39 protein-coding genes and 1 pseudogene are annotated in these 45848 nt (G+C 68.8%); 35 read left to right on the top strand and 5 right to left on the bottom strand.

Annotated features, from left to right (window positions below; all coding sequences use genetic code 11):
- Positions 1-323 precede the first annotated feature (323 nt).
- The 10 genes from ABH935_RS47930 (at position 324) to ABH935_RS47975 (ending at position 11825) form a co-directional block, all read left to right on the top strand.
- Positions 324-695 (top strand): ArsR/SmtB family transcription factor, encoded by a 372-nt coding sequence (locus ABH935_RS47930; protein ID WP_370384694.1) that lies wholly within the window; start codon positions 324-326, stop codon positions 693-695.
- Positions 692-1198 carry an SRPBCC domain-containing protein gene (locus ABH935_RS47935; protein WP_370384695.1) on the top strand — a complete coding sequence of 169 codons (507 nt, stop codon included), beginning with the start codon at positions 692-694 and terminating at the stop codon, positions 1196-1198. The genes ABH935_RS47930 and ABH935_RS47935 overlap by 4 nt, the downstream gene beginning before the upstream one ends.
- Positions 1186-1746 carry a dihydrofolate reductase family protein gene (locus ABH935_RS47940; protein WP_370384696.1) on the top strand — a complete coding sequence of 187 codons (561 nt, stop codon included), beginning with the start codon at positions 1186-1188 and terminating at the stop codon, positions 1744-1746. Before ABH935_RS47935 ends, ABH935_RS47940 begins: the two co-directional genes overlap by 13 nt.
- Before the next feature lie 203 nt (positions 1747-1949).
- Positions 1950-3593, top strand: a complete 1644-nt coding sequence (locus ABH935_RS47945) for a PHB depolymerase family esterase (RefSeq protein WP_370384697.1) — start codon at positions 1950-1952, stop codon at positions 3591-3593.
- Between the two features lie 37 nt (positions 3594-3630).
- Positions 3631-5700 carry a cellulose binding domain-containing protein gene (locus ABH935_RS47950; protein ID WP_370384698.1) on the top strand — a complete coding sequence of 690 codons (2070 nt, stop codon included), beginning with the start codon at positions 3631-3633 and terminating at the stop codon, positions 5698-5700.
- Positions 5701-5976: 276 nt separating this feature from the next.
- The gene (locus ABH935_RS47955; protein ID WP_370384699.1) at positions 5977-8610 is read left to right on the top strand and encodes a glycoside hydrolase family 48 protein; all 2634 of its coding nucleotides are present in this window, start codon (positions 5977-5979) and stop codon (positions 8608-8610) included.
- 99 nt (positions 8611-8709) lie between these two features.
- Positions 8710-9171, top strand: coding sequence for a winged helix-turn-helix transcriptional regulator (locus tag ABH935_RS47960; RefSeq protein WP_370384700.1), 462 nt, complete (start codon positions 8710-8712; stop codon positions 9169-9171).
- 60 nt (positions 9172-9231) lie between these two features.
- The gene (locus ABH935_RS47965; protein ID WP_370384701.1) at positions 9232-10086 is read left to right on the top strand and encodes an alpha/beta fold hydrolase; all 855 of its coding nucleotides are present in this window, start codon (positions 9232-9234) and stop codon (positions 10084-10086) included.
- Positions 10087-10091: 5 nt separating this feature from the next.
- On the top strand, positions 10092-10538 hold the full coding sequence (locus ABH935_RS47970; RefSeq protein ID WP_370384702.1) for a nuclear transport factor 2 family protein: 447 nt from the start codon (positions 10092-10094) through the stop codon (positions 10536-10538).
- Between the two features lie 258 nt (positions 10539-10796).
- A complete protein-coding gene (locus ABH935_RS47975; protein ID WP_370384703.1) occupies positions 10797-11825 on the top strand; it encodes a methyltransferase in 1029 nt (342 codons plus the stop codon).
- 49 nt (positions 11826-11874) lie between these two features.
- Here the strand turns inward: ABH935_RS47975 and ABH935_RS47980 are convergent, their stop codons facing one another.
- Positions 11875-12558, bottom strand: coding sequence for a FadR/GntR family transcriptional regulator (locus tag ABH935_RS47980; RefSeq protein WP_370384731.1), 684 nt, complete (start codon positions 12556-12558; stop codon positions 11875-11877).
- Positions 12559-13030: 472 nt separating this feature from the next.
- On the opposite strand from ABH935_RS47980, the gene ABH935_RS47985 reads away from it, so the two are divergent.
- The 8 genes from ABH935_RS47985 to ABH935_RS48020 are packed head-to-tail and all read left to right on the top strand — an operon-like array spanning position 13031 to position 22889.
- Positions 13031-14371, top strand: a complete 1341-nt coding sequence (locus tag ABH935_RS47985; protein WP_370384704.1) for an ABC transporter substrate-binding protein — start codon at positions 13031-13033, stop codon at positions 14369-14371.
- Positions 14368-15285, top strand: coding sequence for a carbohydrate ABC transporter permease (locus ABH935_RS47990; RefSeq protein WP_370384705.1), 918 nt, complete (start codon positions 14368-14370; stop codon positions 15283-15285). The genes ABH935_RS47985 and ABH935_RS47990 overlap by 4 nt, the downstream gene beginning before the upstream one ends.
- Positions 15275-16237, top strand: a complete 963-nt coding sequence (locus ABH935_RS47995; RefSeq protein WP_370384706.1) for a carbohydrate ABC transporter permease — start codon at positions 15275-15277, stop codon at positions 16235-16237. The genes ABH935_RS47990 and ABH935_RS47995 overlap by 11 nt, the downstream gene beginning before the upstream one ends.
- A 32-nt stretch (positions 16238-16269) precedes the next feature.
- Positions 16270-18207, top strand: coding sequence for a hypothetical protein (locus ABH935_RS48000; protein ID WP_370384707.1), 1938 nt, complete (start codon positions 16270-16272; stop codon positions 18205-18207).
- Positions 18208-18250: 43 nt separating this feature from the next.
- The gene (locus ABH935_RS48005) at positions 18251-18601 is read left to right on the top strand and encodes an L-rhamnose mutarotase (RefSeq protein ID WP_370384708.1); all 351 of its coding nucleotides are present in this window, start codon (positions 18251-18253) and stop codon (positions 18599-18601) included.
- Positions 18594-21008: a ricin-type beta-trefoil lectin domain protein gene (locus ABH935_RS48010; protein ID WP_370384709.1), complete on the top strand. Its 2415-nt coding sequence runs from the start codon at positions 18594-18596 to the stop codon at positions 21006-21008. Before ABH935_RS48005 ends, ABH935_RS48010 begins: the two co-directional genes overlap by 8 nt.
- 49 nt (positions 21009-21057) lie before the next feature.
- On the top strand, positions 21058-22125 hold the full coding sequence (locus tag ABH935_RS48015) for a zinc-binding dehydrogenase (RefSeq protein ID WP_370384710.1): 1068 nt from the start codon (positions 21058-21060) through the stop codon (positions 22123-22125).
- On the top strand, positions 22122-22889 hold the full coding sequence (locus ABH935_RS48020) for an SDR family oxidoreductase (RefSeq protein ID WP_370384711.1): 768 nt from the start codon (positions 22122-22124) through the stop codon (positions 22887-22889). Before ABH935_RS48015 ends, ABH935_RS48020 begins: the two co-directional genes overlap by 4 nt.
- A gap of 25 nt (positions 22890-22914) precedes the next feature.
- Here ABH935_RS48020 and ABH935_RS48025 read toward each other — a convergent pair whose 3' ends face one another.
- Positions 22915-23157 (bottom strand): hypothetical protein, encoded by a 243-nt coding sequence (locus ABH935_RS48025; protein ID WP_370384732.1) that lies wholly within the window; start codon positions 23155-23157, stop codon positions 22915-22917.
- A 32-nt stretch (positions 23158-23189) separates the two neighbouring features.
- Between ABH935_RS48025 and ABH935_RS48030 the strand changes: the two genes are divergently transcribed.
- Positions 23190-23387, top strand: a complete 198-nt coding sequence (locus tag ABH935_RS48030; protein ID WP_370384712.1) for a hypothetical protein — start codon at positions 23190-23192, stop codon at positions 23385-23387.
- Between the two features lie 128 nt (positions 23388-23515).
- The gene (locus tag ABH935_RS48035; RefSeq protein WP_370384713.1) at positions 23516-24115 is read left to right on the top strand and encodes a X2-like carbohydrate binding domain-containing protein; all 600 of its coding nucleotides are present in this window, start codon (positions 23516-23518) and stop codon (positions 24113-24115) included.
- 100 nt (positions 24116-24215) lie between these two features.
- Here ABH935_RS48035 and ABH935_RS48040 read toward each other — a convergent pair whose 3' ends face one another.
- Positions 24216-25499: an MFS transporter gene (locus ABH935_RS48040; protein ID WP_370384714.1), complete on the bottom strand. Its 1284-nt coding sequence runs from the start codon at positions 25497-25499 to the stop codon at positions 24216-24218.
- 84 nt (positions 25500-25583) lie between these two features.
- Between ABH935_RS48040 and ABH935_RS48045 the strand changes: the two genes are divergently transcribed.
- A complete protein-coding gene (locus tag ABH935_RS48045) occupies positions 25584-25994 on the top strand; it encodes an ArsR/SmtB family transcription factor (protein WP_370384715.1) in 411 nt (136 codons plus the stop codon).
- Positions 25995-26007: 13 nt separating this feature from the next.
- Here ABH935_RS48045 and ABH935_RS48050 read toward each other — a convergent pair whose 3' ends face one another.
- Both ABH935_RS48050 and ABH935_RS48055 read right to left on the bottom strand, forming a co-directional pair.
- Complete coding sequence (locus ABH935_RS48050) at positions 26008-26547, bottom strand: hypothetical protein (RefSeq protein WP_370384716.1); 540 nt, start codon at positions 26545-26547, stop codon at positions 26008-26010.
- Positions 26548-26587: 40 nt separating this feature from the next.
- On the bottom strand, positions 26588-27058 hold the full coding sequence (locus tag ABH935_RS48055) for a DoxX family protein (RefSeq protein ID WP_370384717.1): 471 nt from the start codon (positions 27056-27058) through the stop codon (positions 26588-26590).
- A 348-nt stretch (positions 27059-27406) separates the two neighbouring features.
- On the opposite strand from ABH935_RS48055, the gene htpG reads away from it, so the two are divergent.
- The 14 genes and pseudogenes from htpG to ABH935_RS48125 all read left to right on the top strand — a co-directional run bounded on the left by htpG (position 27407) and on the right by ABH935_RS48125 (position 45689).
- Entirely contained in the window at positions 27407-29317 is a 1911-nt protein-coding gene (htpG, locus tag ABH935_RS48060) for a molecular chaperone HtpG (RefSeq protein ID WP_370384718.1), read from the top strand.
- A 1082-nt stretch (positions 29318-30399) separates the two neighbouring features.
- Entirely contained in the window at positions 30400-31419 is a 1020-nt protein-coding gene (locus tag ABH935_RS48065; protein ID WP_370384719.1) for a LacI family DNA-binding transcriptional regulator, read from the top strand.
- A 161-nt stretch (positions 31420-31580) separates the two neighbouring features.
- On the top strand, positions 31581-32861 hold the full coding sequence (locus ABH935_RS48070) for an extracellular solute-binding protein (protein WP_370384720.1): 1281 nt from the start codon (positions 31581-31583) through the stop codon (positions 32859-32861).
- Between the two features lie 25 nt (positions 32862-32886).
- On the top strand, positions 32887-33900 hold the full coding sequence (locus ABH935_RS48075) for a carbohydrate ABC transporter permease (RefSeq protein ID WP_370384721.1): 1014 nt from the start codon (positions 32887-32889) through the stop codon (positions 33898-33900).
- Entirely contained in the window at positions 33900-34739 is an 840-nt protein-coding gene (locus tag ABH935_RS48080; RefSeq protein ID WP_370384722.1) for a carbohydrate ABC transporter permease, read from the top strand. Before ABH935_RS48075 ends, ABH935_RS48080 begins: the two co-directional genes overlap by 1 nt.
- Before the next feature lie 60 nt (positions 34740-34799).
- Positions 34800-36533, top strand: a complete 1734-nt coding sequence (locus ABH935_RS48085) for an amylo-alpha-1,6-glucosidase (RefSeq protein ID WP_370384723.1) — start codon at positions 34800-34802, stop codon at positions 36531-36533.
- Between the two features lie 26 nt (positions 36534-36559).
- Positions 36560-37100 (top strand): annotated as a pseudogene (locus ABH935_RS48090) (poly(3-hydroxybutyrate) depolymerase); the annotation flags it as partial.
- 225 nt (positions 37101-37325) lie between these two features.
- On the top strand, positions 37326-37886 hold the full coding sequence (locus tag ABH935_RS48095) for a SigE family RNA polymerase sigma factor (RefSeq protein ID WP_370384724.1): 561 nt from the start codon (positions 37326-37328) through the stop codon (positions 37884-37886).
- The gene (locus tag ABH935_RS48100) at positions 37849-38619 is read left to right on the top strand and encodes a hypothetical protein (RefSeq protein ID WP_370384725.1); all 771 of its coding nucleotides are present in this window, start codon (positions 37849-37851) and stop codon (positions 38617-38619) included. The genes ABH935_RS48095 and ABH935_RS48100 overlap by 38 nt, the downstream gene beginning before the upstream one ends.
- A 304-nt stretch (positions 38620-38923) precedes the next feature.
- On the top strand, positions 38924-40408 hold the full coding sequence (locus tag ABH935_RS48105) for a non-reducing end alpha-L-arabinofuranosidase family hydrolase (protein WP_370384726.1): 1485 nt from the start codon (positions 38924-38926) through the stop codon (positions 40406-40408).
- 39 nt (positions 40409-40447) lie between these two features.
- Positions 40448-41548: a glycoside hydrolase family 11 protein gene (locus tag ABH935_RS48110; protein WP_370384727.1), complete on the top strand. Its 1101-nt coding sequence runs from the start codon at positions 40448-40450 to the stop codon at positions 41546-41548.
- A 122-nt stretch (positions 41549-41670) separates the two neighbouring features.
- A complete protein-coding gene (locus tag ABH935_RS48115) occupies positions 41671-42591 on the top strand; it encodes an NADP-dependent oxidoreductase (RefSeq protein ID WP_370384728.1) in 921 nt (306 codons plus the stop codon).
- 201 nt (positions 42592-42792) lie between these two features.
- On the top strand, positions 42793-44952 hold the full coding sequence (locus ABH935_RS48120; RefSeq protein WP_370384729.1) for a cellulose binding domain-containing protein: 2160 nt from the start codon (positions 42793-42795) through the stop codon (positions 44950-44952).
- A 170-nt stretch (positions 44953-45122) separates the two neighbouring features.
- Positions 45123-45689, top strand: a complete 567-nt coding sequence (locus ABH935_RS48125) for a hypothetical protein (protein ID WP_370384730.1) — start codon at positions 45123-45125, stop codon at positions 45687-45689.
- Positions 45690-45848 lie beyond the last annotated feature (159 nt).

Consider the following 45848-nt stretch of genomic DNA (forward strand, 5'->3'; position numbering starts at 1 on the left):
TCGTCCGGCTGGACACCACCGGCCCGGGCAGGTTGGCTTCGCCCGCCGACGCGGCGAGGGACCCAGAACCAACACCCCGCATGGTCCGGTCGGACCCACTCACGACATGGCCGGTCACGCTGGCCCGTCACCATCCGCAGCTGCCAAGGCGCTGGTTCTCGCCGTGGTCAGGGGTATGGCCGCCGCCGGTTCGCTGATGCCAATCGGCTGCCGTTGGTGCATCTGTGCTGGTGGCGGGGTCGGCCGTCCGGCGGCTCGTCCGTTGACAACGTCGCTCGCGGGTCCATACGCTTAACGTGTTGGTTAAGTGAAGGGATTCTTCGATGGCTGGGACCGATCAGCTCAGCGTGGTGTTCTCGGCGTTGGCCGATCCGACTCGGCGGGCGATCATTGCTGAGTTGGCTGTGCGGGATGCCACGGTTACTGAGCTCACCGCTCCTTTGGCGATCTCGATGCCGGCGGTGTCGCGGCATCTGAAGGTGCTTGAGCGGGCTGCGCTTATTTCGCGGTCGCGGGCGGGGAAGTGGCGGGCGAGTCGGTTGGAGGCTGCGCCGTTGCGGGAGGCGGCTGACTGGATTGAGCGCTATCGGCGGTTCTGGGATGAGTCGCTTGGCCGGCTCGATGCGCATCTTGCTGCTGTGCAGGCTGCTGAGGCGGGGGATCGGGTGGTCGCGGACTCTGGGGAGCTCGCGTGAATGCCGGGACTGCGCAGGTTGTCATCTCGCGGGTGTTCGATGCGCCGCGGTGGCTGGTCTACCGGGCCTTTACCGAGCCCGAGCATCTGGCGGCGTGGTGGGGGCCGGTCGGGAATTCGTTGCCGCGTGATGAGATCGAGTTCGATGTGCGGCCTGGTGGCTTTCTGCGGTGGACGGAGGTCAACGCGGCTGAGCCTGGGCTTCGCGTGCTCATTCGCGTCGACCTTGCTGAGGTCGTCGATGGTGAACTTCTTGACGGGGTCATGCACGTCGGGGGCCGGCTGCCGGAGGGTATCGAGCCGTTCGAGACCAGGTTGCGGGTCGAGTTCTACGACGAGGCCGGTGGGGGGACGCGGCTGGAGATCCGGCAGTGGCTTCCCGAACATCTGGCGCCCCACAGCGAGGAGGGCTGGCGCCAGGCGTTCACCAAGCTGGACGCCGCGCTGGCGAGTGCCCAGGCTTCGGCGGCTGATCATCGAGAGGCAGAGTCATGGCAAAGCTGATTTACGCGACGAACATGTCCCTTGACGGCTACATCGAGGACGAACGCGGCGCGTTCGACTGGTTCCCCGTCGATGAGGAGGTCTTCGCGGTCCACACCGAGCTCCTGCGGTCTGCGGGCACGTTCCTCTACGGGCGGCGACTGTACGAGACGATGTCTGTGTGGGAGACCGACGCTGCTTTGGCCGCGCAGTCCGACCTCATGGCCGACTTCGCGAGTGCTTGGCAGGCGGCGAGCAAAGTTGTGTACTCCACGACCCTCGACAAGGTGTCGACTGCCGATACCCGGCTGGAGCGCAGTTTCGATCCTGCTGCGGTACGTGAACTGAAGGCGACGGTAGGGAGGGATCTGGTGGTGGGGGGCGCGAATCTCGCCGCGCAGGCTTTCCAGGCCGGGCTGGTTGACGAGTGCCACCTGTTCGTTGTGCCTGTCGTCGTTGGCGGGGGCAAGCCGGGGTTGCCGACCGGCATGCGCGTCGATCTTGAGCTCCTGGACGAGCGCCGGTTCCGGAACGGCGTCGTGCGGCTCCGCTACCGCACGGTCGGGTAGTGAACGACGGCGGGTGAAAGTTTCCGCCGTGTGTCGTCGCGCCCGCATCGCCGCCGCGCGGTGAACCGGCAGGTCGCTCCACATCTCCGAATCGGTTCGACGCAGGTCCCGCACCTGCGCGCCGGGGCCGTCGTTGACGGCCCGTCCGGGGCCGGGCTAACTCCCTGTTAGCGCTAACATCCGCCCCCGGACTAAGAGGTCCCATGCTGCGATCCCGCTCCCTGAAGTCCCGCCTGCTCGGCCTGCTCGTGGCGGTCGCGGCCGCGGTCGGTGTGAGCCTCCCCGCCGCGCCCCAGGCCGCCGCCGCTTCATTGACCCCCGCTGCCTCATTGGTACAGATCACGAACTTCGGCACCAATCCCAGCAACCTGGCGATGTACCTCTACGTGCCGAACAACGTCAAGCCGAATCCGCCGGTCCTGCTGGCGCTGCACGGGTGTCAGGGCTCTGGCCCGTACCTGTACTCCAGCACTGACTTCGGCTCGCTGGCCGACCAGTACGGCTTCGTCGTCATCTACCCTTCGACCAACCCCGGCGGCAGTTGCTGGGACGTTTCCTCCGACCAGGCCCTGACGCGCAACGGTGGCAGCGACCCGGTCGGGCTGATGTCCATGATCACGTACACCGAGCAGCACTACGGCGGGAACCCCAACGCCGTCTACGTCACCGGCGAGTCCTCGGGCGGGATGATGACCAACGTCATGCTCGCCGACTACCCGGACGTGTTCAAGGCCGGCGCGGCGTTCATGGGCGTGCCCTACCACTGCTTCTACACCGGCACCGTGCGCGGGTGGAACGGTCCCTGCGCCGGCGGCCAGGTCTCCATGACCCCGCAGCAGTGGGGCGACCTGGCCCGCGGTGCGGATTCCGGCTACACCGGACCGCGCCCCAGGATGCAGCTGTGGCACGGCACCGCCGACACCACCCTGAACTACAACAACCTCGGCGAAGAGATCAAGCAGTGGACGAACGTGCTCGGCGTGAGTCAGACCCCGTCGTCGAGTGACACCCCGGTCGCCAACTGGAACCGCACCCGCTACAACAACGGCGCCGGAGTCACGCAGGTCGAGGCGTACAGCATCGTCGGGGCCGGACACCAGCTGCCGATCCAGGGCACGCCGATGGCCTCCTACGCCATCCACTTCATGGGCCTGGACGGCAGCTCCACCGGCGGCAACACGGTCACCGTCGCCAGCCCCGGCAACCAGAGCGCGGCCTCCGGCACCCCGATCAGCGCCCTGCAGATCCACGCCAGTGACTCGGCGTCCGGCCAGACCCTGACCTACAGCGCGACCGGTTTGCCGCCGGGCCTGTCGATCTCGTCCGGCGGCCTGATCTCCGGCACTCCCAGCAGCGGCGGCACCTTCACTACCGTCGTGAGCGCGAGCGACACCACCGGTGCCTCGGGTTCGACGAGCTTCACCTGGACGGTCAGCGGTACGACCGGAGGCAGCACCGGCGCGCTGCACGCGGTCGGCGCCGGCAAGTGCCTGGACGACCCGAACTCGACCACCACGCTGGGCACCCAGCAGCAGATCTACAGCTGCAACGGCCAGGCCAACCAGACCTGGACGCACAACTCCTCGAACGAGCTCACCGTCACGGTCGGCGGCAGCACCCTGTGCCTGGACGCCAGCAACAAGGGCACCACCAACGGCACCAAGGCGATCCTGTGGTCCTGCAGCGGCCAGACCAACCAGCAGTGGACCCTCAACGCCAACGGCGCCGTCACCGGAGTGCAGTCAGGGCTCTGCCTGGATGTCACCGGCGCCTCGACCGCCAACGGCGCGCTGGTCGAACTGTGGACCTGCAACGGCGGCAGCAACCAGCAATGGACTCTCGGATAGCGCCGATTCCGACCCGAATCCCGTAGTGGAAAGGAGCATGAGCATGCTCGTACTGACCAGACGCACCGATCGCCGCAAGATCGTGTCCCTCGCGGCAAGCCTGAGTGTTCTCGGCGCGTGTGCACTGACGATCGTGGTCCCGTCGGCACCGGCGTACGCGGCGGACAGCGCCTCGATCAACGGAGCCACGACCTACCAGACCATCGCCGGCTTCGGGGCCTCCGAGGCGTTCGGCGAGGCGGCCAGCGTGATGAACGCCCCGTCGGCGGCCCAGCAGCAGGCGCTGGCCGACCTCTACAGCCCGACCTCCGGGGCCGGGCTGACCATCCTGCGCAACGAGATCGGCGCGGACCAGGGCAACACGATCGAGCCGAACAACCCCGGCGGTCCGAACGCGTCGCCGAACTACATACCGATGTCGCAGACCAACCAGGACCAGGGCCAGCTGTGGTTCGCACAGCAGATCAAGGCCCGCTACGGCGTCACGAACGTCTACGCCGACGCCTGGAGCGCTCCGGGCTACATGAAGACCAACAACTCCGCGGCCAACGGTGGCCAGGTCTGCGGTTCGGCCGGCGCCTCCTGCTCCAGCGGCGACTGGCGTCAGGCCTATGCGAACTACCTGGTGCAGTACGCCAAGGACTATGCCGCCGCCGGGGTGCCGCTGACCTACGTCGGCCCGTCGAACGAGCCCGACTTCACCGCCAACTACGACAGCATGACGATGAGCCCGGCGCAGATGGCCAGCGTGCTCGACGTCCTCGGGCCGACCGTGAAGAACTCCGGCCTGTCCACGCAGGTCTCCTGCTGCGCCGCTACCGGCTGGCCGAAGTCCGGCCAGTACGCCGCCGCGATCGAGGCGGATCCGACCGCGCTGGCCGACACGGCCGTGGCGACCAGCCACGGATACAGCGGCGAGCCGAACTCGCCGCTCCCGGGCTGGACCAAGCCGGCCTGGGAGACCGAGTGGTCGACCTTCGAAGGCTTCAGCAGCGCCTGGGACGACGGCTCCGACGCCACTGGGATGACCTGGGCCCAGCACATTCACAACGGCCTGACCCAGGCGAACCTCAGCGCGTATCTGTACTGGTGGGGGAGCACCACGCCCTCGGAGAACGGCGACAACGAGGGGTTGCTGGAGGTCAACGGCAACTCGGTGATCCCCACCGGCCGGCTGTGGGCCTTCGCCAACTACAGCCGCTACATCCACCCCGGCGCTGTCCGCATCGGTGCCAGCAGTTCGAACAGCTCGGTCCAACTGAGCGCGTTCAAGAACCCTGACGGCTCGCTGGCGATCGTGGCGCTCAACACCGGCAGCGGCTCCGACGCGATCAACTACTCGCTGGCGAACACCGGCGTCGCGAACGGCGCCATGGTGACGCCGTACCTGACCAACAACTCGAACACCGTCGCGGCTCAGGGCACGACGACGGTCGCCGGCGGCGCGTTCAGCGCGACCGTGCCGGGCCGTTCGCTGGTGACGTACGTGATCCCCGGTGGCACGGTGACCGGCGGCAACACCGTCACGGTGGCCAGCCCGGGCAACCAGACCGGGACGGTCGGCAAGGCCGTCACCGGTGTGCAGATTCAGGGCACTGACTCCGGGGCCGGGCAGACGCTGGCCTACACGGCCGCCGGGCTTCCCGCCGGGCTGTCGATCTCCTCGTCCGGCCTGATCACCGGGACGCCGACCACCGCTGGAACTTCCACCGTGACGGTCACCGCGACCGACTCCACCGGTGCCTCCGGCTCGGCGAGCTTCACGTGGACGGTTTCCGGCGGCGGTACCACAGGGCCCTGTCATGTCGACTACGCCAGAACCAGCGAGTGGCCGGGAGGCTTCACCGCCAACGTCACCATCACCGATACCGGAACGACGGGGATCAACGGCTGGACCGTGACCTGGACCTTCCCCGGCGACCAGAAGATCACCAACGCCTGGAGCGCCACCACCGCGCAGAACGGTGCCGCTGTCAGCGCCAAGAATGCCGCCTACAACGGCTCGATCGCGCCAGGAGCGAACACCTCGTTCGGGTTCCAGGGCACGTTCACCGCGAACGACAGCTCTCCGACGAGCTTCACCGTCAACGGAGCCGTATGTAGCTGAGGTGTAACTTTCACCGCCGACGCGGCCCCGCTGCGCCCCGACCGGCTTCGCGACCATGGCCTCTACCTGCGGTTTCTTGCCGCATCGTAGAGGCTGCGGAGCCCCCAGTGTGTTGACAGCGTGTGTCGCCGAGCCGAACATCACCGGTGTTCGAGCCGTTGACGTCAACGCCCGCGTCAACGCCGACACCAGCGCCGAGGCATCGCCCCCGGCGCCACCAGCAGCCCACTTTCTGCCGGTCCGCATCTCGGCAGGTCCCCGAAGCAGAGGTCCAACATGACCAAACAGCTGTCTCGCAGGCAGTTCGCGACCGCGGCCGGCGGCGCCCTCCTGGCGTCGGCCGTCGCCCCCTCCGTCACGCGGGCGGCGAGCGCCGCCCCCGCCGCGACGTCGGCCGCCACGGATGCCTACACCCAGCAGTTCCTCACGCAGTACAAGAAGATCAAGGATCCTGCGAACGGCTACTTCAGCGCGGCAGGGATCCCCTATCACAGCGTCGAGACCCTGATCGTCGAGGCGCCGGACTACGGGCACCAGACGACGTCGGAGGCGTTCAGCTTCTGGATGTGGCTGGAGGCGACGTACGGCCGGGTCACCGGTGACTGGACGGCGTTCAACAACGCCTGGACGACGGCCGAGCACTACATCATTCCGCAGCACGTCGACCAGCCGACGAACAGCTCCTACAACCCGAGCTCGCCGGCGACCTACGCCCCGGAGTGGCCGGACCCCAGCAGCTACCCCAGCCCGCTGAACACCTCGGTGTCGGTCGGCCAGGACCCGCTGGCCAACGAGCTGACCTCGACGTACGGCACCTCGGACATCTACGGCATGCACTGGCTGATGGACGTCGACAACAAGTACGGCTACGGGAACACCCCGGGCACCGGCGGGGAAGCCGGGCCCACGGCGACCGGGCCGTCGTTCATCAACAGCTACCAGCGCGGCGCGGCGGAGTCGGTGTGGAAGACGATCCCGCAGCCGACCACGGACCAGTTCAAGTACGGCGGTCCGAACGGCTACCTCGACCTGTTCGTCGCGCAGTCCAGCGCCTACTCCAAGCAGTGGAAGTACACGACCGCCCCCGACGCCGACGCGCGCGCCGTCCAGGCGGCGTATTGGGCCTACCACTGGGCCTCGGCGCAGGGCGCGCAGGGTCAGATCGCCGCCTCGGTGGCGAAGGCCGCCAAGATGGGCGACTTCCTGCGGTACTCGCTGTTCGACAAGTACTTCAAGCAGATCGGGAACTGCACCAACGCCTCCACGTGCGCGGCCGGCACCGGCCGCGGGTCGGAGCACTACCTGCTGGCCTGGTACTACGCGTGGGGCGGGGCCGAGCCCGGCGGCGGCTGGGCCTGGCGGATCGGCGACGGCGCCGCGCACCAGGGGTACCAGAACCCGCTGGCGGTCTGGGCTATGTCGAACGTGGCCGCCCTGACTCCCATGTCCCCGACCGCGAAAACCGACTGGACCGCGAGCCTGACGCGCCAGATGGAGTTCTACCAGTGGCTCCAGTCGGCCGAGGGCGCCATCGCGGGCGGCTGCACGAACAGCTGGGCGGGACAGTACGGGGTGCCGCCTTCGGGCGACTCGACGTTCTACGGCATGGCGTACGACTGGGAGCCGGTCTACCACGACCCGCCGAGCAACAACTGGTTCGGCATGCAGGCCTGGTCGATGGAGCGGCTCGCGGAGTACTACTACGTGACCGGCAACGCCACCGCCAAGACGATCCTGCGCAAGTGGATCGCCTGGGCCACCTCCGTGACCACGGTGACCGCGACCAGCTTCCAGATCCCCTCCACGCTCGGCTGGTCCGGCCAGCCGGACACCTGGAACCCGACGAGTCCGGGCAGCAACTCCGGGTTGCACGTGTCGGTCGCCGAGTACGGCAGCGACGTCGGCGTCGCCGCGGCCTACGTCAAGACTCTGACGTACTACGCCGCCAAGTCCGGCGACACCGCGTCCGCCGCCCTGGCCAAGAGCCTGCTCGACGTGATGGCGACGTTCGCCGACACCGCAGGCATCGCCACGCCCGAGACGCGCAAGGACTACAGCCAGTTCAACGACACGGTGTACGTGCCGTCCGGCTGGTCGGGCAAGATGCCCAACGGCGACCCGATCGCGCCCGGGGCGACGTTCATCTCCATCCGCTCGTGGTACAAGAGCGACCCGGCCTGGCCGAAGGTGCAGGCCTACCTCAACGGCGGGGCCGCGCCGGTGTTCACCTACCACCGCTTCTGGGCGCAGGCGGACATCGCCATGGCGTACGCGGTGTACGCCGAACTGATCGTCAACGGCGGCGGTGGCGGCGGCGACACGACCCCGCCGAGCGTGCCGACCGGGCTGACCGTCACCGGCACCACCAGCAGCAGCGTCTCGCTGAAGTGGACGGCTTCGACCGACAACGTCGCGGTGACCGGCTACAACGTGTACCGGGGCACGACGCTGGCGGGGACGTCGACCACGACGACGTTCACCGACTCGGGCCTGACGGCCTCGACGCAGTACAGCTATACGGTCTCGGCCTACGACGCCGCTGGGAACGTCTCGGCGGCGTCCACCGCCGTCACCGCGACGACCGGCGCCGGCTCCGGCGGCGGCGGTCCGACGTGCACCGCGACGTACAGCGTCAGCAGTGACTGGGGCAACGGCTTCAACGCCAACGTGACCATCACCAACACGGGCACCACCGCGACGAAGTCGTGGACGGTCACCTGGACCTGGGCCGGCAACCAGACCGTCACGAACATGTGGAACGCCAGTGACACGCAGGTCGGCAAGGTCGTGACCGCGACCAACGCCCCGTACAACAACGTCATCGCGCCGGGGGCCAGCACCAGCTTCGGCTTCGGCGCCAGCTACTCCGGGACCAACGTCGCGCCCACGGTCACGGTCACCGCGACCTGAGCGGAGCGGCCAGGGGCATGCGCCGGGCGGCACGGGTCTCCGTGCCGCCATGGTTGGTATAGTTACCTAACTAGTACCAGCCTATAACCAGGAGAGATCGTGACGAACGACTCAAGGCCCGTCGTCTTCGAGCACGGCCAGACCTTCCTCGCGACCATCTCCGAGCGCTGGAACTACCAGATCCTGCGCGAGATCTTCTTCGGCACGACCCGGTTCGGCGAGATCAAGCGGACGATCGGCATCTCGGCGAACATCCTGACCAGCCGGCTCACCGACCTCACGGAGGCCGGCCTGCTCAGCAAGCGGGCCTACCGGGAGGACAAGCCCTGGTTCGAGTACGAACTCACCGACGCCGCCCGCGAACTGGTGGTGCCGGCGATCGTGGCGATCACCCGCTGGGCCGAGGTCCGCGCGCTCGGGGCCGACGGCCGCCCCGCCGCGCACCGGCCGCTGCTGCACACCACCTGCGGCAACGAGACGGACCCCTACCTCGCCTGCAGCGCCTGCCATGAACCCATCGCGGCGTCGAACCTGGTCCCGGTGGTTGCAAACACTAACTAGTAGCATTATGGTCCTAGCTGTGGGGTCAGCACCCGACCCCGCGCAGCGAGAGGACACACCATGACCGACACCTGGCTCCAGGACGCCTCCGAACGACTGATCCCCACCTCGCTCGGCCTGATCAACGTGCGCGACGGCGGCACGCGGCAGGGCCCGCCCCTCATCTTCTGGCCGAGCCTGATGATGGACGGCACCATGTGGCGCCACCAGTACGAGCACTTCGCCGCCACCCACCGCGTCGTGCTCGTCGACAGCCCCGGACACGGCAAGTCCGACGCGCTGCGCCGCATCATCGACCTCAAGGAGTGCGCCGACGCGCTCACCCAGATCCAGGACGCCCTCGACATCGACAAGGCCGTGCTGATCGGCAACTCCTGGGGCGGCATGCTCGCCGGCGTCTACCCCGCCTACCACCCGGACCGGGTGCTCGCAGCGGTCGGCATCAACTGCACCGCCTCGCTGCCGACGACCTTCGAAAGCATCTGGGCCACCGCCCTGGCCGGCTACCTGTCGCTGAACTCGACGATGCCGGCCCTGGCCCTGAAGGCCGCACGCGGCGCCTTCGCGGGGCCCACCGCCCAGGCCGAACGCCCGGAGTTCGTCGACTACCTGAGCGTCGTCCTGCGCAACGATCCGAAGTCGGTGGCCTGGGCCCTGCGCAGCATCCTGATCGGCCGCCGTGACGAGCACCGGCTCCTGTCCACGATCACCGACATCCCCGTGCTCGTCATCGCCGGTGAGGAGGACAGCCAGTTCCCCGTGCACGTCGTGCGACGCATGGCCGACGCCATCCCCACCGCCACCTTCACCGTCCTGCTCCACACCGGCCACCTGGCCGCCCGCGAGAACCCCGAGGCCGTCAACACCGAGATCGACGCCTTCCTCGCCGGGCTGCCCGCTCTGGTCAGGGCGTGACGGATATGGCCACGACAGGACATGAGGTAACGCAGGAAGCAACGCACGAGGCGTCGCGCCAGGTCGCTCCGACATGGATCGACGGCTTCCTTCACGAGATCGACACTCTGGAGTTCGCCGACGCCTTCGCCGCACTCTTCGACGAGCACACCGAGATGATCTTTGGAACGGCCCGGGTCCGAGGCGTGGCGGCGATCAAGGACTTCTTCGTCACGATCGACGAGCCGTTGCACACCACCCACGAACTCGTCCAGACCTGGGTCGCCGACGATGCCGTGATCCTGCGCGGCGAAGCGACCATCGCCAAGAAGACCGAGCCCGACACCGTCATCCGCGCCCCGTTCACGCACATTCTCTACCTCGACCGCGCCGATCGGGACAGCCGGGCGACCCCGCGAATCCGCACACTGCACATCACCGCCGGCCCGATCGTCACCGACACCCTGATCTGAGCGAACGAGCGAACGAGCGACCGAACGGACGGCGCTTCGGCTCAACGACCCGGGAGACATCCCGTCGGCGAGCAACGGGGTCGGTACGGCTGTGATCTCCACGAATGCCGGACCGGTCAACCGTGGCCGTCTCCACCTGTGCCGGCTCCGGGTGGCGCGTCGCAGAGTATGCACGAGACGGTGGTTCGTGCGCCCACATGGACGTACGAGCCACCGGCAGTGCGGTCGGTGTCTCTCAGAGAACGAAAGTGACGCGAGATGACCGAGCAGAGCGCTGTGCCGAGCCCGCCGCCGACCGCTGTGATGATGCAGCTCTTGGGCGGTTTCCAGATCTCCCAGGCCTTGTACGCGATCGCGGATCTGGGTGTGCCGACGATCCTCGACGAGCAGGGCCCCACCAGCGTGGCCGCGTTGGCCGAGCGCACGAACGCGAACCCCGACGCCCTGCGCCGCGCCATTCGCGCCCTCGCGACGGTCGGGGTGTTCACCACGGACGACGAGAAGGTGCACCTCACGCCGCTCGGGGCCACCCTGTCGGAGAAGCACCCGCACTCGCTGCACGGTCTCGCCCGCGCCGGGATCGAGTTCCACTACCTCCCGTTCAGCGAGCTGCGGCACACCCTGCGCACCGGCCAGCCCGCCGTCGAGAAGTACCACGGCATGCCCTACTTCGACTGGCTCGCCGCCGATCCCGCACGCGCGAGCCTGTTCAGTCAGGCCATGGCGACGTTGGGCGCCACCGCGCGCGCCGGCATGTTCGACGACTACCGGCTGCCGCCCGGGGGAACGATCGCCGACATCGGCGGAGCCGACGGCAAGACGTTGGTCGACCTGCTCAGCCGGGACGACGATCCGAAGCGTCGCGGCATCGTCCTCGACCGGCCCGTGACGATCGAGGCCGCGCGCTCCTCGGAGACGGCCGCCCGGCTCGGCGACCGCGTGGAGTTCGTCGCCGGCGACTTCTTCGTCGCCGTGCCCACAGCGGACATCTACGTTCTCGGCTGGGTCCTGCACGACTGGAGCGACGAGGACTGCCGGCGCATCCTCGGCTCCATCGCCGCGGCCGCTGAGCCGGGCGCCAGAGTGCTGATCCTCGAAGGCCTGGTCCCTCCGGGAGATCAGCCGCACCCCATCAAGTCGATGGACCTGACCATGCTCGGCATCCTCAGCGGCAAGGAGCGCACCGAGCAGGAGTACCGCGACCTGCTCGGCAGCGCCGGCTTCGCCCTCGACCGAGCCGTGGCCACCCCCAGCCCCTACTCGATCCTCGAAGCCAGCCTGCGCTGAGCACGCAAAACGTCGCCGTCAGCCGCAAAGCTCACCCGGGCAGCAAAGCTCACCCGAACAACCGCCGCTGTATCTCCCGCCGATAATCCTCCAGCGTCTTGTCCAGATGCACCCCCGTCGCCGCGGCCGCCGCCTCCGGGTCGCCGCGGCGGATCGCCTCGTAGATCGCGGCGTGCTCGGTGATCGCCTCGGCGGCGTGGCTGCCGAGGGCGCCGTGCAGGCCGATGGTGCTGGACTGGCGTTGCAGGCGGCGGGCTTCGCGGACCGCCGCGAGCAGGAACGGGTTGTGCGAGGCGGTGGCGATGCCGAGGTGGAACTCGTCGTCACCGCGATCGAACAGGGCCGTCTGGTCGGTCAGTTGGCCCTGCTCGCACAGCTGCGCCGCGGACTCGATGGCGCGTAGTTCGGCCGGCGTCGCCCGGGTCGCGGCCAGTTTGCTGGCGGCCGTCTCCTGGACCCGGCGGAACTCGAAGAGCATGTAGACGTGGTCCAGGTCGGTCGGCAGGAAGAAGCCGCCCCACCGTGAGGAGCCCAGCATGCCCTCGTCGTCGGCGACGTAGAGGCCGCGGCCCTTCTGCGCGCGGACCCGGCCGACGGCCGACAGGATCTTGATCGCCTCGCGGACCACGGTCCGGCTGGCGCCGAGGCGCTCGGCGAGCTCCTTCTCGGTCGGCATCCGGTCGCCCGGCTGGAGCCGCGATTCGGCGATCAGCTGCAGGATCTGCTCTGCGATCAGCTCATAGCCCGGACGGTAGGTATCGGTCCGGACCTCTTCTTGTTTTCCTGTGGACGCGCCGTCCTCCGCCAGGACGGGTGTGCCGTCCACCGTGGCCTCCCTCACTGCTGCTTGGTATCAAGTGCCAAGGAGCATACATGTGGGTCTCGTTCGGGACTAGATGGGTCCTACATATATGACCACCGGCGGCGCTCAAACGGTGAGCAAGTCGGGCATAAGTGCGCTCCAGTTGGCGCGTGCGTAAAAAGATCATGAAGAGATGCGCTCGGCCCTCTTGACGCACACCTTCCTGCACAGCTGTTATGTGTGCCACAGGTCGCCGCCTCAGGTGTGTTACCGGTAACCAATCGGCAACATCGGCGCGGCGGCCCGAAACCGAGTCACGTCGACCCGATGAGTAGGACACATATCTCCATTTCCGGTCCGCCCAGTCGCAGCTCGGCGGTGCCCCAGTGCAGGGGAGTCGTTCATGACAGTGAAATTCCGCGCCGCGCTCGTGGCGGTCGGAGCCGTGCTCGCGCTCGGTGCCGCCGCCTGCGGCGGCTCAAGCTCCGGGAAGGCCGGCACGGCCGGTAGCGGCGGCACCTTCAAGCCCGCCGCGCAGACCGGCGGAACCCTGACGGTCTGGGTCGACTCGACCCGGCTGGCAGCCGCGCAGCTCTACCAGAAGGAACATCCCGAGGTGAAGATGGACATCGTCACCTACGACGGGGACGCCAACGGCTCCAACTACCTCCAGACCAAGGTCTCGCTGTTCAACCGGACCGGTTCGGGCTGGCCGGACGTCGTCTTCAGCGCTGAGAACAACGAGGCGGCCTGGGCGGTTCCGGCCGGGTTCACCGCGCCGCTGAACAAGGGCCTGATCCCGCAGGCCACGCTGGACGGCTGGGCCACCAACGCCAACGCTCCGTGCACCGTGGACGGCACCGTCTACTGCCTGCGCAACGACCTGTCGCAGACCGTCCTCTGGTACAACGACAAGCTCATGAAGCAGTGGGGCTACCAGGTCCCCACGACCTGGGAGCAGTACCAGGCGCTGGGCCAGAAAGTCGCCACCGAGCACCCCGGCTACCTGGTCGGCGCCGCCGGCGACACCTTCACCCCCGAGGTCTACATGTGGGCCGGCAAGTGCGGCGCCAACCAGATCACCGGCGCCAAGGCCGTCACCGTCGACACCACCAGTGCGAACTGCACCAAGATGGCCGGGCTGCTCGACACGCTCATCCAGAACAAGACCATGTCGACCTCCAGCGTGTTCAGCTCGGACTTCGACAAGAACGAGGCCGACAAGATCCTGATGATGCCCGGCCCGTCGTGGTACGGCGGTGCGCTGTTCCAGGGCACCTTCAAGACGCCGGCCGGCCAGATCGGCGTGGCGCCGATGCCGCAGTGGGCCGGCGACTCCAGCCCCTCGGTGGGCAACGTCGGCGGCGGCACCTGGCTGGTGTCCGCGCACAGCAAGAACCTCAAGGCCGCGACCGACTTCCTGACCTGGGCCACCACCTCGGACGACTACCAGGGCAAGCTGGCCCCGGGCTACCCGGCCTACGCGACGGCGGCCAAGACCTGGCTGGCCGCGCAGTCTGCCTCCGGCTACTACGCCGACGACATCACCGCGCCGCTGACGACCGCGGCCGACCAGGTGTGGACGGGCTGGGGCTACGGCCAGTTCAGCCAGGAGGCGATCTGGGCGGCCACGGTCACCCCGGGCGTCAACGCCGGCAAGACCATCACCTCCCTGCTGCCGGCCTGGCACGACTCGATCGTGAACTACGCCAAGACCGACGGATACCAGGTGGCGTCGAAGTGAGCACGTCCTCCGCGACCACCGGCCGGACCACAGCGCGGCGCGGCCTGCGCGCGCTGTGGCCCGGCCGGGCCGGCCACGGCTTCGTCGCCGCCTACGTGGTGCTGCTGATCGCCTTCGGCGTGGTGCCCACGGGCTACGCCGTGTACTTCGCCTTCACCGACGGGAACGCCCGCTTCACCGGTCTGTCGAACTTCTCCCGGGCCGCGTCGGACTTCCGCTTCGTTCCGGCCATCGAGCACGTCGCGCTGTACCTGGTGTTCTGGCTGGCGGCGCTGGTGGTGCTCGTCGTCGGCCTGTCGTTGCTGCTGCACAGGATGTCCGCCCGCGGCGTGAGCAAGGCACTGAGGTTCCTGTACTACATCCCGGGCGCGCTGGCCGGCGCGGCGGGCGTGATGGTGTGGCTGTTCGTGCTCGACCCCACGGTGAGCCCGGTGAGCTTCCTGCTCAGGGCGCTGGGCTTCGACACCTTCGGCCAGGTCGTCGCCCCCGGCCACCTGCCGGTCCTGTTCACCCTGATCGCGTTCTGGACCGGCGCGGGCGGGTGGATCGTGGTGATGCACGGGGCGCTCAACAACATCCCGCACGAGATCATCGAGGCCGCGCGCATCGACGGCGCGAGCGCCTGGCAGACCGCGCGGCGCATCCAGATCCCGATGCTGCGCAAGTGGATCATCTACATGGTGATCCTGGCCTTCGCCGGGGGCACCCAGCTGTTCGTCGAACCGCAACTGCTCGCACAGGCCAGCGTCGGCGTCGCGGGCCGCGACTACTCGCTGAACCAGCTCTCCTATGACTTCGCCTTCCAGAACAACGACGTCAACACCGCCGCGGCCATCTCGGTCGAGCTCCTGCTCGTCGGTCTGATCGTGGCCGCCGTGTTCGTCGCCAGATCGGGGTTCTTCGATGCCGACTGAGGGACACCCGGGCGTGTCGACCTTCCGTACCAGGACGGAGACGGCCGGGCTGCCCGCCGGCTCCGCACCGCGACGCAGCGTCGCCGCCCGCCGCCGCAAGCCGGGCAATCCGCTGCCCGCGCTGGTGCTCGGACTGTTCGTGGTCTTCTTCGTGCTGCCGGTGCTCTGGCTGGTGCTCGCGGCGACCAAGACCGACGACCAACTCGTGCACGGCAACCCGCTGGCGTTCGGGTCCTGGCACGCGCTGCGCGCCAACTGGGACGCGCTGACGTCCTACCAGGGCGACGCGATGTTCCAGTGGCTGCGCAACTCCGCGCTCTACTCGTTCGCGGCGCTCGTGATCACCCTGGCCGTGGCGATCCCGGCCGGCTACGCGCTGGCGATGACCGAGTTCCGCGGCCGCCGCATGCTGCTGATCGCCACGCTCGTGGTGATGCTCATGCCGAACGCGACGCTGGTCGTGCCGCTGTTCCTGGAGGTCAACGCGGTGCACCTGATCGGGTCGATGTGGTCGATCATCCTGCCGTACGCGTTCTATCCGTTCGGCGTGTATCTGGCCAACATCTACTTCAGCACCGCGCTTCCCAGGGAACTGCTGGAGGCCGCACGGCTGGACGGCTGCAGCGAGATCGGCGTCTTCCGCCGGGTCGCCCTGCCACTGGCCGCGCCGATCGTGGCGCTCGTCGGGTTCTTCAGCTTCGTGGCCAACTGGACCAACTACTTCCTGCCCTACGTCATGCTGCCACAGAGCAGCCAGCTCCCGGTCCAGGTGGGCCTGGGCACGCTGCTGGACGACGTACCGCAGTTCAACCCGACTGTCGGGGACCTGGCCGTGCAACGTCCGGAGCTCGCGCTGGCGACTCTGCTGGCGATCACCCCGGTGCTCATTGTGTTCCTGTTCTCCCAGCGCTTCCTGGTGACCGGCATGCTCGCCGGCGCCACCAAGAGCTGAACATCCAGAACGTGCAAACGGAGATACCTTTCATGCATCCCGTCATCAAAGCCTCTGTCCCGGTGCTTGAGCCTCCCGGCTGGGCGCTGGCCGAGCGCGAGCTGTTCGATCTGCTGGACCGGTCGTGGCGGCGGTTCGCCGAAGACTTCACCGGGTCCGGCGGCGAGCTCAGATACCACGGGACGCTTTCCACGCGCGACGGCGGCGACGACTTCTACGAGGTCTTCTTCAACTGGCCGCAGCTGTATCTGCTCGGCGGCGCCGACGACCTGCTGGCCGCCTCCGAGCGGCACTGGGAGGGCGTGACCCGCCAGCTCACGGAGCTCGGCGTGCTGCGCGACGAGTACGAGCGCGGATACGACTGGTTCCATCAGGGCGAGAGCCTGCTGCTGTTCTACTTCCTGTGCATGGCCGACCCCGAACGCTGGCGCGAGCGCGCCGGCCGCTTCGCAGAGCTCTACGTCGATCCGATCCACCGCAACTACGACGCCGAACATCGCATCATCCGGCGCCCGCACAACGGCAGCGACCCGGACCGCGAAGGCCTGTTCGACGGCGAGTACTACCCGTGGCTGCCCAAGGAAGCCGAGATGTACGGCTTCCCCCTGAACTGGATCCTGCCCGCGGGCGCCGAGACCCCGCCGCTGGACAAGGACCCGCGTCTGGGCGAACAGATGCGGTTGCGTACGGGGGTCGGCGACACCGCGGTCAACCTGGCGGCTACCGGCCTCGCCCTCAATGCCCTGATCCTCACCGGCGAGGAGCGCTACCGGGACTGGATCGTCGAGTACGTCGGCGCGTGGCGGGAGCGTGCCGCCGCCAACGGCGGCGTCATACCCGACAACGTCGCCCCCGACGGAACCGTCGGCGGCCTGCTGGAGGGCCGCTGGTACGGCGGTCACTACGGCTGGAACTGGCCGCACGGCTGGCACAGCGTCGGCCCCGCCGCGGCGGTCGCGGCCCTGGCCGCGGCCACCGTCACCGGCGACGACTCCTACCTCGACCTGGTCGGCCCCACCCTCGACGAGGTCATCGCGCACGGCAAGACCATGGCCTTCGCCGACGCGGACTCCAGCCTGCGGTCCAAGTGGACCATCCAGCTGCTCGACGACGTCCGGACCCCGACCTTCCACGTCCCGTACCGGCACGGCGACGAGGGCTGGTTCGACTACAACCCGATGCCGTTGGTCGTTCCCGCCGCGCTGTGGCACCACACCGCCTCCGCCGCCGACCGCGAGCGCATCGAGCAGCTGCGCGAGGCCTCCGGCATCGACTGGAGCGTCATCCGGCCCTTCCGTAGCAAGGAGGAATCAGGGCACGAAGAACCCTGGTTCGCCTTCCTCGCCGGCGATGACCCCGGCTACCCCGAGCGCATCCTGGCCACCGCGCAGGCCCAGGTGCGCCACCGCCTGACCCGCATGGAGCGCTACCGGGATCTGGACGTGCCCGAGGCCGACATCCACCTGTGGCAGCAGTCGAACCCGGTGGCCACCGAGGCCCTGGTCCAGCTCACCTGGGGCGGGCCGCAGGTGCTGTACAACGGCGGCCTCCAGCAGGCGCGCGTGCGCTACTACGACGCCGGGTCACGCCGCCCGGGGCTGCCGCTGTCGGTCGCGGCACTGGTGTCCAGCATCGATCCGCAGGCGACGGTCGTGGAACTGGTGAACCTCGACTCGGAGCAGGCGCGCACGGTGATCGTCCAGGCCGGGGCCTTCGCCGAGCACACCATCGCCGCCGTCGAGTACACGGCGTGCGAGGACTCGTCGTGGATCGGCGACCTCTATGACTACGGACACCGGCAGCCGGCGGAGACGTCGGCGTCGGCCGAGGTCGGCGGGCCGTGGCTCACCGTCGAGTTGCCTCGCTCGACGCGTGTGCGCTTGACGCTGCGCCTGGAGCTGCGCACGCGCCAGCCGTCGTACCGCACGCCCTTCGACTCCGAAACCTCGCAGACGGACGGCTCGGAGTGACCACGGGTTTCCCGGCCGACCCCGGCGATAGGAAAGGCTTGACATGCAACGCATAGCCCAAGTCGCCCGGCTGCGACCCGAGCTGCGCGAGGAATACCTCGCACTGCACCGTGAAGTCTGGCCGGATGTCGAGGCCGCACTGCGAGCGGCGCACATCCGCAACTACAGCATCTTCCTCCACGAGGACATGCTCTTCGCCTACTACGAGTACCACGGCGAGGACTTCACCGCCGACCTCGAAACCATCAAGGCCGACCCCGAATCGCAACGGTGGTGGACCTTCACAGACCCCTGTCAGATCCCGTGGCCGGACGCCGCCGACGGTGGCCGCTGGTCGGACCTGCCGGAGATCTGGCACCTCAGCGACGAAGTGAAGGAGGACCCTGATGCCTGACTCGCTCCATCAGCCCGGCCGCCGCCGCAGGCCGACGAGGCCCGCCCTCGCCACGGCTTTCGCCGTCGTGGCGGCGAGCATATCCGCCGTCGCCCCGAGTACCGCGGAGGCCGCGTCCACCACCACGCTCTACGCCTCGCCGACCGGCAGCGGAACGTCCTGCACGTCCGCCGCTCCGTGTTCCCTGACCCAGGCGCGATCCTCCGTCGAGGCCATCGACACGAACATGAGCGGCGACATCGTCGTCCAGCTCGCCGGCGGCACCTACCAGTTGACCTCGCCGCTCAGCCTCGGCAGCGCCGATTCGGGCACCAACGGGCACACGGTCAGCTGGCAGGCCGCGCCCGGCCAGACGCCGGTGATTTCCGGCGGCGAGCAGGTGACCGGCTGGACGCTGCACGACTCGGCGAAAAACGTCTACGCCGCGTCGGTCCCCGTCGGAGCCGACTCGCGGCAGCTCTACATCGACGGCGCGCCGGCGCCGCGTGCGGCGATCTCCATCGCGCGCAGCGATGTGGCGTTCACCAGCACCGGTATGACGATCCAGAACTCGAAGCTGAACTACCTGGCCTCGCTGCCGGAACAGAACCGCATCGAGTTGGAGGCGCAGAACTCCTTCACCGATCGCTTCACGCCGGTGCGGAGCATCAGCGGCACCAGCGTCACGATGCAGGAGCCGGCCTGGCAGAACAACGGCTGGGGCTACGACACCATGGAGAAACCCTTCGCCGGCGGGGCTTTGCAGCTGGAGAACTCGTACTCGTTCCTGAACACCGCCGGTCAGTGGTACCTCGACCCGACCGCCGGCCAGCTGTACTACAAGGCGCCGTCAGGCTGGAACCCCGGTGGGCACGACGTCGAACTGCCCCTGGTGACCTCGCTCGTGGACATCAGCGGCAGCTACAGCAACCCGGCGAAGAACATCGCCTTCCAGGGCGTCAGCTTCCAGGACTCCACCTGGCTGGCGCCGAGCACCTCGATCGGGTACGCGGACCAGCAGACCGGTACGTTCCTCAACCAGACGTACTCCAATGAGCCCTCGGACTTCCTGACCTCCTGCAACACCGGATGTCAGGCCTTCGAGTCCACCCGGAACAGCTGGGGCCAGGTGCCCGCGGCCGTGCAGGTCTCCGCCGCGAGCGGCATCAGCTTCAGCGGCGACACGTTCAGCGACCTGGGCCAGGTGGGGCTGGGTATCGGCAACGACGCGGACGCGGTGGCCTCCGGCACGGGCTTGGGCGCCTCGAACGTCACCGTGGACCACAACACGTTCAGCGACGACGCCGGAGGCGGTGTCGTGGTCGGCGGCGTCCAGCCGGACGCGCACCACTCGTCGAACCCTGCGATGACCGACCAGAACATCACGATCAGCAACAACTCCGTGACGTCTGTTGCCCAGGACTACAAGGACATGCCCGGCATCCTGTCCACCTACGTCTCGCACGCCGTCGTCACGCACAACGAGGTCTCGAACCTCGCCTACGACGGCATCGACGTCGGCTGGGGCTGGGGCATCAACGACCCCGGCGGCAGCCAGGACTACGTCAACCGCGGCACGTACAGCTACCAGCCGATCTACACCACGCCGACCACGCTGAAGAACACGATCGTCACCTACAACAAGGTGCACGGCACCAAGAAGGTCTTCCACGACGGCGGCAGCATCTACAACCTGTCCGCCAACCCCGGCGGCGTCATCGACGACAACTACATCTACGACAACAACCACACCATCGGCCTGTACATGGACGAAGGCTCCCGGTACGTCACCCTGCAGAACAACGTCCTGCAGGACAACGGCGAGTGGGCGTTCACCAACGCCGACGCGAACAACAACACCGATGACAACTCCTTCCTCACGAACTGGTTCAACAGCGGTGGCGCGAACGTGGCGACCGGCTCTCCGCACAACAACGTGATGAGCGGCAACGTCTCAGTCAGCGGTACCAGTTGGCCGGCCGGCGCGCTGGAGGTCGTCTCCCAGGCCGGAGTGATCACCAACGGCGGCGTCGGGACCGCGGCGATCCACGCTGTGGGTGCGGGCAAGTGCATGGACGACAACAACTTCAGTACCACTCCGGGCACCAAGCAGGAGATCTGGGACTGCAACGGCCAGACCAACCAGACCTGGTCGCGCACCTCGACAGGCCAGATCACCCTGTACAGCGGCACCACCCAGCTGTGCCTGGACGCCTGGGGACAGGGCACCACCAACGGCACTGCCGTCGACGCCTATACCTGTAACGGCCAGACAAACCAGCAGTGGAACCTGAACCCCGACGGCACGATCACCGGAGTCCAGTCCGGCCTGTGCCTGGACGTGACCGGCGGAAACACGGCCAACGGCACCCTGCTGGAGCTGTGGACCTGCGACGGCGGTGGCAACCAGCAATGGAACCTCGGCTGACCATCCGCCGCACCCGACCTCTGTCGCCCCACAGAAGGACGCTGACATCATGACGACCCCGCTGGCCGTGCGGTACACCGCCGCCCGCACCCTGACGACCGGCCCGGCCGAAACGGCGGCCCCGGGCCCCGGAGAAGTTGAACTCGCCCCGGCCTACGTCGGGATCTGCGGCACGGACCTGCACATCTTCCACGGCGACATGGACGCGCGGGTCAAGACGCCCGCCGTCATCGGGCACGAGATGTCCGGGCGGGTGGTCCGCGTCGGTCCGGGTGTCGCGGGTTTCGCGCCCGGCGACCCGGTCACGGTGATGCCGCTGCGCTGGGACGGCACCTGCCCGGCGTGCCTACGCGGACACCGGCACGTGTGCCAGAACCTTGATTTCATCGGCATCGACTCGCCCGGCGCGATGCAGCAGCGCTGGACCGTGCCCGCCTCGACGCTCGTCCGGCTGCCGGATTCGCTGCCGCTGGACCGGGCGGCGCTGGTGGAGCCCACGGCCGTGGCCGTGCACGACGTCGGCCGCGCCGGCGTGCGCGCCGGCGATCGGGTCGTCGTGGTCGGCGCCGGGCCGGTCGGCGTCCTGATCGCCGTGGTCGCCCAGGCCGCCGGCGGCGACGTGCGGGTCGTGGAGCCGAACGCGCACCGTCGGCGGCTGGCCGAACAGCTGGGGCTGCGGACGTGGGACCCGAGCACGGATTCCGCCGACGGCGGTGGCGGCGACGTGTTCGACCGTGTTCGTGACTGGACCGGCGACGCCGGCGCGGACGTCGCGTTCGAAGTCTCCGGCGCCGAGGCCGGTGTGCAGACCGCGGTCGACGTGCTCGCGGTGCGCGGCCGGCTGTGCCTGGTGGCGATCCACCCCCGGCCCCGGCCGGTGAACCTGCACCGCTTCTTCTGGCGGGAACTGACGCTGATCGGCGCCCGGTTGTACGACCGTGAGGACTTCGAGACCGCAGTGCGCCTGGTCGCCGAGGGCACCGTCCCGGCCGAACAGCTGATCAGCAGGGTTGTGCCGCTCGCCGACGCACTCGGCGCCTTCCAGTCGCTGGAAGCCGGCCACGACGTCAAGGTCCTGGTGGACTGCACCGACTCCTCCTCCGAAGGCCCGGCATGAGCACGAACCGATTCGACCTGACCGGGCGCCTGGCCGTCGTCACCGGCGCGCGCCGCGGCATCGGCCGCGCTATGGCCCGCGCGCTGGCCGAGGCCGGCGCCGACATCATCGGCGTGAGCGCGAACCTGGAGAGCGCCGGCAGCGACGTCGAGAAGGACGTGACCGCCGCCGGACGCGCCTTCGAGGCGATCCGGGCCGACTTCTCCGATCCCGCCGCCGTCGCCGCACTCGGCGCGGACCTGGCCGGCCGCGAGCGTCCGGTCGACATCCTGGTCAACAACGCCGGCACCATCGCGCGCACCCCCGCCGCCCAGCACTCCGACGCCGACTGGGACCTGGTCCTGCAGGTCAACCTCTCGGCCCAGTTCGCCCTCACGCGCGCCGTCGGGGCGCGGATGGTCGAACGCGGCCGGGGCAAGATCATCTTCACCGCCTCCCTGCTCAGCTTCCAGGGCGGCATCACCGTCCCCGGATACACCGCCGCCAAGCACGGCATCGCCGGGCTGACCAAGGCGCTGGCGAACGAGTGGGCGCCGCACGGTGTCAACGTCAACGCCATCGCACCCGGCTACATCGCCACCGACAACACCCAGGCTCTACGCGACGACGCCGACCGCAGCGCGGCGATCCTGGGGCGTATCCCGGCCGGCCGCTGGGGGAGCGCCGACGACCTCGCCGACGCGACCGTCTTCCTCGCCTCGGACGCCGCAGCCTACGTGCACGGCACGATCCTGCCGGTCGACGGCGGGTGGCTGGGCCGATGAACCGCGAAAGCTCACGAACGGGGCTCTACCGGGACGGGTCGAAGAACGGCCGGTCGTAGACCTCGAACGAGCGGATCGAAGCCCAGCAGCCGGCGTCGAGGCCGGTGACGGTGACGCGGAGGTGGCGCGTTGTCGCGGCGAACATGACGGTCTGGACCTGGGACGTGCTGGTGGTCGCGGTCAGGTCGGCGAGGGTGGTCCAGGAGGCGCCGTCGGTGGAGGCGTCGATCCGGTAGCCGTAGCGGTGGCCGTCGAATTCCCAGGCGATGCGCGCTCCGGTGACGGTGTGGCTCCGGCGGCGTGAACGCCAAGCGCTACCTGATGCTGTCCACCCTCGGCGACATCGCCAGCAAGCCGCTGGACGACGCCATGTCCGCCGAGATCGCCTCGCTGAACGACCCGAACCTGATCGCCTCGTTCCACTACTACGGCTACTGGCCGTTCGGCGTGAACATCGCAGGCGTCGACACTTTCGACGCCACGTCGCAGCAGAACTGAACTACTGGGACGACGGCGGCCGCATCCTCGACCGCAACACCCTGCAGCTGATCGAGCCGGCGACCTTCGACGCGGCGAAGTCGAGCTGGAAGACCCGGTCGGGCACCGCGTCCAACGACACGGTCTACGTGCCCGAGGCCGCCCCGGCCGCCGACGAGAGCCTGACGCTCAACCTGAACGGACTGCGCTTCACCGGCCCCTACGACGGAACCAACCGGCTGCGCGAAGGCTGCGACTACACCGTCAGCGGCACCCAGCTCACGCTCAAGGCCGCGCTGCTGACCAAGCTGACCTCGCAGGCGAATCAGGCGGCCGCCCCGGCCTACGGCGTGAACGCGACGCTGTCGGCGCACTTCTCGCGCGGGCTGCCGTGGCAGATCAACGTCGTGACCGACGCCCAGCCCACGCTGACCGCAGCGACCGCGACGGTCGGCACGACGAGCGCGTTCACCATCCCCACGCAGTTCAACGGCGACACGCTGTCCATGATGCAGTCCGTCTACGCCGACGGCACCGACGCCGGCCAGGCGACCTGGACCGCGTACCAGGCTTACGGCACGTCGTTCGCGCCCGACTACGCGAACAACGGCATCGTTCTGCCGTCCGCGTATCTGGCCTCGCTCACCGACGGCAAGCGCGTGACGCTCACCTTCCGCTTCTGGAGCGGCGCCACCGCGACGTACTACCTGACCAAATCCGGCGGCACCGTCACCGGAACGCTGTCCTGATCCCAGAGGAGAACGAGCGGAGGCCGACCGCGCGCTTGGCTTCTCCGCCTCGGCGCGCGTCGGCCGGCGCCGTGGAGAAGGCTGCTGATTTCGCGCTCGATCAGGCGGGTTCCTCGACCCGGTGCCGGGTCGCCACCACGACTGCGGCGCCGCCGATGGCCAGCGCCGCGAGCACCGCGGCGAACACCGAGGCGCTGGTGCTGAGGCCGACCGCGTCGCTGAGATATCCGGCTGCGACCGGCAGGGTGCCGGCGGCGAGGTAGCCGCCGACGTTCAGGGCTGCGTTGGCCTCGGCGAGGCGGTGCACCGGGATGGTGGCGTTCAGCAGGGACAGGCCCGCGAGTTGGCCGAGGCCCTGGCCGACGCCGGCCAGGACGGCGGCGGTGAACAGCAGCGGTGCCGAGCCGGCGGTGACCGCGCCGGCCAGGGCGGCCATCGCCAGCGTCGTGGCGCCGAGGCTGACCAGCAGGATGCGGCGGCGGCTGAGGCGGTGGACGGCGAACTGTGCTCCGGTCGCGGCGGCGAACATCACGAACGCGGTGCAGCCGGCCAGGATGCGGCTGCCGGAGTGCAGCAGGTTCGCCAGCAGGGACGGGCCGAGGGAGAGGACGAACGAGGTCGCGGTGATGCCGGGGGCGAAGGCGGCGATGCCGTGCAGCAGCGGCAGGCGGCCGTGGGGCGGGACCGAGGGGATGCGGATCCAGCTGCCGCCTGCGGTGGGGGCGGTGCGCTTGGTGTGCGCCGTCTGCGCCGTCTGCGCTGTGCGCGCGGGCTTCGGCAGCGGGAGCCGCAGCACCGCGACCAGGGCTGTCAGCAGCAGCACCGCCTCCACCGCGAAGACGGTGACCGTCGGCCCGGCGACGGTCTGCGCCAGGATCCCGGCCGCCAGCGGACCCAGCCCCGCGCCGGACACCATGGCGCACGACGCGAGCAGCGCGCCCTGGCGGCGGCGCTCGGGCCCGGCGACGTCAGACACCGCGGCCATTCCGGCACTGACCACGGCGCCGACCGCGATCCCGGTGAACAGACGGGCCACGATGAGCGCGACCACCGAGGCGGCTGTGGCGAAGACGAGACACGCGGCCAGTGCCAGGAGCAGCGCCGGGATCAGGACCGCCTTGCGCCCCAGCCGGTCCGAGGCGATGCCGCTGACCAGGAGCGATGCCAGCAGGCCGACGATGTAGAAGGCGAAGATGACGGTGAGCGTGCCCTTGGAGAAGCCCATGGAACGCTGCCAGAGCACGTAGAGCGGGGTCGCGGCGTTCGACAGTACGAACACTGCGGTGATCGGCCAGGCGGCGGTCAGGATCGAGCGGACGGATGCAGCGGTGCGGTCAGGTCGCTGCCGGACGTGTTGAGTCGTGGTGGAAAGGACTTCAGGCATGAGGCTGCCCCCGGAAGTAGTACGAGTTTTTTCGAACAGGCGACACTGTACGATAGAACTCGTACTGAGAGCGAGGAGGTCGCCGTGACAGGCACCAAGGCACGCGCCGCGAGGCCCGACGCGACATCCGGGGCCGCGCACCGGTTCGCGACGTTCCCGGCGCGCCCGGACACGCCGGAGCCGCTCGACGAGCCGGCGCGCGACGACATCCGCCTGGAGCAGGTGATGGCGGCGCTGTCGGACCCGCTGCGCCTGACGATCGTCCAGCGCCTGCTGCTGGAGGCCGAGGCCTTCGACCACACTTGCGGCTGGTTCGGCTTCGACCGCCCGAAGTCGTCGCTGACGCACCATTTCAAGGTGCTGCGCGAGGCGGGCGTGACGCGGCAGCGCCAGTACGGGCTGGAACGGCGCAGCCAGGTGCGGATCGAGGACTTGGAGGAGCGGTTCCCGGGGCTGCTGGACTTGGTGGCGGACTGGGAGCCGCAGGAGATCTAGCGCGGTCGAGCGGTTACCAGAGCCCGACGGGCTCTCGGCCGGCCGCCCGGAGCAGGATGCCCCGCATGGAACCCATCCCGTACTTGTCGACGTCGCTGGAGATGTGGGCCACGTCCAGCAGCAGCGGCCGGAGGTCGACACCGGCCTCGCGTGCCTGCCCGCACAGGTCGTTCAGGGCGAGCATCATGTCCCGTGTGTCGCCGCCGTGATCCTTGACGGACATCTCCCGCAGCTGCTGTCGGAAGCCCTCAGGCGTGGGTTCGAAGGGCAGCGTCACGGCCCAGCAGAACGAGCGATACCGCTCCAGAAGCGCGCGCAATGCAGCCCGGAGGTCCTCGTCGCCCTCCGCGTCGCCCTCCGCGTAACGGGAGATGACGTCCCGCAGCGCCGCCTCGGCCTCGGGACGGATCCCCGCCTCGTCCAGCGGATGCGGGCCTTCCTGCATCTTCCGCACCCAGTCGGGGTCGGTGAGGTCCACCGGCCGCGTGGCGATGGGCTCGATGGAGGCATCGAGCACTGCGATCCATTCTTCAAGCTCCGGCAGTTCGCTCATGGCGCCTTCTTCGTCCGTCGGGCGCCGCGCCCAAAGGCGGTCAGTCGACCCCGGGAACCGCGTCGTTCGCCCGCGTCGGCCGTCGCAACGATCTGGCTTCCGCCGCACCGACCGGCCGCGACCGTGCGAGCAGTGCGTCGATGGCCAGCGGGCCGGCGCCGACGAAGGCGATCGCGAGGAACGACCACGAGAACAGCGCGGCCGGCTCGCCGCCGTTGGCCATCGGCAGCAGTGCGTGCTTCTGGTGCACGGAGAAGTACGCGTAGGCCATGGTCCCGGACAGGACGACGGCTGACAACCGGGTTCCGAGGCCGATCATGACCAGTACGCCGAAGACGAGTTGCAGTGCTGCCGCCACGCCGCCGGGCCAGGTGGTGGGGGAGAGCGTGTGGCCGGCGGGCTTGACCGGGAATTCGGTCAAGGTGGAGGCCCCGTGGCAGGCCATGAGGAATCCGATGACGATGCGGTAGAGCGACAGGACGATGGGGGACAGCGACCGTGAGTCAGGCATGCGGCTTACCAACTTCCGTTTGGACCCGCCTCAGAGTGGGCGGACAACTGGCTTCGTCCTGAACGGCGCCGAGGGCCGTTGCAGGGAAACGGGGTGCCGGCGGTGGGAAACGTATCGATTCGACGCTCTGGCGGGAAACGGTGGCGAAGGCGGCCGAGAGCGGTTCCCCTCGCGAGCTGCGGCGGTGGAGGGCCGGGCGGGACGCGGGTACAGAAAGTTTCGTGGGTCGACGCGAAGACGAGCCCTGATATAGCGTGTCGTCGAAGCGACGACAGGCAAGGGCGTCGCTGAAAGGTGACGTCAATGCGAGACGCGGGGATCATCGATACCGCATAAGGAGAACGCCCGGTGGCCAGCAGCACCGAGACCCTGGAGTTCCAGGCCGAGACCCGTCAGTTGTTGCAGTTGGTGATCCATTCGATCTACTCGAACAAGGACATCTTCCTGCGCGAGTTGATCTCCAATGGCTCCGATGCCCTGGACAAGCTTCGCCTGGAGTCGCTGGTCGATTCTGATCTCGACGCTGACACCTCCGACCTGCACATTGAGTTGGAGGTCGATAGGGACGCGCGGACGCTGACTGTGCGTGACAACGGGGTCGGTATGGGCCGTGAGGAGGTGGTGGAGCTGATCGGTACCATCGCCAAGTCCGGTACCGCGAGCCTGTTGGAGAAGGTGAAGCAGGCTAAGGATGCTGAGGCGGCGCAGAGTCTGATCGGGCAGTTCGGTGTCGGGTTCTATTCGGCGTTCATGGTTGCCGACAAGGTCACGCTGCGTACCCGCCGCGTCGGGACTGCCGAGGGCACGTTGTGGGAGTCCGACGGTGAGGGTACCTACGACATTTCCACTGTTGAGGGCTTGCCGGTGGGTACCGAGGTGACGTTGCACCTGAAGCCGGCGGACGGTGAGGATGGCCTGGCGGATTATCTGGCTGAGTGGAAGATCCGCTCGATTGTGAAGCAGTACTCGGATTTCATTCGCTGGCCCATTCGGATGGCGGTGGAGCGCGGCGCCGAGGACGGCGTGTCCGTCACCGAGATGGAGACGCTGAACTCGATGAAGGCGTTGTGGGCTAGAGCCCGCGCTGAGGTGTCCGAGGAGGAATACCACGAGTTCTACAAGCAGATCAGTCACGACTGGACCGACCCCGCCGAGATCATCCACATGCGCTCGGAGGGCACCTTCGCGTACGACGCGTTGCTGTTCATCCCCTCCCAGGCGCCCTTCGATCTGTTCGCCCGAGAGACCAAGCGTGGGGTGCAGCTGTACGTCAAGCGAGTGTTCATCATGGATGACTGCGAAGCGCTGGTGCCGAACTACCTGCGCTTCGTCAAGGGCGTCGTGGACGCCCACGACCTGTCGCTGAACATCTCGCGCGAGATCCTGCAGCATGATCGGCACATTCGCGGCGTGCGCAAGCGCCTGGTCAAGAAGGTCCTCGGCACTGTCAAGGACATGCAGGCGAACAACGCTGAGGGTTACGCCAAGCTGTGGGACCAGTTCGGCCGGGTCTTCAAGGAAGGCCTGATCGAGGACACCGACAACACTGAGGCGCTGCTGGAGCTGATCTCGGCGGACTCCACCCACGACCCTGAGAAGACCACCACGCTGCGCGAATACGTGGCGCGGATGAAGGACGGCCAGGACGCCATCTACTACCTCACCGGCGCCACTCGTGCCGCGGTGGAGAACTCTCCGCACATGGAGGCCTTCGCGGCCAAGGGCTACGAGGTCCTGATCCTCACCGACCCGGTCGACGAGGTCTGGGTCGACCAGATCAGCGAGTTCGACGGCCACCGCTTCCAATCCATCGCCAAGGGCCAGGTGGATCTCGACGCCGACACCGACGACAGCGACGGCGAGGAGAAGAGCAAGCGCGAGGCCGACTTCGCCGCCCTGCTGCCCTGGCTGGCCGCGACCCTCGGCGAGCACGTCAAGGCCGCGCGGCTGTCCTCCCGGCTCACCACCTCGGCGGCCTGCGTCGTCGGCGACACCGGCGACATGACGCCGATGCTGGAGAAGATGTACCGGGCCACGGGCCAGCAGATGCCCCCGGTCAAGCGCATCCTGGAGATCAACCCCGACCACCTGCTGATCACCGGCCTGCGCGCCGCCCACGAGAAGAACCCCGACGACCCGGCCCTGCCCGAGCTCGCCGAGATCATCCTGGGCACCGCGCTGCTCGCCGAAGGCGGCGACCTGCCGGATCCGGCGCGCTTCGCCCGGCAGCTGAGCGAGCGGCTCGGTCGGAGTCTGTGATGTGACGCGTCAGGGGCACGGCTGGCCGGTGAGCAGCTGGTCGTGTCCTGTACTTTTTGGTGCTCCTGCTTGATGTGTGGGTGTGGGTGTGGGTGGCTGGGGTGTGGTGGGTGTGGTGGGTGTGGTGGGTGCGGCGGGTGCGGGTTGTTTGTGGGTGACAGTCAAGGGCGTTTTCTTACGGCTTCGCGCGGGTTTAAGAAGGATCCGCTGGGTGGCGCAGTTCGGTGGTGTGCCTGGCGTTGCGCTGGCGGCCGCCGGCGTTGGCGTGCACGACCGCGCACCGGTCCGGGTCACTGCGCACGCGTTGCGTGGGCGGCAATCGTCGGGCGTGGTGGGCGCCTGAAAGTCAAAGACAGGGCCTCCGGCGGCGCCTGCGCGGCGAGCGGCACTCGCTCCGGGGAGGGGGGTCGCGTAGTTGGCTGCCGGACGCTGCTTGTGGTCGCCCCGTCCCGGGTTCCCCGTCGCGTCGTCGCCTCACGGAAGCAGACCGGCCAGCCGGAATCAAGCCGGATCACACGCTGCTGTGGTGCGGCTTCGTCCGGCTTGACACCGGCTGTCCGGTCAGCTTGGCTACGCCCGCCGACGCGACGGGGAACCCGGGACAACCCCGCCTGTGGGGAGGGTTCCCGCACCTCCGACACGACAACTCACCGCCGCCTGTGGCCACCCAGTGGACCCCGGGACACAGGCGACCACAAGCATCGTCCGGCAGCCGACCGACTACGCGACCCCATCCCTCCGAGCAGAGGCTCCGGCTGAAGGCCCTGCCTTTGATCTTCGGTCATACAGGTCAGCAGCGCCACTTTCTTGCCGTACCGCGCGCCGATCGCGCGCGCCTGCGCCACCTTCCGCAGCCTCACTTCTCTGCGGTCGACCATCGCGTCGAACCGGTTCGTCAGAACCTAGGGTGCTGATTCCCGCCTGTCAACGTCTCCGGGCGGCCGGGCCGCCGGCGAGGCAGCTGGGCCGCCGTTCACATGATTGACACACGAAGCCGACGCGCCTACTCTCGCTTCAACTCGCCGGTCGAACCGGTTCGATATTCGACACCATTCCGTCCCTCGGCGCCATCGGAGAATCGCGTGAACATCGGTGAGATCGCTCGTCGTGCGGGAGTCTCCCGCAGCACGGTGTCGTACGCGCTGTCCGGGAAGCGGTCGATCTCGCCTGAGACCCGGGCGCGGATCCAGGCGGTGATCGACGAGCTCGACTATCAGCCCAGTGCCACCGCGCGGGCGCTGTCCTCCGGCCAGACCCACACCCTGGGGCTGGTGTTCCCGCCGGCCAGCAGTCACTACACCGACATGCAGTTGGACTTCATCGGTTCGCTGGTCGAGGCTGCCGCCGGGTTCGGTTACGACGTGCTGCTCGCGGCGTCGGTCGGCAACAACGAACAGGGGCTGCGACGCCTGGTCGCCGAGCGGCGGGTGGACGGTGCGGTGCTGATGGAGATCCGGCTCGACGACGCGCGGGTCGACTACCTGGCCGAGGCCGGGTTCCCGTTCGTCACCATCGGCCGCACCGGCAAGCCCGACCACACCCGGTGGGTCGATATGGACTACACCGCGCTGGTCAGGTCGTGTGTGCAGCACCTGGCGCACCTCGGCCACCGGCGGATCGCGTTCGTCAACCGGTCGGAGCGGCTGTTCCGGGCCGGGTACGAGTCCGCGCACCGCAGCCTGACCGGGTTCGAGGACGCCTGCCGGGAGCAGGGCGTCGTCGGCGCGGCCTACCTGTGCGGTGACGACGCGGCCTCCGGCGAGGACACCGTCGGCCGTGTCCTGGCCGCCGATCCGGACACCACGGCCCTGGTCACGGTGAACGAGGCGGCGCTCGGCGGCCTCTACCGGGGCCTGGCCGCACACGGCCGCAAGGTTCCGCTGGACTTCTCCGTCACCGGAATCGCCCTGAGCCGCTGGGCCACCGCGGTGACGCCGCAGCTGACCGCGGCGGACGTCTCGGCCGCCGAAATGGGCCGGGTCGCGGTGGAACTGCTCCTGGAACTGCTCGCCACCCCCGACGCGCCGCCCCGGCACGTCCTGCTCGCACCACCGGTCTCCCTGCGCGCGAGCACCGGGCCCGCCCCCGCGTCAGACCACTGACAGCTCACTGACAGTCATCCGGCAGGCGACTGTCAGAGAGCATCTCAGATCACTGATACAGGACGTCCTCCGGCACTCGCGCGACCCAGAAATCCCATCCTCCGCACGGCAATGCGGAGTCCATCAGCCGCCTGCCGGCGGCGGATCGAAAGGGAACGACTATGAAATCACAGTCCATGACCCGGCGGCTCGCCGCGGTCGGATTGGCCTTGGCGGTCACCGGCGCGGCCGCCGCTTGCTCGGCGTCCAAGAGCTCCACGGGCGCCGGGGGTTCCGGCTCCGGGTCCGGCGGCGCGGCCGCCGGCGGGACCTTCACCGTCTGGGACCCCTACCCGCAGTTCGACAGCGGCTCGGCCTGGTCCCAGCTGCTGGCCAAGTGCGGCACGCAGGCCGGGGTGACGGTCAAGCGCACCGGCTTCGACACCACCGACCTGACCACGAAGGTGCTGCTGGCCGCGCAGCAGGGCAGCTCCCCGGACGTGCTGATCGTCGACAACCCGGTGGTCTCCACGCTCGCCGACGCCGGAGTCATCACCGACACCGGCACCACGCACCTGGACACCTCGGGCGTCGCGCCGAACCTGCTGGCGGCCGGGCAGCTGGCGGGCAAGACCTACGGCGTGCCGATCGGCGCCAACACCCTGGCGCTGTACTACAACAAGGCCGTGTTGACGGCGGCCGGCGTGGACATAACCTCGGTGAAGGACTGGTCTTCGCTGACCGCGGCGCTGGCGAAGGTCCACGCGGCCGGCAAGAAGGGCATCACGTTCTCGGCGATCGGCACCGAGGAGGGCAGTTTCCAGTTCCTGCCGTGGTTCTGGGGCTCCGGGGCGAACCTGAAACAGCTCGACTCCTCGCAGGGCGTCGCGGCGCTGTCGCTGTGGACCGGCTGGCTGAAGCAGGGCTACGCGCCGAACTCGGTCATCAACAACACCCAGACGACCAGCTGGCAGGAGTTCGCCACCGGGCAGTACGCGTTCAGCGAGAACGGCACCTGGCAGCTGGCCAACGCCAAGAAGGCAGGGTTCGACTACGGCATCATCCCGATCCCGGCCATGAACGGCGGCACCGCCGCGGCGCCGACCGGCGGCGAGTTCGTCACCATCCCGGTCCAGGACAAGACCGACCGCTACAGCACCTCGCAGAAGCTCGTAGCCTGTCTGACCAGCGCCGACAACGCGCAGGCCACGGACACCACGCTGTCCTACGTCGCGGCCACCCCGGCCGTGCAGGCCAAGCAGGTCGCCGCCGACCCCGACCTGCAGCCGTGGGTGGCCGCGGTCGCCGCCGCCAAGGGCCGCACCAGCGACGACCTGGGGACGAAGTACCCGAAGATCTCGCAGCCGATGTGGACCGCGGTGCAGGCGGCGCTCAGCGGCTCCTCCTCCCCGCAGGCCGCGATGACGACCGCGCAGAACGCCGCCGCCGCGGCGACCAAGTGACGCCGGACATCGAAAGCACCTGCCCATGAACTCCACGACGCCACTGAATTCCACGGCACAGCCCGGAGCGCGGTCTGTGCCGGATGGGAACGGCGTACGGGGCGCGCGCGGGGCGGTCTTCACCGCCCCGCGTCGCGGCCCCGCGTCCGGCCCCCGCCTCACCTCCGCGAACTGGGCGGGCTGGGCGTTCCTCGCCCCGGTCGCGATCTATCTGGTGGCCTTCTACGCCTACCCGATGTACCGCAACGTCGAGCTCAGCCTGCACCACTACACGGTGCGCTCGTTCGTCCACGGCGGCGCCCCGTTCACCGGCCTGGACAACTATCGCAATATCCTGAGCGACCCCGCGTTCGGCCCGGCGCTGATCCACACGCTGGTGTTCACCGGCGTGTCGATCCTGTTCCAGTTCTGGATCGGCATGGGGCTGGCGGTGTTCTTCACCCGGCACTTCCGCCTGTCGGCGACGCTGCGCGCGCTGTTCCTGGTGCCGTGGCTGCTGCCGCTGATCGTGTCGGCCTCGACGTGGTCGTGGATGCTCAACAGCGACTCCGGCGTCGTCAACCACGTGCTGCACAGCGTGGGGATCGCGCCGATCGACTGGCTGACGTCGCCGAAGTGGTCGCTGGCCTCGGTGATCATCGCGAACGTCTGGATCGGCATCCCGTTCAACCTGGTCATGCTCTACAGCGGCATGCAGGCGATCTCGCCGCAGCTGTACGAAGCCGCGGAGCTGGACGGCGCGAGCGCCTGGCAGCGGTTCTGGAAGGTCACCTTCCCGCTGCTGCGTCCGGTCGCGGCGATCACGCTGCTGCTCGGGCTGGTCTACACCCTGAAGGTCTTCGACATCATCTGGATCATGACGAAGGGCGGCCCGGCCGGTTCCTCGGCGACCTTCGCGACCTGGTCCTACCAGCTGGGCTTCGGCAACCTGCTGCCGGAGTTCGGGCCCGGCGCGGCGGTCGGCAACCTGCTGGTCGTGATGGCGCTGGCCTTCGGCCTGGTCTACATCCGGGCCCAGCGCAAGCAGCGGGAGGCGTGATGCGGAACGTCGGACACCTCCGAGCTCCCCGCACGACGTGGTGGAAGACCGGCGTCGGCCTGGTGCTGACCGCGCTGATGCTGTTCCCCGTCTACTGGATGGTCAACGAGTCCCTGACCCGCGACCAGGACATGCGCAAGACCCCGCCGAACTGGTTCCCGGTCCACGGCACCCTCGACGGATACCGCGCGGTGCTGCACCAGCAGATGCCGTATCTGGGCACGAGCCTGTTCGTCGGCCTCGGGACGGTGGTCCTGACCGTGGCGGTCGCGGCGCCGGCCGGCTACTCGCTGGCCAAGCTCCGGCCGCGCGGCGGCGGCCTGCTCGGCTTCGCGCTGCTGATCGCGCAGATGATCCCCGGCATCATCATGGCGATGGGCTTCTACGCCATCTACCTGAACCTGGGCCTGCTCGGCAGCGTGCCGGGGCTGATCGTGGCCGACTCCACGATCGCGGTCCCGTTCGGCACACTGGTGTTCGCGGCGTTCATGTCGGGCATCCCGGAGGAGTTGCTCCAGGCCGCCAAGACCGACGGCGCCGGGCAGCTGCGCACGTTCTGGTCGATCGTCATGCCGGTCAGCCGCAACGCCGTCGTCACCGTGTCGCTGTTCGCCTTCCTGTGGGCGTGGTCGGACTTCATGTTCGCCAACACCCTCGACAGCGAGGGCGGCGCGCAGCCGATCACCCTGGGCATCTACCACTACATCGGCAACAACAACCAGCAATGGAACGCCATCATGGCCACCGCGGTCGTGGCGTCGGTCCCGGCCACCGTCCTGCTCGTCGTCGCCCAGCGCTATGTCGCCGCCGGCGTGACTGCCGGAGCGGTCAAGGACTAGCAGGGCCCAGCCCCAGCCCGCCGACGCAGCCGTCCGCACCCCGTACACAGAAAGACCACTATGACCATCGCCGGTGCCCTTCCGACGTTCGACGTCCGCGACATCCCCTTCAGCCACCACGGATCCTGGTTCGGCATCTCGCCGGTGATCGCCGAGGCGACCTACGCCGAGGACCTGCACCTCGTCTCCCACCAGAACGGACTGCACCCGGTTCTGCGCTTCACGCCGACAGACCGGTCCGGCTCGCGCGTCGAGGCGGCCGTCGCCGCCACGCCGGCCCGGCTCGGCTGGGCGTGGCAGGGTTCTGAGATCGAGCTCGGCTACGAGACCGACGACACGGTGCGGGTACGCGGCGAAGGCGCGGGTTTGGGCCTGCGCCTGAGCGCCGCCGATCCGACGCTCACCCCGTTCAGCGGGCCCTACTTCTATCGCGATCCGGTCGACGGGTCCTATATCTACACGCTTTACCAGACCGGACGCCGCTATCGGATCACCGTGCTGTCGGGGGAGCCCGCCGAGGTCTTCGGGGAGCAGGCTCTGGGAACCGCCGATCGAGGTCTGATTCTCCCCGCGGACCGGGCTTGGGAGATCGCCATTGAGGAGTTCGACAGTGCCCGACCGCGTTACCGCAGGGCAGTGGCTTTCGACGGCGTCGTAAAGGCCGCCGCGACGCGGTTCGCAGAGTTCGTGGAAGCGATCGCGCCCTGGCGCGGCGCCGAGACTCCGGCCGCGGAACTGGCCGCGTACGTCCTGTGGTCGGCGACCGTCCGGCCGGCCGGATTCCTGTCCCGGCCCGGCGTCCTGATGTCCAAGCACTGGATGGACAAGGTCTGGAGTTGGGACCACTGCTTCAACGCGATAGCCCTGGCGGCCGGCGCGCCGGAACTGGCGTGGAGCCAGTTCCAGATCCCGTTCGACCACCAGGACGAGAGCGGTGCGCTCCCGGACTCGGTGACTCACTCCGAAGTCCTCTACAACTACGTCAAGCCGCCGATCCACGGCTGGGCTCTGGGGCATCTGCGTGCGAGCCTGCCGCGCGAACTGAGCCGCGCCGAGGTCGTGGACGTCTACGGCAAGCTTTCGGCCTGGACGCGCTTCTGGCTGTCCGCACGCCGCGTCCCGGGCCAGGCGCTGCCGCACTACCAGCACGGCAACGACAGCGGCTGGGACAACGCGACCACCTTCGACACCGACCGCGTCGTCAAGACCTCGGATCTGGCGGCCTTCCTCATCCTGCAGCTCGACCGGCTCGCCGGACTCGCCGAGGAGCTGGACCTCCCCGACGACGCAGACACCTGGAAACGCCATCGCGAAGAAGTGAGTACCGCGATGCTGAAGGAGCTGTGGCGTGACGGCCGGTTCGTCGCGCGCGGCGCGGCGACCGGACGGGCCACCGCCAGCACCAGCCTGCTGGATCTGATGGCGATCGTCCTGGGCGACGCTCTGCCCGACGACGTCCGGGACACGCTGGCCCGCGACATCGAAGCCCACCTCACGCAGTACGGCCCCGCCACCGAACAACTATCGTCGGAGCACTACGAGGCCGACGGCTACTGGCGCGGCCCGATCTGGGCCCCGTCGACCGTCCTGATCGAGGACGGTCTGCGCCGCGCCGGCTTCGCCGAGCTCGCCGACGAGGTGAGTAGCCGCTTCCGCGCCCTGTGCGAGAAGTCGGGCTTCGCAGAGAACTTCGACGCTCTGTCCGGCACCGGCTTGCGCGACCGCGCCTACACCTGGACGGCCAGCGCCTACCTGATTCTCGCTGCCGCCCACGAATCGCGGAGGCAAGGTTAGTCATTGGTCTGAATCAGGACCATACTATCCGGTCGAACTCCCGCCACGAATCGGTTCGATGGAGCGCGGCGTCCCCGAATGCCGTCGCGGCCGGGGCGTCCGCCGGATGCGGCAAGGCTCCGGCATTGGCCAGCGGTACGCACGCGATCCAGAGCAGTGGTCAGACCCGCAGTTACATCCTGCGGTTGCCCACCGGTTACGACAGCAGTCATCCCTACCGCTTGGTCTTCGGGTTCCACTGGGTCGGCGGGACGATGAACGACGTCGACTCCGGCGGGACAGACGGCTACAACTGGTCCTACTACGGCCTGCGGAGGCTGGCTGACGCTGCGGGGAACGGCACCATCTTCGTCGCGCCGCAGGGCAACAACAACGGCTGTCTCCTCAGGCTTCAGCTACGGCGGTTCGATGACCTACGCCTTGGCTTGCGCCCGGCCGGCGGTCTTCCGCGCGGTCGCCGTCTACCCCGGTGCGAACCTGAGTGGCTGCGCCGGCGGCACGCAGCCGGTGGCGTACATCGGCCTGAACGGTATTCGGCGATCAGCGGCTGGACGGTCCGCTGGACGCTCATGAACTGACGCGGAACAGCGCCACGGCCATTACCGTCACCGTCACCGTCACCGCCACCGCCACCGCCACCGCCACCGCCACCGCCACCGCCACCGGCATCGGACAGTCACCTGTCCGATGCCGGTGTTACCGGTCGTCCTGCTAGGCTGGCGACCCGCAAAGCGGTTGAACGTTCACCGACTTCCCCCCCGGTTCATCTCTCTGAGAGGCTTCCTCGCGAAGATGGTCGTCGACGATGCCTCGGCGGAGTTCCACGACTTCTTCGAGCGCCACTACGCGGAGCTGAGCCGGCTGGCCTTCCTGCTGACCGGCGAGTCGGAGGGGGCGGACGACCTCGCCGCGGACGCCATGCTCGCGCTGTGGCACCGCTGGGACCGGCTGCGCGCGGCGGACCATCCGGTCGCCTACGCGCGCGGCGTCGTGGCGAACATGGCGCGCAACCGCACCCGCCGGGCGATCCGCGAGCGCAGCCGCGTCAGGCTGCTCTGGGCCGGCCGGACCGAGCGGATCGAGGAGCCGGACGTGGCCGGCGGCGTGGACGTCCGCGCGGCGCTGGCGAGCCTGCCCTTCCGCAAGCGTTCCTGCGTGGTTCTGCGGCATGCTTTCGATCTGTCGGAGAAGGAGACCGCGCAAGCGCTCGGGATATCGGTCGGTACGGTGAAGAGCCAGACGTCGAAGGGCATGGCCGAGCTCAGGCGGCTGCTCGGCGTCCAGGCGGCCGGAGATCTGGCGGAAGGGGGATTCGGTGGACGACACTCGCAGGCATCTGCGCCAGGCCGCTGAGGCCCACCAGCCGGACCGGGAGGCGATGCTGGCCCGGATCGAGCAGGGCATGGCCGCCGGGCCGCGCGCGGATCGGGCCCGGCTGTACCGGCGGCGCCGGCAGGCCTCGTGGCTCAAGGTCGCGCTCGCTGGGATCGCCGGTGTCAGCGTGCTCGGCCTCGGCGGTCTCGCGCTGGCGGCCGGTGTGCGGCAAGAAGCGCCCCAGCACCCGGCGCCGGTGACCGCGACGCCGACCGCTCCGACCGCGACCTCGCAGCCTCATGCCTCGGCCACGACGAAGCCCTCGGCCTCCTCCGGGCCGTCCACGCCGCACCGCTCGGCCCCGCCGACCGTCGACGGCCTGAACGGACTGATCTCGGCGCGGGCAGACATCAACGCGCACAGCATCGTCTACTGGTCCCAGAACGACCTGACCCTCGACGTCGCACAGCCGCTGAGCGCGCTGACCGTGGAACTGCGGATCGCGCAGACCGGCGGCGTGCAAAGCACCGGGGACTGGCGGACGGCGCCGCCGGACGACTTCACGGTCACCGTGACGCCCTCCGACGGCTACGTGGTCTACCGCTGGACCCTCAAACCCGGCCGCACGATCCCGGCGGCGCGGGAGGTCTTCGCCGCGCAGTTCAACCACGCGACCGGCAAGCGTGACGCGAGCAGGGACACCTTCCTCGTCGACGCGACCGGGGCCGGCCGCACCGGCGAGATCCGCGGGGGCTTCCCGGCCGGCGGCTGAGTCTTCCGCCGCCGGCGGCGATGACGATCACGCTTCCGAGAATCTCCGGCGATTCATGGGATGTCGGTGATCGCGGCCGATGGTGAAACTTTCGCCCGCCGCGACCTGGGCCTCGGCTCTTCGAACGCTGCGAAGCCGCTCATCCTCCCAGCTCATCGGCGTGATCGTGTAGCGGCTGGCGCGGCCGGCGCCGGGTGCGGCCTTGAGGCGGCCGGGCGTTAGTGGCAGCTTCACGCACTGGTGCGGCATCCGGCACCGCGTCGAGTGATCCCATCTCCACCGAGGGTCTTCAAGGAGTGTGCCCATGAGCCTCATCGACCGCCGCGCGGCGCTCGCCGCCGTCGTGGCGACCGGCCTCGCGGTCGCCGGCGTGGCCGTCGCGACGACCGCCGCCCGGGCCTCTGCCGGCTGCCAGGTCGTCTACACGGTGTCGAGCCAGTGGTCCGGCGGGTTCAGCACGAACATCAACGTCACCAACGAGGGGGACGCGGTGACGTCCTGGCGGCTGACGTGGTCGTTCGGCGCCGCGCAGACCGTCAGCCAACTGTGGAACGGGACCGTGACCCAGACCGGCGCGCAGGTCAGCGTCGCCAACGCCGCCTACAACGGATCCATCGCCTCCGGCGGCACTGTGAGCCTGGGCTTCAACGGGACGTGGACCGGCAGCAACCCCGTGCCCACGGACTTCGCGCTCAACGGTGTGTCCTGCCAAGGCTCGCAGCCGCCGCCCACGACACCGTCGACGGGGCCCACGACGACGCCTTCGACGAGCCCGTCGAGCAGTCCTTCGACGACTCCGAGCAGCCCCGGCGGTTCGCTGCCGAGCAGCTTCCGCTGGAGCTCCAGCGGCATCCTGATCAGCCCGAAGTCCGACGCGACGCACAACATCATCGCGGTGAAGGACCCGTCGGTCGTCTCCTACAACAACCGGTGGTACGTGCTGCTGTCCACCGTGGACTCCAACGGGAACTACGGCATGGCGCAGACCAGCTTCAGCGACTGGTCGCAAGCCGCCTCGGCGCCGTTGACCTACCTGGACACGACGCCGATCGGGGGCGGCTACAAGACCGCGCCGATGGTCTTCTACTTCGCCCCGCAGAAGCTCTGGTACGTCACCTACCAGATGGGTTCGAACATCGGGTACTCGACCAATCCCGACATCAGCAACCCGTCCGGGTGGAGTGCGCCGCACACCTTCTACAGCAACGGGATCCCCTCGATCATCCAGCAGAACATCGGCAGCGGCTACTGGGTCGACAGCTGGGTGATCTGCGACTCGGCGAACTGCTCCCTGTTCTCCGCCGACGACAACGGGCACATCTACCGCTCGACGAGTTCCCTCTCGCAGTTCCCCAACGGGTTCGGCGACGGGAGCAACACCGTCATCGCCGCCTCCGCGCCGAACAAGTACGACATGTTCGAGGCCGACAACGTCTACAAGGTCGACGGGTCGAACACCTATCTGATGGTCGTGGAGGCCATCGGCTCCGACGGCCACCGGCTGTTCCACTCCTGGACCGCCAACAGCCTCGCCGGCTCCTGGACCCCGCTGGCTGCCACACAGACGAACCCGTTCCTGGCCGCCTCCAACACGACGTTCAGCGGAACGCCCTGGACGCAGGACCTCAGCAGCGGCGAGGCGATCCGCAGCGGCTACGACCAGACGGTCACCATCAGTCCCTGCCGCCTGCAGTACCTGTACCAGGGCAAGGACCCGTCGGCGAACCAGAGCTACAACCTGCTGCCCTGGCGCATCGGGCTGGCGACGCAGACCAACTCCACCTGCTGAACTCCACCCGCTGAAACCCGCAAGAAGGAAGGATCGGCAATGATCACACGTGGCAGACGGTTGGTGACAGCCCTCTGTATCGCGCTGCTGGCAGCTGTCGGGGTCTTCATGCCGAGCACGGCGAGCGCCTCGACGATCTGCAACAGCCAGACCGGTAGCAACAACGGCTACTACTACTCGTTCTGGACCGCGGGCAGCGGGTCGGCCTGCATGACGTTCGGCTCCGGCAGCAACTACAGCACCTCCTGGAGCAACGCCGGCAACTTCGTGGCCGGGGAGGGCTGGAGCACCGGCGGGCGCCGGACCGTCAACTACTCCGGCACCTTCAACCCCTCCGGCAACGGCTACCTGTCGCTCTACGGCTGGACCACCAACCCGCTGGTCGAGTACTACATCACCGACAACTGGGGCAGCTACCGGCCGACCGGCAACTACATGGGCACCGTCACCAGCGACGGCGGCACCTACGACATCTACGAGACGACCAGGGTCAACGCTCCCTCCATCATCGGGACCGCGACGTTCAACCAGTACTGGGCCGTCCGGCAGAGCCGGCGCACCGGAGGGACCATCACCACCGGCAACTTCTTCGACGCCTGGGCCAGCCACGGCATGAACATGGGCCAGTTCAACTACATGATCCTGGCCACCGAGGGCTACCAGAGCAGTGGCAACTCCAACATCACCGTCGACGCGTCGGGCGGTGGCGGTGGCGGCGGGGGAGGAGGAGGCGGTGGCGGCGGCACGACCGGCGAGCTGCACGCGGTCGGCGCCGGCAAGTGCCTGGACGTCCCCAACTCCTCGACCACGCCGGGCACGCAGCCGCAGATCTACGACTGCTGGGGCGGCGCGAACCAGACCTGGACCCGCACCTCGTCCGGCCAGCTGACCGTCACGATGAACGGCACCACGCTCTGCCTGGACGCGTACAACAACCAGACCTCACCGGGCACCAAGGTGGAGACCTGGTCGTGCAACGGCGGCGCGAACCAACAATGGAACGTCAACTCGAACGGCACGGTCACCGGCGTCCAGTCAGGGCTCTGCCTGGACGTGAGCGGGGCCAGTACCGCCAACGGCGCCCTGGTCCAGCTGTGGACCTGCAGCGGTGCCTCGAACCAGCACTGGACGTTGGGGTGAGAGCGGAAGCCGGTCTCGACCGACTGCCCTGACGCGGGGCCGGTCGGCGTGTCGAACGCGAGCGGCACGCCGACCGGCGTAACCCGGGTTTCGCCCCGCGGCACGATGGACATCGCTCAGAAATGCAAGCCGCTACCTATTCCGGGTACTCCGCCGACAACTCGCGCCTGACCGTCGGCGAGGTGCCCGACCCCAAAGTCGGCCCGGGGCAGGTACTGATCGAGGTGCGCGCCGCCGGCGTCAACCCGGTCGACTGGAAGGTCATGGCCGGCGGCCTCGACGCGATGATGGACACCGTCTTCCCCACCATCCCGGGCTGGGACGTCGCCGGCGTGGTCCGCGCCGCAGGCCCCGACACCCCCGAGTTCACCGCCGGCGACGAGGTCATGGCCTACGCCCGCAAGGACGTCGTCCAGGCCGGCACCTTCGCCCAACTGGTGACCGTCTCGGCCCGCGACGTGGCCCGCAAACCGGCAGCCCTGGACTGGCCCCAGGCCGGCGGCCTGCCCCTGGCCGGCCTGACCGCCCTGCGCTCACTGGACGCCCTGCGCGTCGGCACACGCGACACGCTGCTGATCCACGCCGCGGCCGGCGGCGTCGGCAGCATCGCGGTCCAGATCGCCCGGGCGCGCGGCGCCCGCGTCATCGGCACCGCATCGGAGCGCAACCACGACTTCCTGCAGGCCCTGGGCGCGGAGCCGATCGCGTACGGCGATGGCCTCACGGAGCGCGTGCGCGCGCTGGCACCCGACGGCGTGACCACGGTACTGGACTGCATCGGCGGCCAGCTGGAGACAACACTCGCGGTCCTGGCCCCCGGCGGCCGACACGTGTCGATCGCCGACCCGGCCGTCACCCAGCACGGCGGCCGGTGGATCTGGGTCCGACCCGACGGCGCGGGGCTCGCGGAGCTGGCGTACCTGGCCAACCGGGGGCTGCTGACCGTGGAGGTCGCGCAGACGTTCGGGTTGACGGACGTGGCTGCGGCGTTCGACGTCAGTCGGACGGGGCGCGTGCGCGGGAAGCTCGTGATCGTGCCCTGAGGCCCTCCCACGAAACTTTCGTGAAACCGGCGTTTGACCTGTGCCGCGTACCTTCCCGTCACTACGGGCTCTGACATGCCGGTTCGATTCCTTCGACGATCCGGCTGCTCGCCGCCGTCCGCCATGCCGCCCAACGCCGTGCGCCGCCAGAGCTACGCTCCCGCCGACACAGTCCGTCACGTCGGTGGGAAGGCGAGCATAGTGAGTGGAAAGATACCCAGGAAGCCGGTCGGCGTGCTGCTCGCGCTGGCCGGCGTGATCGGGACCGGCACCCTTGCGTCGGCGCCGCAGGCGACCGCTGCGTCGGCCGCGAGCGCGGTGTCGGTGACGGTGAACGGCACGGCCGGGCTCGGGAGTATCCCGGGCGGCGCGATCGGCCTGAACACGGCCGTCTACGACAGCAACATGAACGACACCCCGATTCCCGGCCTGCTGAAGGCGGCGGGAATCAATGCCCTGCGCTACCCGGGCGGCTCCTACTCCGACATCTACAACTGGCAGACCAACGTCGCGCAGGGTGGCTACGACGCCCCGAACACCAGCTTCGCGAACTTCATGGGCACCGCGCAGGCCGCCTCGGCGAGCCCGGTCATCACGGTGAACTACGGCACCGGGACGCCGGCGCTCGCCGCCTCCTGGGTGCAGAACGCCACCGTGACCAACAAGTACGGCGTCTCCTACTGGGAGGTCGGCAACGAGGTCTACGGCAACGGCACCTACGGCGCGAACTGGGAGACCGACGCGCACTGCCAGACGTCCTCCGGCACTCCGGTGACCGTGGGCAGCGAGCCGTCGCAGACCTACGGCTGCGGCCCCGGCACCTACGCGACCAACGTCCTGAGCTACATGTCGGCGATGAAGGCGGTCAGCTCCAACGCCCACGTCTGCGCCGTTCTGACCACGCCGGGCGGCTGGCCCGACAACGTCACCAACCCCCAGACCAGCCCGCTGCCGTGGAACCAGACGGTCCTCACGGCGCTCGGCGCCAAGACGGACTGCGTGATCGTGCACTACTACCCGGGCGGCTCCAGCGCGGCGGCGATGCTCACCGCGACCAGCCAGATCTCCGGGATCGTCTCCACCGTCAAGTCGGAGATCAGCCAGTACGCGAAGGTGGACCCGGCCTCCGTGCCGATCCTCGTCTCCGAGGCCAACTCGAACGTGGACATGGACACCCAGCCGAACGCGCTGTTCGCCGCCGACATGTACATGACGTGGCTGGAGAACGGCGTGTCCAACGTGGACTGGTGGGACGAGCACAACGGCCCCGGCACCAACCCGCCGAGCATCGTCAACGGCGCGCAGGACTACGGTGACTACGGCATCTTCTCCAGCGGCGGCAACAACAGCGGCGTGACCGAGCCGGCCGTGGAGACACCGTTCGCGCCGTACTACGGCATCGAGATGCTCTCCAAGCTCGGCGGCCCCGGCGACACCATGGTGAACAGCACGTCCTCCAACGCGCTGGTCCGGGTGCACGCGGTGCGCCGCGCGGGCGGGAACCTGGATCTGCTGATCGACAACGAGGATCCCGGCACCTCCTACACCGTGAACCTCGCCTACAACGGATTCACCCCCACAGGCAGCCCGACCGTCTTCACCTTCGCGAACAACGGGAACTCGATCACCAGCACTACACAGAGCTCTGCGTCATCGGTGACGGTCGCGCCCTACACACTCACCGTCGTGCAGGTCCCCGGCAGCGGCGGGGGCGGCGTGACGGCGCCGGGCGCACCGGGGCAACCGACCGTGTCCGGTCTGTCGTCCAGCACCTCTGGCAACAGCAGCGGCGTCGCCACCCTGACTTGGCCCCCGGCCACGGCCGGTACGTACCCGGTCGCGAACTACCAGGTCTACCGCCAGAGCAGCGGCGGCGGCAGCACACTGGTCGGCACCACCAGCGCCACGACCCTGAACCTCAGCGGCCTGACGATCGGCGCCGCCTACACCTACGACGTGGTCGCAGTGGACTCCCACGGCAATCCGTCGCTGCCCTCACCACCGGTGACGTTCACCGTGCCGCCACCGTCCAACGCCAGCTGCGCGGTGCACTACGCGATCAGCAGCTCCTGGTCCGGCGGCTTCGGCGCCGCGATCACCGTCACCAACCGCGCCGCGACCGCGGTCAACGGCTGGACACTCACGTTCTCCTGGCCCGACTCCGGCGAGGCGGTCCAGAGCGGCTGGAACGGCACGTGGAGCCAGACCGGCTCAACGGTGACCGTGGCGAACGCCGCGTGGAACGGCACCATCGCGGCCTCCGGCGGGACGGCGAGCGTCGGCTTCAACGGCACCGACACCGGACAGGACCCGGCGCCGACGGTGTTCGCACTCAACGGGACGGTGTGCGCGAACAACTGACCGGCAGACCGGATCGGATCGGTCCGGTTCAAGAGGAAAACGGCGCCTGGCTTCGCGGCCAGGCGCCACTCCTGATGATTGCCGAGCGCCGAGCGTCCCTATGTGACGTTCAGCTTCACCGAAGCAGCCGCGGTGTAGAAAAGCACTCGCCCGCAGCAGACACTGGAGGCATGAAGATAACGGGGAAGCTGAGTCCGCAGGAGTTCTGGGCGCGCATGGACGAAGGCGACGCACGAGTCCGCGCCGAGTCCGGCGCCCTGCCCCTGTTCGGCGTGGCCGACTGGACGGGCCCGCGCATGACCGGCGACTGGGGCTGGGTGAACGACCGCCTGACATCGGCCGGCCTCGCCCACGGGGACCGCCAGGGCACAGGCGCCTTCATCCACGTGAAGACGACCACCGACGACCCCACGGAAGCCGCCCTCGGCCACAGGATGGGAGCCCACCTCCCCCTGACCGACCCGGAACAGTTCCCAACCCTGCGAAACCGCCTCCGCACCGACCCCGGCACCCCAACAACCGTGACCATCGACGACGAGCCCCACGACTTCCACCAGTGGAGCGCCCCCGACGGCACCTGGCTGGCCGCCGGCCACCACGGCGAGACAGCCCTCATCATCGAGGCATCGGCCGCCGTGGACATCACGCAGCTCCGCCTGATCCGCGTGACGGACATCGAACCCTACATAGCCGGCCGCCGCGCTCACCTGCGGCGACTGCGCGGCGAGGACGCTTGAGTCGGTAGGGGGTCTGGCGCTGCGCGGGTGCGGCCGGCCTGTGGGTGGTGACGGGCCAGCGCGACCGGCCATGTCGTTCGTCGTGTCCGACCGGACCATGCGGGGTGTTGGTTCTGGGTCCCTCGCCGCGTCGGCGGGCTCTGCCAACCTGCCCGGTTT

Source organism: Catenulispora sp. GAS73 (assembly GCF_041262085.1).
Lineage (GTDB): Bacteria > Actinomycetota > Actinomycetes > Streptomycetales > Catenulisporaceae > Catenulispora.

Excerpts from the sequence above, each read along its gene's own strand:
- ABH935_RS47965 (WP_370384701.1), top strand. The coding sequence starts at position 9,232 with ATGACCGACACCTGGCTCCAGGACGCCTCCGAACGACTGATCCCCACC.
- ABH935_RS47940 (WP_370384696.1), top strand. The coding sequence starts at position 1,186 with ATGGCAAAGCTGATTTACGCGACGAACATGTCCCTTGACGGCTACATC.
- ABH935_RS48125 (WP_370384730.1), top strand. The coding sequence starts at position 45,123 with ATGAAGATAACGGGGAAGCTGAGTCCGCAGGAGTTCTGGGCGCGCATG.
- ABH935_RS48040 (WP_370384714.1), bottom strand. The coding sequence starts at position 25,499 with ATGCCTGAAGTCCTTTCCACCACGACTCAACACGTCCGGCAGCGACCT.
- ABH935_RS47930 (WP_370384694.1), top strand. The coding sequence starts at position 324 with ATGGCTGGGACCGATCAGCTCAGCGTGGTGTTCTCGGCGTTGGCCGAT.
- ABH935_RS48000 (WP_370384707.1), top strand. The coding sequence starts at position 16,270 with ATGCATCCCGTCATCAAAGCCTCTGTCCCGGTGCTTGAGCCTCCCGGC.
- ABH935_RS47950 (WP_370384698.1), top strand. The coding sequence starts at position 3,631 with ATGAGCATGCTCGTACTGACCAGACGCACCGATCGCCGCAAGATCGTG.
- ABH935_RS47975 (WP_370384703.1), top strand. The coding sequence starts at position 10,797 with ATGACCGAGCAGAGCGCTGTGCCGAGCCCGCCGCCGACCGCTGTGATG.
- ABH935_RS47955 (WP_370384699.1), top strand. The coding sequence starts at position 5,977 with ATGACCAAACAGCTGTCTCGCAGGCAGTTCGCGACCGCGGCCGGCGGC.
- ABH935_RS47995 (WP_370384706.1), top strand. The coding sequence starts at position 15,275 with ATGCCGACTGAGGGACACCCGGGCGTGTCGACCTTCCGTACCAGGACG.
- ABH935_RS48075 (WP_370384721.1), top strand. The coding sequence starts at position 32,887 with ATGAACTCCACGACGCCACTGAATTCCACGGCACAGCCCGGAGCGCGG.
- ABH935_RS48085 (WP_370384723.1), top strand. The coding sequence starts at position 34,800 with ATGACCATCGCCGGTGCCCTTCCGACGTTCGACGTCCGCGACATCCCC.
- ABH935_RS48020 (WP_370384711.1), top strand. The coding sequence starts at position 22,122 with ATGAGCACGAACCGATTCGACCTGACCGGGCGCCTGGCCGTCGTCACC.
- ABH935_RS48080 (WP_370384722.1), top strand. The coding sequence starts at position 33,900 with ATGCGGAACGTCGGACACCTCCGAGCTCCCCGCACGACGTGGTGGAAG.
- ABH935_RS48050 (WP_370384716.1), bottom strand. The coding sequence starts at position 26,547 with ATGAGCGAACTGCCGGAGCTTGAAGAATGGATCGCAGTGCTCGATGCC.
- ABH935_RS48005 (WP_370384708.1), top strand. The coding sequence starts at position 18,251 with ATGCAACGCATAGCCCAAGTCGCCCGGCTGCGACCCGAGCTGCGCGAG.
- ABH935_RS48010 (WP_370384709.1), top strand. The coding sequence starts at position 18,594 with ATGCCTGACTCGCTCCATCAGCCCGGCCGCCGCCGCAGGCCGACGAGG.
- ABH935_RS47970 (WP_370384702.1), top strand. The coding sequence starts at position 10,092 with ATGGCCACGACAGGACATGAGGTAACGCAGGAAGCAACGCACGAGGCG.
- ABH935_RS48015 (WP_370384710.1), top strand. The coding sequence starts at position 21,058 with ATGACGACCCCGCTGGCCGTGCGGTACACCGCCGCCCGCACCCTGACG.
- ABH935_RS48115 (WP_370384728.1), top strand. The coding sequence starts at position 41,671 with ATGCAAGCCGCTACCTATTCCGGGTACTCCGCCGACAACTCGCGCCTG.
- ABH935_RS47985 (WP_370384704.1), top strand. The coding sequence starts at position 13,031 with ATGACAGTGAAATTCCGCGCCGCGCTCGTGGCGGTCGGAGCCGTGCTC.
- ABH935_RS48095 (WP_370384724.1), top strand. The coding sequence starts at position 37,326 with ATGGTCGTCGACGATGCCTCGGCGGAGTTCCACGACTTCTTCGAGCGC.
- ABH935_RS48110 (WP_370384727.1), top strand. The coding sequence starts at position 40,448 with ATGATCACACGTGGCAGACGGTTGGTGACAGCCCTCTGTATCGCGCTG.
- ABH935_RS48070 (WP_370384720.1), top strand. The coding sequence starts at position 31,581 with ATGAAATCACAGTCCATGACCCGGCGGCTCGCCGCGGTCGGATTGGCC.
- ABH935_RS47945 (WP_370384697.1), top strand. The coding sequence starts at position 1,950 with ATGCTGCGATCCCGCTCCCTGAAGTCCCGCCTGCTCGGCCTGCTCGTG.
- ABH935_RS48105 (WP_370384726.1), top strand. The coding sequence starts at position 38,924 with ATGAGCCTCATCGACCGCCGCGCGGCGCTCGCCGCCGTCGTGGCGACC.
- ABH935_RS48055 (WP_370384717.1), bottom strand. The coding sequence starts at position 27,058 with ATGCCTGACTCACGGTCGCTGTCCCCCATCGTCCTGTCGCTCTACCGC.